Source organism: Aquabacterium sp. (assembly GCF_021768455.1).
Taxonomy (GTDB): domain Bacteria; phylum Pseudomonadota; class Gammaproteobacteria; order Burkholderiales; family Burkholderiaceae_C; genus Aquabacterium.
Genome location: NZ_JAIZVX010000014.1, coordinates 1 through 41,654 on the forward strand (window position 1 = coordinate 1; position 41,654 = coordinate 41,654).

At 64.5% G+C, this 41,654-nt stretch carries 41 protein-coding genes, 2 tRNA genes, 1 pseudogene and 1 riboswitch; of the genes and pseudogenes, 27 read left to right on the forward strand and 17 right to left on the reverse strand.

Annotation, left to right across the window (positions count from 1 at the left end; translation table 11 throughout):
- The 5 genes and pseudogenes from QZ994_RS03375 to QZ994_RS03395 form a co-directional block, all read left to right on the forward strand.
- A pseudogene (locus QZ994_RS03375) lies at positions 1–407 on the forward strand (DUF4440 domain-containing protein); the annotation flags it as partial.
- A gap of 101 nt (positions 408–508) precedes the next feature.
- Complete coding sequence (locus QZ994_RS03380; RefSeq protein ID WP_290868212.1) at positions 509–1,687, forward strand: L,D-transpeptidase family protein; 1,179 nt, start codon at positions 509–511, stop codon at positions 1,685–1,687.
- Positions 1,684–2,268, forward strand: a complete 585-nt coding sequence (locus QZ994_RS03385; RefSeq protein WP_290868215.1) for a peptidylprolyl isomerase — start codon at positions 1,684–1,686, stop codon at positions 2,266–2,268. The genes QZ994_RS03380 and QZ994_RS03385 overlap by 4 nt, the downstream gene beginning before the upstream one ends.
- Positions 2,269–2,270: 2 nt before the next feature.
- The gene (locus QZ994_RS03390) at positions 2,271–2,771 is read left to right on the forward strand and encodes a peptidylprolyl isomerase (protein WP_290868217.1); all 501 of its coding nucleotides are present in this window, start codon (positions 2,271–2,273) and stop codon (positions 2,769–2,771) included.
- Positions 2,772–2,776: 5 nt separating this feature from the next.
- Positions 2,777–3,586 (forward strand): UDP-2,3-diacylglucosamine diphosphatase, encoded by an 810-nt coding sequence (locus QZ994_RS03395; RefSeq protein ID WP_290868219.1) that lies wholly within the window; start codon positions 2,777–2,779, stop codon positions 3,584–3,586.
- 115 nt (positions 3,587–3,701) lie between these two features.
- On the opposite strand, the gene clpA is transcribed toward QZ994_RS03395, so the two are convergent.
- Both clpA and clpS read right to left on the reverse strand, forming a co-directional pair.
- The gene (gene clpA / locus QZ994_RS03400; protein ID WP_290868221.1) at positions 3,702–6,023 is read right to left on the reverse strand and encodes an ATP-dependent Clp protease ATP-binding subunit ClpA; all 2,322 of its coding nucleotides are present in this window, start codon (positions 6,021–6,023) and stop codon (positions 3,702–3,704) included.
- On the reverse strand, positions 6,020–6,373 hold the full coding sequence (gene clpS, locus QZ994_RS03405) for an ATP-dependent Clp protease adapter ClpS (protein WP_290868358.1): 354 nt from the start codon (positions 6,371–6,373) through the stop codon (positions 6,020–6,022). Before clpS ends, clpA begins: the two co-directional genes overlap by 4 nt.
- 399 nt (positions 6,374–6,772) lie before the next feature.
- On the opposite strand from clpS, the gene QZ994_RS03410 reads away from it, so the two are divergent.
- Entirely contained in the window at positions 6,773–7,063 is a 291-nt protein-coding gene (locus tag QZ994_RS03410; RefSeq protein ID WP_290868223.1) for a cold-shock protein, read from the forward strand.
- 136 nt (positions 7,064–7,199) lie between these two features.
- Here QZ994_RS03410 and icd read toward each other — a convergent pair whose 3' ends face one another.
- From icd to hemN, 3 genes are all read right to left on the reverse strand, one after another.
- On the reverse strand, positions 7,200–8,453 hold the full coding sequence (gene icd, locus QZ994_RS03415) for an NADP-dependent isocitrate dehydrogenase (RefSeq protein ID WP_290868226.1): 1,254 nt from the start codon (positions 8,451–8,453) through the stop codon (positions 7,200–7,202).
- 148 nt (positions 8,454–8,601) lie between these two features.
- A complete protein-coding gene (locus tag QZ994_RS03420) occupies positions 8,602–9,426 on the reverse strand; it encodes a sulfite exporter TauE/SafE family protein (protein WP_290868228.1) in 825 nt (274 codons plus the stop codon).
- Positions 9,427–9,465: 39 nt separating this feature from the next.
- On the reverse strand, positions 9,466–10,890 hold the full coding sequence (hemN, locus tag QZ994_RS03425; RefSeq protein WP_290868231.1) for an oxygen-independent coproporphyrinogen III oxidase: 1,425 nt from the start codon (positions 10,888–10,890) through the stop codon (positions 9,466–9,468).
- A 200-nt stretch (positions 10,891–11,090) separates the two neighbouring features.
- On the opposite strand from hemN, the gene fnr reads away from it, so the two are divergent.
- Positions 11,091–11,807: a fumarate/nitrate reduction transcriptional regulator Fnr gene (fnr, locus tag QZ994_RS03430; protein ID WP_290868361.1), complete on the forward strand. Its 717-nt coding sequence runs from the start codon at positions 11,091–11,093 to the stop codon at positions 11,805–11,807.
- A gap of 74 nt (positions 11,808–11,881) precedes the next feature.
- Here fnr and QZ994_RS03435 read toward each other — a convergent pair whose 3' ends face one another.
- From QZ994_RS03435 to QZ994_RS03475, 9 genes are all read right to left on the reverse strand, one after another.
- On the reverse strand, positions 11,882–12,172 hold the full coding sequence (locus tag QZ994_RS03435) for a hypothetical protein (RefSeq protein WP_290868233.1): 291 nt from the start codon (positions 12,170–12,172) through the stop codon (positions 11,882–11,884).
- 109 nt (positions 12,173–12,281) lie between these two features.
- Positions 12,282–12,542, reverse strand: a complete 261-nt coding sequence (locus QZ994_RS03440) for a nitrogen fixation protein FixH (protein WP_290868236.1) — start codon at positions 12,540–12,542, stop codon at positions 12,282–12,284.
- Positions 12,543–12,565: 23 nt separating this feature from the next.
- Entirely contained in the window at positions 12,566–13,957 is a 1,392-nt protein-coding gene (gene ccoG, locus QZ994_RS03445; RefSeq protein WP_290868364.1) for a cytochrome c oxidase accessory protein CcoG, read from the reverse strand.
- A 221-nt stretch (positions 13,958–14,178) separates the two neighbouring features.
- Complete coding sequence (gene ccoP / locus QZ994_RS03450) at positions 14,179–15,114, reverse strand: cytochrome-c oxidase, cbb3-type subunit III (protein ID WP_290868238.1); 936 nt, start codon at positions 15,112–15,114, stop codon at positions 14,179–14,181.
- 14 nt (positions 15,115–15,128) lie between these two features.
- Positions 15,129–15,266: a CcoQ/FixQ family Cbb3-type cytochrome c oxidase assembly chaperone gene (locus QZ994_RS03455; protein ID WP_290868240.1), complete on the reverse strand. Its 138-nt coding sequence runs from the start codon at positions 15,264–15,266 to the stop codon at positions 15,129–15,131.
- Between the two features lie 12 nt (positions 15,267–15,278).
- A complete protein-coding gene (ccoO, locus tag QZ994_RS03460) occupies positions 15,279–15,908 on the reverse strand; it encodes a cytochrome-c oxidase, cbb3-type subunit II (RefSeq protein ID WP_290868243.1) in 630 nt (209 codons plus the stop codon).
- Between the two features lie 17 nt (positions 15,909–15,925).
- On the reverse strand, positions 15,926–17,371 hold the full coding sequence (ccoN, locus tag QZ994_RS03465; protein ID WP_290868246.1) for a cytochrome-c oxidase, cbb3-type subunit I: 1,446 nt from the start codon (positions 17,369–17,371) through the stop codon (positions 15,926–15,928).
- Positions 17,372–17,421: 50 nt separating this feature from the next.
- Positions 17,422–17,598, reverse strand: coding sequence for a cbb3-type cytochrome oxidase assembly protein CcoS (gene ccoS / locus QZ994_RS03470; protein ID WP_290868249.1), 177 nt, complete (start codon positions 17,596–17,598; stop codon positions 17,422–17,424).
- A 10-nt stretch (positions 17,599–17,608) separates the two neighbouring features.
- Complete coding sequence (locus QZ994_RS03475; protein ID WP_290868252.1) at positions 17,609–20,056, reverse strand: cation-translocating P-type ATPase; 2,448 nt, start codon at positions 20,054–20,056, stop codon at positions 17,609–17,611.
- A 105-nt stretch (positions 20,057–20,161) separates the two neighbouring features.
- Here QZ994_RS03475 and QZ994_RS03480 point away from each other — a divergent pair, with 105 nt between their 5' ends.
- Positions 20,162–20,641 (forward strand): DUF192 domain-containing protein, encoded by a 480-nt coding sequence (locus QZ994_RS03480; protein WP_290868255.1) that lies wholly within the window; start codon positions 20,162–20,164, stop codon positions 20,639–20,641.
- 24 nt (positions 20,642–20,665) lie between these two features.
- Here QZ994_RS03480 and QZ994_RS03485 read toward each other — a convergent pair whose 3' ends face one another.
- The gene (locus QZ994_RS03485; RefSeq protein WP_367172253.1) at positions 20,666–21,445 is read right to left on the reverse strand and encodes a patatin-like phospholipase family protein; all 780 of its coding nucleotides are present in this window, start codon (positions 21,443–21,445) and stop codon (positions 20,666–20,668) included.
- Positions 21,446–21,702: 257 nt separating this feature from the next.
- Here QZ994_RS03485 and QZ994_RS03490 point away from each other — a divergent pair, with 257 nt between their 5' ends.
- The 13 genes from QZ994_RS03490 (at position 21,703) to QZ994_RS03550 (ending at position 34,791) form a co-directional block, all read left to right on the forward strand.
- Entirely contained in the window at positions 21,703–22,479 is a 777-nt protein-coding gene (locus tag QZ994_RS03490; protein ID WP_290868261.1) for a sulfite exporter TauE/SafE family protein, read from the forward strand.
- Between the two features lie 85 nt (positions 22,480–22,564).
- Positions 22,565–24,274 carry a nitrite/sulfite reductase gene (locus QZ994_RS03495; protein ID WP_290868264.1) on the forward strand — a complete coding sequence of 570 codons (1,710 nt, stop codon included), beginning with the start codon at positions 22,565–22,567 and terminating at the stop codon, positions 24,272–24,274.
- Positions 24,275–24,297: 23 nt separating this feature from the next.
- A complete protein-coding gene (locus QZ994_RS03500; protein WP_290868267.1) occupies positions 24,298–24,789 on the forward strand; it encodes a DUF934 domain-containing protein in 492 nt (163 codons plus the stop codon).
- Positions 24,790–24,803: 14 nt separating this feature from the next.
- A complete protein-coding gene (locus QZ994_RS03505) occupies positions 24,804–25,568 on the forward strand; it encodes a phosphoadenylyl-sulfate reductase (protein WP_290868270.1) in 765 nt (254 codons plus the stop codon).
- 33 nt (positions 25,569–25,601) lie between these two features.
- Complete coding sequence (cysD, locus tag QZ994_RS03510; protein WP_290868272.1) at positions 25,602–26,552, forward strand: sulfate adenylyltransferase subunit CysD; 951 nt, start codon at positions 25,602–25,604, stop codon at positions 26,550–26,552.
- A complete protein-coding gene (locus QZ994_RS03515) occupies positions 26,552–27,874 on the forward strand; it encodes a GTP-binding protein (RefSeq protein WP_290868275.1) in 1,323 nt (440 codons plus the stop codon). The genes cysD and QZ994_RS03515 overlap by 1 nt, the downstream gene beginning before the upstream one ends.
- Positions 27,875–27,895: 21 nt before the next feature.
- Entirely contained in the window at positions 27,896–28,723 is an 828-nt protein-coding gene (gene cobA, locus QZ994_RS03520; RefSeq protein WP_290868318.1) for a uroporphyrinogen-III C-methyltransferase, read from the forward strand.
- Positions 28,724–28,783: 60 nt separating this feature from the next.
- A complete protein-coding gene (gene fdxA / locus QZ994_RS03525; RefSeq protein WP_290868321.1) occupies positions 28,784–29,107 on the forward strand; it encodes a ferredoxin FdxA in 324 nt (107 codons plus the stop codon).
- Between the two features lie 28 nt (positions 29,108–29,135).
- Entirely contained in the window at positions 29,136–30,203 is a 1,068-nt protein-coding gene (locus tag QZ994_RS03530; RefSeq protein ID WP_290868324.1) for an NAD(P)/FAD-dependent oxidoreductase, read from the forward strand.
- Between the two features lie 64 nt (positions 30,204–30,267).
- Positions 30,268–30,375, forward strand: a riboswitch (TPP riboswitch).
- Between the two features lie 82 nt (positions 30,376–30,457).
- Entirely contained in the window at positions 30,458–32,623 is a 2,166-nt protein-coding gene (locus tag QZ994_RS03535; protein ID WP_290868327.1) for a TonB-dependent siderophore receptor, read from the forward strand.
- Positions 32,624–32,772: 149 nt separating this feature from the next.
- Positions 32,773–32,848: transfer RNA gene (locus QZ994_RS03540), tRNA-Asn, on the forward strand.
- Positions 32,849–32,909: 61 nt separating this feature from the next.
- Positions 32,910–32,985 (forward strand) — tRNA-Asn (locus tag QZ994_RS03545).
- 153 nt (positions 32,986–33,138) lie between these two features.
- The gene (locus QZ994_RS03550) at positions 33,139–34,791 is read left to right on the forward strand and encodes an NYN domain-containing protein (RefSeq protein ID WP_290868330.1); all 1,653 of its coding nucleotides are present in this window, start codon (positions 33,139–33,141) and stop codon (positions 34,789–34,791) included.
- Positions 34,792–34,798: 7 nt separating this feature from the next.
- On the opposite strand, the gene QZ994_RS03555 is transcribed toward QZ994_RS03550, so the two are convergent.
- Complete coding sequence (locus tag QZ994_RS03555; protein WP_290868334.1) at positions 34,799–35,749, reverse strand: LysR family transcriptional regulator; 951 nt, start codon at positions 35,747–35,749, stop codon at positions 34,799–34,801.
- Between the two features lie 132 nt (positions 35,750–35,881).
- Here QZ994_RS03555 and QZ994_RS03560 point away from each other — a divergent pair, with 132 nt between their 5' ends.
- A complete protein-coding gene (locus tag QZ994_RS03560) occupies positions 35,882–36,337 on the forward strand; it encodes a DUF4148 domain-containing protein (RefSeq protein ID WP_290868336.1) in 456 nt (151 codons plus the stop codon).
- Between the two features lie 30 nt (positions 36,338–36,367).
- Here the strand turns inward: QZ994_RS03560 and QZ994_RS03565 are convergent, their stop codons facing one another.
- The gene (locus QZ994_RS03565; RefSeq protein WP_290868339.1) at positions 36,368–36,793 is read right to left on the reverse strand and encodes an Lrp/AsnC family transcriptional regulator; all 426 of its coding nucleotides are present in this window, start codon (positions 36,791–36,793) and stop codon (positions 36,368–36,370) included.
- A gap of 139 nt (positions 36,794–36,932) precedes the next feature.
- On the opposite strand from QZ994_RS03565, the gene QZ994_RS03570 reads away from it, so the two are divergent.
- The 5 genes from QZ994_RS03570 (at position 36,933) to QZ994_RS03590 (ending at position 41,454) form a co-directional block, all read left to right on the forward strand.
- The gene (locus tag QZ994_RS03570) at positions 36,933–38,030 is read left to right on the forward strand and encodes an ornithine cyclodeaminase (protein ID WP_290868342.1); all 1,098 of its coding nucleotides are present in this window, start codon (positions 36,933–36,935) and stop codon (positions 38,028–38,030) included.
- Entirely contained in the window at positions 38,027–38,968 is a 942-nt protein-coding gene (rocF, locus tag QZ994_RS03575; protein ID WP_290868345.1) for an arginase, read from the forward strand. The genes QZ994_RS03570 and rocF overlap by 4 nt, the downstream gene beginning before the upstream one ends.
- Positions 38,969–39,139: 171 nt before the next feature.
- Positions 39,140–39,916 (forward strand): ABC transporter substrate-binding protein, encoded by a 777-nt coding sequence (locus tag QZ994_RS03580; RefSeq protein WP_290868348.1) that lies wholly within the window; start codon positions 39,140–39,142, stop codon positions 39,914–39,916.
- 15 nt (positions 39,917–39,931) lie between these two features.
- On the forward strand, positions 39,932–40,720 hold the full coding sequence (locus QZ994_RS03585) for an amino acid ABC transporter permease (protein WP_290868351.1): 789 nt from the start codon (positions 39,932–39,934) through the stop codon (positions 40,718–40,720).
- A complete protein-coding gene (locus QZ994_RS03590) occupies positions 40,717–41,454 on the forward strand; it encodes an amino acid ABC transporter ATP-binding protein (protein WP_290868354.1) in 738 nt (245 codons plus the stop codon). Before QZ994_RS03585 ends, QZ994_RS03590 begins: the two co-directional genes overlap by 4 nt.
- The last annotated feature ends 200 nt before the right edge of the window (positions 41,455–41,654 follow it).

Genomic DNA, 41,654 nt, shown 5'->3' on the forward strand with positions numbered 1-41,654 from the left:
CCGCACCGGCGCCCAAACCGGCCCCCGCTCCTGTGGCTCCAGCTGAAAGCAAGGCCGACAAGGCTGAGGCCGCGGCACGTGAAGGCGTCGAGAATGCCGTCAAGTCCTGGGCCGCAGCCTGGAGCAAGAAGGACCTCAACGGTTACTTCGGCGCCTACGCCCGCGACTTCAACGGCGGCAAGACCCGCAAAGCCTGGGAAGACGAGCGCCGCGACCGCATCAACGGCAAGCGCAGCATCTCGGTCAAGCTCTCCAACATCAAGGTGGACGTCAACGGCAACAAGGCCAGCGTCAGCTTCCGCCAGGACTACAAGGCCGACAGCCTGAGCGTCAGCAGCGGCAAACGCCTTGAACTCGTCCGCAACGGCAAGGAATGGGTGATCGTGAAGGAAAGCGCTGGTTCGTGATGACAGCTGTGTTCCGCCGCCTGCCTGAGTCAAGATCAGGCAAGCACCTTGGCGGCCGCCTGGGGCACTTGCCCAGGCTCCTGGTCGGAGCCTTTTGGGGCTTGATTGCCGGCGGCCTGGCTGCCGCTCCTCAGGTACCCGTCTCCTCCCCTGCGCCCCTCGCTTCGCAATCGGCGCCAGCTGAAGCCCGCCTGCTCGACATCTACCGCCTCATTGGCCAAGGTCAGACCAGGCAGGCCCTCGACAAGGCCCAAAAGCTGGTGGCCGACGTGCCCAACTTCCAGTTGGCCCAACTGGTGTACGGCGACCTCCTCCTTGCCCGGCACAGCGGCCTGCCCAGCATGGGCCAGGTGCCCGCGCCCATCGCCTCGAAGGCGCCGGAAAGGCTGGAGCAGCTCCGCGTCGAAGCCACCCGTCGCTTGCAGGCCCTGACCGATCGCCCACCAGCAGGGGCCCTGCCCGCCCAGTTCATCGAACTCCCCCCGACCACCCGCCACGCCATCGCCGTCGATGCGAGCCGGTCTCGGCTCTACCTCTTCGAAAACGGGCCCAAGGGCCTGCAACTGGTGGCCGACCACTACGCCTCGATCGGCCGCCTGGGCGCTGAAAAGAGCTTTGAGGGCGACCAGCGCACCCCCCTTGGCGTCTACTACATCACCAGCCGGCTTGACGCCAAGCAACTCACCGACTTCTACGGCGTCGGCGCCCTGCCCCTGAACTACCCCAACGAGTACGACCGCAGGCAAGGTCGCACCGGCGGCGGCATCTGGCTGCATGGGGTGCCCAGCGACAGCTACGCGCGCAGCCCCAACAGCACCGACGGTTGCGTGGCCCTGGCGAATCCAGAGCTGCAAACCATCCTCAACCGCGTTCAGCCGCGGACCACCCCCGTCGTGATCGCCCGCAGCCTTCAATGGGTGCTGCCCGATCGCAAAGAGCCCGAGCGCCGCAGCCTCCACAACCTGATCGAAGGCTGGCGGGTGGCACGCGCCAGCGGCGACATGGGGCGGCTGATGTCCTTTTACTCGCCGCAGTTTGCCAGCGGCGCACGCGACATCAACCAATGGCGCCAGTCCCTCGAGCGGGAAGTGAACCAACAACGCGGGCGCCCCCTCCAACTCAAGGACCTCGCCATCCTCGGCTGGCAGGACAAGGGCGACATCCTCGTCGTCACCTTTGGAGAAATCGCCGAAGGCCAGCGCACTGGCGCCATCAAGCGCCAGTACTGGGGCAAAGAGGGCGGCCTGTGGAAAATCTTTTACGAAGGAGTGATCGGATGAGTTCTCCCCACCAGCCGAGCCGTGCGCTTGGCAAGCTGCTGGCCATCGGCCTGCTCTCGCTCGGCACCCTGACCAGCGCCCTCGCGCAGACCGTCAAGCTCAGCACCAACCAGGGCGACATCGTCCTGCAACTTGACGCCGCCAAGGCACCCAAGACCGTCGCCAACTTCCTGGAATACGTCAAGGCAGGTCACTACAGCGGCACCATCTTCCACCGCGTGATCGACGGCTTCATGATCCAGGGCGGCGGCATGACGCCCGACATGAAGGAAAAAGCCACCCGCGCGCCGATCCCGCTTGAGAGCCAGAACGGGTTGAGCAACCAGCGCGGCACCATCGCCATGGCACGCACGGCCAACCCGAATTCCGCCACCGCCCAGTTCTTCATCAATGTGAAGGACAATGCCTTCCTGGACGCCAACCGCTCGCCGGACGGCAATGGCTATGCCGTCTTCGGCAAGGTCACCCAGGGCATGGATGTGGTCGACCGCATCCGCAAGGTCAAGACTGGCTCGGCAGGCATGTATGCCGACGTGCCGTCTGAGCCCGTCATCATCAAACAAGCCACCATTGAGAAATAAGCATGACCAAGACCGTTGAACTCCACACGACCGCTGGTGTGATTCGCCTCGAACTCGACGAAGCCAAGGCCCCCATCACCGTCGCCAACTTCATCGACTACGTCAAGGCCGGCCACTACGACGGCACGATCTTCCACCGCATCATCAAGGGCTTCATGATCCAGGGCGGCGGTTTTGAGCCCGGCATGAAGCAAAAGCCCACCAAGGGCGAGATCCAGAACGAAGCCAACAACGGCCTGAAGAACGACAAGTACACCATCGCCATGGCCCGTACCAGCGCCCCGCACTCTGCCAGCGCACAGTTCTTCATCAACGGCACCGACAACGACTTCCTGAACTTCAAGTCCGAGTCTGCCCAAGGCTGGGGCTATGCCGTGTTCGGCAAAGTCGTGGCAGGCACCGAAGTGGTCGACCAACTCGAAAAGGTCAAGACCGGCCGCAAGGGCTTCCACGATGACGTGCCCCTCGAAGACGTCGTGATCACCAAGGCCGTCGAGGTCTGATGACGATGGGGAAGCCCCCCTTCCCCACGCCAGGCACCTTCTCTGCACCGCCCTCGTGGCGGTGCATTGACTTTGTCTCCGACCTGCATCTGCACGAAGGCCTGGATCGCACCACGGAAGCCTTCGCACCCTACTTGCGCGACACCACCGCAGATGCCGTCTTCGTCCTCGGCGACCTCTTCGAAGCCTGGGTGGGCGACGACATGCGCCACGAGCCCTACGAAGCCGCCTGCACCGCCATGCTGCGCGCAGCAGGTGAACGCCTTCACCTGGCCATCATGGTGGGGAATCGGGACTTCCTGCTCGGACGCGACATGCTGGCTGCCTGCGCTGCACACCCCCTCCAGGACCCCACCGTGCTCGATGCCTGGGGGCAACGCACCCTGCTGATCCATGGCGACGCGCTCTGCCTCGCCGACGAACCCTATCTTCGCTTTCGCGCCCAGGTCCGCCAGCCAGCCTGGCAAGACGCCTTTCTTGCCGCACCCCTGGCCGCCCGCCTGGCCCAGGCGCGGCAGATGCGAGAGGCCAGCCAGCAGCACCAGCAAAGCCAGCCTGCTCAAGAATGGGCCGATGTCGATGAAAGCGCCGCCGCCGATTGGATGCAAGCCGCCCAGGCCACGGCACTGATTCATGGGCACACCCACCGGCCGGTGAGCCAGGCCTTTGGCAACCTGCCCGCCGGGGCGGGCACACCACCGTCGGCCGCACGCGTGCGCCACGTGCTCAGCGATTGGGACCTGGATCACAACAATGCCCGAGCCGAGGTCCTCCGCCTGAGTGCCACAGGCGTGACCCGCATCTCCCTGACCTGAACCGACAGCAGGGCAGGTCACGCGCCCTGCCCTTCACGATGACGCGCCATGAAAAAAGGCCAGCCGAGCGGCTGGCCTTTCCGGCGACCGGGCCCCGTGGGGCCCTCGTCGACCCTCACTCCGCTGTCGCGGCTTCGGGCTTGGTCTTGTCGCTTTTCTTGTTGGGCTGGATGTCGAGCTTGACCTCCGGCTCGCCCTTCTCGTTGTCGACGATGTCCACCGTGAGGCGACCACCGTCCACCAGGCTGCCGAACAGCAATTCGTCCGCCAGCGCACGACGGATCGTGTCCTGGATCAGTCGCTGCATCGGGCGAGCACCCATCAAAGGATCGAAGCCGCGCTTGGCCAGGTGACGGCGCAAGGCGTCGGTGAACGTCACTTCCACCTTCTTCTCGCCCAGCTGCCCCTCCAGTTGCAGCAGGAACTTGTCCACCACACGCAGGATGATGTCCTCGTCCAGCGGCTTGAAGCCCACGATGGCGTCCAGGCGGTTGCGGAACTCAGGCGTGAACTGCCGCTTGATGTCGGCCATCTCGTCGCCCATTTCACGCGGGTTCGTGAAGCCAATGGTGGCTTTCTGCAGGGTCTCTGCGCCGGCGTTGGTCGTCATCACGATCAGCACATTGCGGAAGTCCGCCTTGCGGCCGTTGTTGTCGGTCAGCGTGCCATGGTCCATCACCTGAAGCAGGATGTTGAACACATCCGGGTGAGCCTTCTCGATTTCGTCCAGCAGCAGCACGGCATGGGGCTTCTTCGAAATGGCCTCGGTCAGCAAACCACCCTGGTCAAAGCCCACATAGCCCGGGGGCGCACCAATGAGGCGACTCACGGCATGACGCTCCATGTATTCAGACATGTCGAAGCGGATCAGCTCAATCCCCAGGATGTAGGCCAACTGCTTCGCGACTTCCGTCTTGCCCACGCCCGTGGGGCCGCTGAACAGGAAGGAGCCGATGGGCTTGTCGGGCTTGCCCAGCCCGGACCGCGCCATCTTGATCGCCGAAGACAGCGCCTCGATGGCCGCATCCTGACCAAAAACCACGCTCTTGAGGTCGCGGTCCAGCGTCTTGAGCTTGGAGCGGTCGTCGTTCGACACGCTGGTCGAGGGGATCCGGGCGATCTTCGCCACGATCTCTTCCACCTCGGCGCGCGTGATGGTCTTCTTCTGCTTGCTCTTGGGCAGGATGCGTTGCGCGGCACCGGCTTCATCGATCACGTCGATCGCCTTGTCTGGCAGATGACGGTCGTTGATGAACTTCGCGGACAACTCTGCCGCAGCCTGCAGAGCACCGATGGCGTACTTGACGCTGTGGTGCTCTTCAAAGCGCGACTTGAGGCCCTTGAGGATCTCGATGGTCTGCTCGACGGACGGTTCGGCCACCTCCACCTTCTGGAAGCGACGTGACAGCGCAGCGTCCTTCTCGAAAATGCCACGGTACTCGGTGAAGGTCGTCGCACCGATGCACTTCAACTGCCCGGAGCTCAAGGCGGGCTTGAGCAGGTTGGATGCATCCAGGGTGCCGCCCGATGCCGCACCGGCACCGATGAGCGTGTGGATCTCGTCGATGAACAGCACCGCACCCGGCTGCTCTTTCAGCTGCTTGATCACCGCCTTCAGCCGTTGCTCGAAATCACCACGGTACTTGGTACCCGCCAGCAAGGCGCCCATGTCGAGGGCGAACACCTCGGCATCGGCCAGCACATCCGGCACGTCCTTTTGCGTGATGCGCCATGCTAGGCCCTCGGCGATGGCGGTCTTGCCCACACCGGCCTCACCCACCAGCAGCGGGTTGTTCTTGCGGCGGCGGCACAGCACCTGGATCACGCGCTCGACCTCGGTGTCGCGGCCGATCAGCGGATCGATCTTGCCGTCGCGCGCCAGCTGGTTGAGGTTCTGGGTGTACTGCTCCAGCGGAGAAGCCTTGCCCTCGCCCTCTTCCTTCTCGGCCTCGGCCTGGCTGGGCTCGGCACCGGTGGACTTGGCGGCCTCGGGCGGATCCGCCTTGCGGATGCCATGGGCAATGAAGTTCACGACGTCCAGACGCGTGACACCCTGCTGGTGCAGGTAGTACACCGCGTGCGAATCCTTCTCGCCGAAGATCGCCACCAGCACATTGGCACCGGTGACCTCTTTCTTGCCCGAGCCGGAAGACTGCACGTGCATGATCGCGCGCTGGATGACGCGCTGGAAGCCCAGGGTCGGCTGGGTGTCGACCTCGTCGGTCCCGCCCACCGTCGGCGTGTTGTCACGCACGAACTGGTCCAGGTTCTTGCGCAGCTCATCCAGATTGGCAGCGCAGGCTTTCAACACCTCGGAAGCAGAGGGGTTGTCGATCAAGGCCAACAGCAAGTGCTCCACGGTGATGAACTCATGGCGTTGCTGACGGGCCTCGACGAAGGCCATGTGCAAACTCACTTCCAACTCTTGCGCAATCATGCGGTCTCCAGGATGCACTGCAGGGGGTGCCCGGCTTGGCGGGCGGCGGCAAGAACGAGTTCGACCTTGGTGGCCGCGACATCTTTGGTGTAGACGCCGCACACACCACGACCCTCGTGGTGGATTTTCAGCATGATTTGGGTGGCCGATTCGATGTCGTGGCGAAAATGCTCTTGCAAAACGTGAACCACGAACTCCATCGGCGTGAAATCGTCGTTGAGCATCACGACCTGATACAGCTTGGGCGGCTCGAGCGCGAGTTCTTCTTTCTCGGCCACGGCCGCGCCCTGACCGTCTTCGGCAGGCCCTGGGGGCTGCACTGACAGATGGGGTTGTAACGGATTGGTCATGAAAAAGATTCTACGGGAGCCCTTGCCCTCATGCCATCTCATCTTGGGGTGTCCGACCCCGCTTCAAGGGCAGGAAATTCACGACAGACACCAGACAATTTTTCGGACTAGGCTTGCTGAGGTCATGCTTTTGCCCTGCGCCCCTCAAAGTGCCACGCGGGGCACAGCCCTCACGCGCAGCGCGAGGTCATCCAAGCCCTCTGAGGAACCTGGCAGGTTCGGTACAAAGCGGGGCCGCAGGGCACCGCTGGATGCCTTCCAAAAGGGCTCTTGAAAGGGCTCTTTCTTTTCACATCACGGCAACAACCCAGTACACAGCTTGGACTTTTGTCACATCGCCGCGCTTGACACGTTTGGGTGCCCCTCCGAAAATGAGCACAAATTAACAGGAGGGACAGCATGGCCACAGGCACTGTCAAATGGTTCAATGACGCCAAAGGTTTTGGTTTCATCGAGCCCGATCAAGGTGGGGGCGATGTCTTCGCCCATTTCTCTGCCATCCAGATGGATGGTTTCCGCACGCTGAAACAAGGCTCCAAGGTCAGTTATGAACTGGTCGCAGGCCCCAAAGGCATGCTGGCGCAAAACATCCAGCAACTCGATGAGGGCACCGCCAGTGCAGAGTCGGACCCTCTGCGTGACCTGCACTTCCGCGAGCTGCAGCCCGTCGGGCACAGCCTTCCCCACTGAGCAACAATGCATCAGCCAAAAGCCCGCCCAGTGCGGGCTTTTTTGTTCGCGGTCACAAAATGAAAAGCCCCTGATCCTCGCTTCGAGGTCAGGGGCTTGGCGATCATGACCAGCCCGTCAAAGGGCTGGCCACCCATCACATGTTGTCAATCATCACCTGACCGAAGCCGGAGCACGACACCTGGGTCGCACCGTCCATCAGGCGGGCGAAGTCATAGGTCACCTTCTTGCTCTGGATGGCACCGTTCATCGAGCTGATGATCAGGTCAGCGGCTTCGACCCAGCCCATGTGACGCAGCATCATTTCAGCCGACAGGATCTCGGAACCGGGGTTCACGTAATCCTTGCCAGCGTACTTCGGTGCGGTGCCGTGGGTGGCTTCGAACATGGCGATGCTGTCGGACAGGTTGGCGCCCGGGGCAATGCCGATACCGCCCACTTGCGCAGCCAGCGCGTCGGAGATGTAGTCGCCGTTCAGGTTCAACGTGGCAATCACACTGTACTCGGCCGGACGCAGCAGGATCTGCTGCAGGAAGGCGTCAGCGATGGCGTCCTTGACGATGATGTCCTTGCCCGTCTTCGGGTTCTTGAACTTGCACCACGGGCCGCCGTCGATCAGTTCGGCACCAAACTCGCTTTGAGCCAGGCCGTACGACCAGTCACGGAAGCCACCTTCGGTGAACTTCATGATGTTGCCCTTGTGCACGATGGTCACGCTGGGCTTGTCGTTGTCGATGGCGTACTGGATGGCCTTGCGCATCAGGCGCTCGGTGCCTTCCTTCGACACAGGCTTGATGCCGATGCCCGAGGTTTCGGGGAAGCGGATCTTCTTGACACCGAATTCGGTCTGCAGGAAGTTGATCAGCTTCTTGGCCTTGTCGCTCTGGGCTTCGAATTCGATGCCGGCGTAGATGTCTTCCGAGTTTTCGCGGAAGATCACCATGTCGATCTTTTCCGGCTCCTTCACGGGCGAAGGCACGCCCTTGAAGTAGGTCACGGGGCGCAGGCAGACATAGAGGTCGAGCTCCTGACGCAGGGCCACGTTCAGCGAACGGATGCCACCGCCCACGGGCGTGGTCAGCGGGCCCTTGATCGACACCACGTAGTCCTTCAGGACCGTGAGCGTTTCTTCAGGCAGCCACACATCCGGACCATACACGCGGGTCGACTTTTCACCAGCGTAGATTTCCATCCAGTGGATCTTGCGCTCGCCACCATAGGCCTTGGCCACGGCTGCGTCGACCACCTTGATCATCACGGGTGTGATGTCGAAACCGGTGCCGTCACCTTCGATGTACGGAATGATCGGGTTGTGGGGAACATTGAGCGAGAAGTCCGGGTTGACCGTGATCTTCTGCCCACCTTCGGGCACCTTGATGTGCTGGTACATGTTGTGGTCTCCGCGTTTGGCGTTTCCGAGAAAAACAATGCCAGGGATGTCGGCAAAGCAAGCAGATTCTACGCCAGTGGCTCGACCAATCTTATATAGGACTGGTCGATAAATCGGCTACTTGCGAAATGCGTGCGCTCTGCAGCGCTCAGGCACACCAGGCGCGCCACTGCGCCAGCAGGTGATGGGAAAGCCCCCACAAGGCCAGGGCAGACAGGCACAGGCCTGACGCCCTCACCGCCCAGCGCGGGTCCAGCCAGGCTTGTGTGGCCTCCACAGAGGCTCGGGTCACGACGGGCGCAGCCCCCTCCTTGGCCAACCAGATGACAGGCGCCACGGTCGAGCCGACAATGGGCCAGCTGCCGCGCGAGGCTGCGATCGCGTCTGCCGATGGCGCACGCCGTGCCCCAAGCCAGGCCAGGAGCGCAGGCGCCGCCCAGACACCCACCGCGCCGGGCACTGCAAAGCAGGCCATGACCAACGCTCCCTCCCAGGCGCCAGGAGCCAGCACCGCCACCATCAACGCGGCATACAGCAGACCGCATGGCAATGCCGCCCAGACCATTCCCGCCAAAAGCGACAAGACCGGCATCCAAGCAGGGCCGAGCCGATCGCGAACAAGGTGTTGCGTGCGTGCGCGAATTCGGCGGTAAAGGGACTGCCCGGCGTGGTCCAGCGCTGCCGGCAGGCGGCCACGGGCCAGCAAAACCAACCCCAGCACCACGGCTGTGGCCTGCGCCAGAATCCAGAAAGGCTGCAACACCGCAACATGTCGCCCCCAGGAGGCCACCAGTGACGCACTGGCCGCCGCCACCGCGCCCAACAAGGCATACCCCAGGCAGCGCCCCAACAAGGCGAGCAGCGGCACCCCTCTGGGGAACGCCACGGCGCACGCACTCCCGCACATCGCCGCACAATGGGGCACACCACCCAAGCCCATGAGGAAGGCGGTGAGCATCAAGCCTGTCAGCATGGCCGGCCCTTCAGTGGCACGGCACACCCGCACGCATCGTCAAATGATGCGAGAAAAGCGCTCGACGGTTTTGTCTGCCTGCAGGTGACGGTCGAACACCATGGCGATCGCCCGCACGAAATACCACCCCAGGTCCGTGACCCGCACACCATCCGACTCCATCTGCACCAGCCCCGATTCCACGAACGGCTCCAGCAAGCGCAATTCCGTCTCGAAGTATTGCCTGAAATCGAGCAGATAAGAGAGTTCGATGGACTCGATGTCCACACGCCCCTGACACATGATCGCCATGATGACCGAGCGTCGGACCAGGTCGTCGCGGCTGAGCGTCAGACCGCGGACGATGGGCAACTCCCCCCGGCGCAGCGCGTCGTAGTACTCATCCAGGGTTTTGGCGTTCTGGCAGTAATGAGCCCCCACCCGACCAATGGACGAAACCCCCAGACCGATCAGGTCGCTGTCCGGATGGGTGCTGTAACCCTGGAAATTGCGGTGCAGGCGACCCTGGCGCTTGGCCAGCGCGAGGCTGTCCTTGTGCAGGGCGAAGTGGTCCATGCCGATGTAGTCATAGCCCTGCTCGCCGAATGTATTGATCGCGGCAGACAGCATCCCGATCTTGTCGGCCCCTGAAGGCAAGGCTTCGGCATCAATGCGGCGCTGAGGCTTGAAGCGTTGTGGCAGGTGAGCATAAGCGTACAGGGCAATCCGGTCGGGCTTGAGCGCCACAACCTGCGACAAGGTTCGCGCAAAGCTTTCCGAGGTCTGCTTGGGCAGACCGTATATCAGGTCCATGTTGATCGAATCGAAGCCCTCCAGGCGAGCCTGCGCCATCAGCTCGGCGACCTGCGCGTAAGGCTGCACACGGTGCACGGCTTGCTGGACCTGCGGATCGAAGTCCTGCACACCAAAGCTCAGCCGGTTGAAACCCATGGCCGCCAAGCGCTTGAGACGCCCCGCATCGATGGTCCGGGGATCGATTTCGATCGAGTACTCGCCGCCCGGCACAAAGCGGAAACTGGACTGCAGCGCGCCCAGCAACCATTCAAGCTCATCGTCACTCAGAAAAGTGGGGCTACCGCCGCCCAGGTGCAACTGCGAGACCGCCTGACCACGACCGATTTGGGCCACGACCAGGTCGATTTCGGTGCGAAGCGCCTCAAGGTATTCCTTGGCGCGCTCGTGGTGCTTGGTGATCACCTTGTTGCACGCACAGTAATAGCAAACCGACTCGCAAAACGGCACATGCACATAGACCGACAGCGGTGTCGCCGCGCCCCCCATGGCCCCAGCCCCTTCGCCGCGCTGCGCCAAGGCCTGGACATAGTGCGTGGGCCCGAAAGCCTCAACAAAGCGGTCGGCCGTGGGGTAAGACGTGTACCGAGGTCCGGCCACGTCAAGCCGCGTCAGCACCTCCCGGGAAATCAGGGGGGCGGTGTGTTTGGAAATAAGGACCTGTTCGCTCATACGCGAGGACTGTGCCAAACTCAAGGCCAGAAGGGTTGACGAAGCTCAAGGTCGAGTTCGGGGAAGGGGCAACAATTGGGGCAGTTTTGAGGCCCCTCATGTTGAACACCACCATTCCCATCCTGGATCAGGCTGTTGCCGACGCTGCCCCTCGCCCCGCTTCACAACGAAGCTCTTCCGACGCCGCGTCCCCCTGCTCCATGAAATACGAAGCTTTCAAAGTCGCATGCTCCAGCTGCAACCTGCGGGAGTTGTGTCTGCCTGTGGGCTTGTCACAGCCACAGCTCTCTCACCTGGACTCGCTGGTGGCCACCCGCAAGGCCGTGAAACGCGGCGATGCGCTCTTTCACACAGGGGATCCGTTCCGCTCGGTCTACGCCGTGCGAACCGGTTTTTTCAAGACACGCGTGTCTTCTGAAGATGGCCGCGACCAGGTGACCGGCTTTCAGATGGCTGGGGAGTTGCTGGGCCTCGACGGCATCAGCACAGACCGCCACGCATGCGATGCCATTGCCCTGGAGGATTCCCAGGTCTGCGTGATCCCCTACGCGCAACTGGAAGACCTTTCCCGCGAGTTCTCTGACCTGCAGCACCAGTTTCACAAGATCATGAGTCGCGAGATCGTGCGCGACCATGGCGTGATGCTGCTGCTGGGCAGCATGCGTGCCGAAGAACGCCTTGCGGCCTTCCTGCTGAACCTCACCCAACGACTGCATGCACGCGGTTTCTCCGCCTCGGCCCTGGTTCTCCGCATGACCCGGGAAGAAATCGGAAGCTACCTCGGCCTGAAGCTTGAAACGGTCAGCCGCACCTTCTCCAAATTCCAAGACGAAGGTCTGTTGGAGGTCAAGCAGCGCGACATTCGCATCACCGACGAAGCCGGATTACGTGCATTGGTCAACAGCGTTCGCTGCTGACACACACACAAGCCAACACCATCGCCCAAACCCGCTTCACAGCGGGTTTTTTCTTGCCGAACGCGTGCGATGCTTCAGGCTTGATGGTGCAGGTGGTGGCGCCGCGCCGCGTGGCGCCGCACACGACTGTGGTCAGCCTGGTCTGGCCCACTCGCCATCATCCAGTGCGAAAGGCCCGAGGCCACCGCCACCAGCGCCCAGAAAATCAGGAAAGCCAGGCTGTAGACCGTTTGCCGGTCTGGCTGCCAGGAACCCGTGTGGAGCAAGCTGGGGTCGATCCAGGAAAAGACCACCATCTCGATCACGCCAGCAATGAGGAACGCTGGCCAAAGGATCTGTGCCGTATGGAGCATGCGTTGTGCCATCTGTGTCTCCCAAAAAGGAAATCGGACAACTGGAGACATATTCCTCTCAGCAGCCCATGATGGCCCCAGGACAAACCCTGGAAAACGGGTTTCCCCCGGGCAAAACGACTCAGCGCTCGGCAGGCTCGTTCTTCTCTGCGGCGTGGTTGCGCCCTTGCAAGGCAGGCTTTTCGGAGGGACTCAAGACCTGGTCCTTGGTCGTATCGAGCACCGGGTCGACGTTCTTGATCGCGATGCCAGCAGTGGCGATGGCCGCGACAACGACGATGGCAGGCCCGGCGATCACCATCCAAACGATGGGCAGACGCCACCAGGGGGTTTGCTCCGGCGTGGCAGGGTTGTGGCGATCGGTACCGGATGCGTTGGACATGATGGATTCCTCTAGGCCTGCGCTCAGCGCGGCACCATGAAAGTGGTTTGTTCGCGAACGTCGACCTGGGCTCGATCGGCCTGGCGCAACTGTTCGACAAGGATCGTGACCTGGGCGGCACCGGCTCCCATGCGTGCGGCCACCTCTGGGGGAATGCGCACAGAAACAGGCACCCAACGAGCCTCGGCCGGGCCCAGCAAGATGTCTTCACCACCTTTGACCGAAGCCTGGGAAAGTGACTCGACACCCACCCGGTAGCGCTGCACCTGCTCGCTGGCGTTCATCAACTGTACGCGGTAAACGTTTTCGACGTAACCGTCTTCCACCACGCGGGCCAAGGCGCCGCGGTCGCGCACGATGTCGACGCGGAAGGGCGGACGGGAGTAAAGGCTGACCAAGAAACTGCCAACGACCAGCATGAAGATGGCCGAATAAACCAGCACACGGGGCCGCTTCACACGAGCCCACATTTCGCTGCGCCCCCAGCCCTTTTCCATGGCGTTTTGCGTGGCGTAGCGAATCAGGCCACGGGGCGTACCCATCTTGTCCATGACCTCGTCGCACACATCGATGCAAGCGGCGCAACCAATGCATTCGTATTGCAGTCCCTTGCGGATGTCGATGCCCGTGGGGCACACCTGAACGCAAAGGGTGCAGTCCACGCAGTCCCCCTTGCCCAGGGCCTTGGCGTCGGCCTTGCGGGAACGGGAACCACGTGGCTCACCACGCTTTTCGTCGTAACTGATGATCAGCGTGTCGCGGTCGAACATGGCGCTCTGGAAGCGCGCATAGGGGCACATGTACTTGCAGACCTGCTCACGCATGAAGCCGGCATTCCCGTAGGTCGCAAATCCGTAGAACAGCACCCAGAAAATCTCCCAGGGGCCCATGCCCAGGGTGACGACCTCCTCACCCAACACACGGATCGGCGTGAAGTAGCCCACGAAGGTGTAGCCCGTCCAGAGTGCCAGCGCGATCCAGACGGCATGCTTGGCGACCTTGCGACCGATCTTGTCGACCGTCCAGGGCGACTTGTCCATCTTCATGCGCTTGGCCCGTGCACCTTCGATCTTGTTCTCGATCCACATGAACATCTCGGTGTAGACCGACTGCGGGCAGGCATAGCCGCACCAGAGACGCCCCGCCACCGTGGTGAACAGAAACAGGCCGTAGGCCGAGATCACCAAGAGCGCCGTGAGGTATATGAAGTCCTGCGGATAGAGGACCAGGTTGAACATGTAAAACCGACGGGTGGTCAAGTCAAACAGCACGGCCTGTCGATCGTTCCAGCTGAGCCAGGGGGTCCCGTAGAACACGATCTGGGTGAGCCACACCATGACCCAGCGCCAGTTGGTGAACCAGCCCTGCACTTCACGGGCGTAAATCTTTTCGGACTTCTTGTACAGCGACACCATTTCTTCACGCGCGCTGCCGACCTGACCTTCGGCCTGGATGGGGATGACGCGCTTGGGTGCGGCAGGAGGTGTGGGGGTTGTGGTGTCGGTCATGGGGATCACAAAGAGAATCGGCAGAGGGGACACATGCCGTGAAGCATTGTGATCCTTCCTCTGCCGATGGGTGTGTCCGAGATCAAGTGGGGGCCGATTGACCCGCCACCTGCTGGAACGCTCTTGTTTTACTTGGCGTCAGCGGTCTGAACCGGATGCGAGAGGCTCCACACATAGGAGGCCACCACCTTGATCTGGTCGGCAGACAGGCGTGCGTCCTGCGCGGGCATCACGTTCAATTTGCCCTTGTTCACCATGTTGATGATGGCCTCTTCACCCCAGCCATGCAGCCAGATCTTGTCCGACAGGTTCGGGGCACCAATCGCCTGGTTGCCCTTGCCATCGGCACCGTGACATGCCGCGCAAACCTGCTTGAACTTGGGCTTGCCCAGTTCGGCCAGGATGGAGTTGTGGCCGCTGCCAGACAGGCTCAGAACGTAGTTGGCCACTTGGCGAACTTCTTCCGGCGTGCCAACGGCGGGGGCCATCACGGGCATCTGACCACGACGACCATGGGTGATGGTCTCGACGATCTTATCGGGCGAGCCGCCATGGATCCAGTCGTTGTCGGTCAGGTTGGGGAAGCCCTTGGCGCCGTGGGCGTCGGAGCCATGGCAGGCCGCGCAGTTGTTCAGGAACAGGCGCTCGCCGATGGCATGGGCCTTCGGGTCACGGGCCAGGTCTTCGATGGAGGCGTTCTTGAACGCCGCGAAGATCTTGTCCTGCTCTGCCTTGGCCTTGGTCATTTCGGCTTCCAGCTGACCGGTTTGCGACCAGTTCAGCTTGCCCTTGTAATCGCCCAGACCGGGGTACAGGGCAAAGTAGGCGACGGCAAACACCAGGGTGATGATGAACAGCATCAGCCACCAGCGAGGCAGGGGGTTGTTGAGTTCACGCAGGTCACCATCCCAGACGTGGCCGGTGGTCTTGTCGACCTGGCCGCTGGCATCGTAGACCACCTTGTGCTTGGCCGCGCCGATGAGGACAAAGGCGCAATAGACCAGGCCGAAAACCACGATCGCGATGACGTACCACGACCATGCGCTGCTAATGAAGTCGCTCATGTCTGAGCCTCCAATCAATCTTCTGCAAGAGGCAGACGGGCCGCCTCTTCAAACTGGGACTTGTTGCGGCGCGAGAACGCCCACGCTGCGATGCCCACGAAAACGCACAGGCATGCCACCGTGAAGATGCTTCTCAAGACGATGACGTCCATGTGCGTCGCTCCTTATTTCACTGCGGTGCCAAGCACCTGCAGGTAGGCGATCACCGCCTCGATTTCGGTCTTGTCCTTGGTTTCCTCGGACGCGGCCTTGATCTCGGCATCGGTGTAGGGCACACCCACCTTGCGAAGGGCTTCCATGCGAGGCGCCAGACCAGCCGAATCCACCTTGTTCTCGAGCAGCCAAGGATAGGCAGGCATGTTCGACTCGGGAACCACGTCACGCGGGTTGTTCAGGTGCGCGCGGTGCCATTCGTCGGAGTACTTGCCACCAACACGGTGCAGGTCGGGACCGGTGCGCTTGGAGCCCCACTGGAAGGGGTGGTCGTACACGAACTCACCCGCCATCGAGTAGTGCCCGTAGCGCAGGGTCTCAGCGCGGAAGGGGCGGATCATCTGCGAATGGCAGCCGTAGCAGCCCTCACGCAGGTAGATGTCGCGACCAGCCAGCTGCAGCGGGGTGTAGGGCTTGAGACCCGCGACCGCCTCGGTCGTGCTGTGCTGGAAGAACAGGGGAACGATTTCGACCAGGGCACCGAAGGCCACGACGATCAGCGTGAGCACGATCATCAGGGTGTTGCTGGTTTCGATGCGTTCGTGGGAGAAGGTCTCGACCTTGTGGTTGTTGTCAGCCATGTTGTTTTCCTTTTTGATCAGGCATGGGCCGGTTGGGCAGCGATCGGGGTGACCACTGCACGGCCAGACAGCGCCGTCATCACGGTGTTCCACAGCATCAGGATCATGCCGCCCAGGTAGAGCAGGCCGCCCGCAACGCGCATCACGTAGAACGGATGGGTGGCTTTCACGCCTTCAACGAAGGTGTAGACCAAGGTGCCATCGGGGTTGACCGCACGCCACATCAGACCTTGCATCACACCGGCGATCCACATGGCAGCGATGTAGAGCACGATGCCGGTGGTGGCAGCCCAGAAGTGGATCGAGATGGCCGGCACGCTGTACATCGTGGTGCGGCCGAACATGCGGGGGATCAGGTAGTAGAGCGAGCCCATCGAAATCAGACCCACCCAGCCCAGGGCGCCAGAGTGCACATGGCCCACGGTCCAGTCGGTGTAGTGCGACAGCGAGTTCACGGTCTTGATGGCCATCATCGGACCTTCGAAGGTCGACATGCCGTAGAACGACAGGGCCACGATCAGGAACTTCAGGATGGCGTCGTCGCGCAGCTTGTACCAGGCACCCGACAGGGTCATGATGCCGTTGATCATGCCGCCCCACGAGGGTGCCAACAGGATCAGCGAGAACACCATGCCAACGGATTGCGTCCAGTCAGGCAGAGCGGTGTAGTGCAGGTGGTGAGGACCCGCCCACATGTAGGTGAAGATCAGGGCCCAGAAGTGCACGATCGACAGGCGATACGAGTACACGGGCATGCCGGCCTGCTTGGGGATGTAGTAGTACATCATGCCCAGGAAGCCAGCGGTCAGGAAGAAGCCCACGGCATTGTGGCCGTACCACCATTGCACCATGGCATCCTGGACACCGGCGTAGGCCGAGTAGGACTTGGGTGCAAAGACACCGCTGGCGAACACGGGGATCTCGGCACTGTTGACGATGTGCAGCAGTGCCACGGCGATGATGAAGGCGCCGTAGAACCAGTTGGCCACATAGATGTGACGCACCTTGCGGGTGCCCACCGTGCCGAAGAACACAACGGCATAAGCGACCCAGACCAGGGTGATCAGGATGTCGATCGGCCATTCGAGTTCAGCGTATTCCTTGCCGCTGGTGTAACCCAGGGGCAGGGAGACCACGGCGGCCAGGATCACCAAGTTCCAGCCCCAGAACGTGAAAGCGGCCAGAGGGCCTGCAAACAGGCGCGTCTGGCACGTGCGTTGGACGACATGGTAGGAGGTGGCAAACAGCGCACACCCGCCAAAAGCAAAAATCACTGCATTGGTGTGCAGTGGTCGCAGCCGACCATAGGTCAGCCAGGGGATGCCGAAATTGAGTTCCGGCCAGGCCAGTTGCGACGCGATCAGAACGCCAACGGCCATGCCGATGACGCCATAAACAACCGCAGCTATGGCGAACTGCCGTACGACGGTGTCGTTGTACGTGGCAGAGTGGGTGGTTGCCATCTCTTTTTCTCCTACTTGTTACAGCCCGAATTGTGAGGGCAAACCACTACCTAATCTTGACGTCGCTCAACGTTGTCCTCGACTTTGTCGTCCTCATTGGAGAGGATTCGCAGCCCTTCTTGCTCGATGTCTTCAAATTGACCCGCGTTCACGGCCCAACCCAGAACCGCCAGGATGGCGAGCACGAGCAAGACGGAGACGGGGAGCAGGACGTAGAGGATTTCCATGCGGCGGCAATCAGGGTGTGCCCGACCTTGGTGAGGCGCTGAGTCTAAGCGCATTGAGCACCACGAAAAGCGAACTCAAGGCCATGCCCAGGCCGGCAGCCCAGGGCGGCAACTTGCCCATGAGTGCCAGGGGAATGCAGGTGAGGTTGTAAGCGGCCGCCCACAACAGGTTCTGTTTGACGATGCGCATGGCGCGTCGGCTGGTCGAGATCGCCAGCGGCAGGCCGGAGAGTCGCCCACCCAGAATGATCAGGTCGGCCTGGGACTGCGCCAGGGCCGCGCCCTGGTCCAGCGACACCGACACATTGGCCTTGGCGAGCACAGGGGCATCGTTGATGCCATCGCCCACCACGGCCACGACATGGCCTGCAGCCTGTGCCTCGGCAATGACGCGGAGCTTGTCTTCCGGGCTGGATTCGGCACCGGCCACGGCCAGATTGAACCCCTTGCTCAGGTGTTGCGCAGCCGCGACAACCCGATGGCGCTGATCGCCCGAAAGGATGGCGGATCGGCAGCCCAGGGTGTTCAGCCGCTGGAGCGCGGGCGCAGCCTCTTCGCGGAAGACCTCATCGAACACAAAGCCCAGGACCGTGTCGGGCCGCACGAGACCTTCGCCGTCCTGGGCGGCCAACCAGACACGGGCGTCCTGGTCGGTCGGCAGGCCCGGACAGGCCCATGAAGCAGACCCCAGGCGCCAGGTCAGGCCATCGTCCGCCACCCCTTGGACGCCCCTGCCTGCCAGCTCTTTCACATCCGACCAGGCCCCAGCTCCCATTGAGCCCACCATGTCCAGCGCCTGGACCAGGGAGCGAGAAAGAGGATGCTGCGAAGCGCGGGCCAAGCCCTCGGCCCTCATGACCGCTGCGACCAACTCAGGCGAGGACACGGCATCGCCCACCGTCCGGCGCCCTCCCCGGGTCACGATGGACACCAGGCTCAGTTCGCCCTCGGTGAGGGTGCCGGTCTTGTCGAAATACAGGTCTTGCACATGGGCCAGGGCTTCGAGCGCATCGATGCGGCGCACCAGCAAGCCCTGGCGCGCCATGGCGCCAGCGGCGGCCAGCAAGGCCGAGGGCGCCGCGAGCGACAAAGCACAAGGGCAGGTCACCACCAGCACCGACACGGCCACCCACACCGCCCGGGAGGGATCCACCCACTGCCAGGCCAAGGCACCGCCTGCGGCCAAGGCCAGGACCAACCAGAGGAAAGGACCGGCGATGCGGTCGGCGCTGCGCATCCAGCCGGGCTTGTCGGTGAGGGCCTGGTGCACGAGAGAGACGATCTGTTGGTATCGGGTGTCTGGCCCGAGGCGCTCGACGCTCACCCAGACCGGCGCCCCCAGGTTGAGGCTGCCCGCCACGACCATCTGCCCCGGCTGCCGCGGCACCGAACGGGACTCCCCCGTCAGGAGAGATTCATCGACTTCGGTCTGGCCGGACAGGATCTGACCGTCCGCAGGAAAGGCCTGCCCGACGGCCACACGCACACGGTCCCCATGACGCAGGGCCGACAAGGGCACCGATTCGATGGCGCCCTCTTCGATCACATCGCCCTGCCCAGCATCCACCAGGCGGTCAACCGCTTCGGGCAGCCGCAGGCACATGGACTCCAATGAGCGTGTAACGCGCTCACGCGCACGGCTCTCCAGCCAGCGACCGGCCAGCAGGAAGGTGACGAACATGGTCAGCGAGTCGAAGTAGGCTTCGTGACCGAAGGTGGCGTGCTCCCCGAAGGTGACGGCCGAACTGACCACAAAGGTGGCGAGGATGCCCACGGCCACCGGTGTGTCCATGGCCACCCTGCCCTGCCTCGCGGCACGCCAGGCGCCCGAGAAAAAAGGGCCGCACGAGAACAGCATGACTGGCAGGCTCAAGACCCAGCAGGCCCAGTTCATCAGGTTCCAGAGGTCGGGGGGAATCTGCTGCGGGCCGGCGACGTACTGGGCCCAGGTGATCATCATCACCTGCATCATGCACATGCCGGCCACCGACAGGCGCCAGAGCAGCTTGCGGGCCTCCTTCAGGCGTTCGTGGCCGGCACGGGCCGCCGCATCGGGCCAGGCCTTGTAACCGCGCTGCTGCACGGCCTCCACCAGGGAAGACAAGCGCACACGGGCCGGATCCACCAGGATGCGTGCGCGCTGCGATGCCGATTGCACCTGCACCTCGAGCACACCGGGGACTTTGAGCAGCGCGTCTTCGATGGTGATCGCGCAGGCCGCGCAGTACATGCCGGACAGACCCAGACCGATCCGGCGCTGGCTGCTACCCAAGGACGCCTCGACCACACATTGCTGCAAGAGTTGCGGATCGTCGAGGCCTGCAGCCTGGGCAGACGTGAGCGGCGCCAGGGGGGGCAAGGCGGGGTTCGCGCCCGCCGCAGCCGCAGACCTGTCAGCGGCGACAGGGGGCTCGGCGTTGAAGGGGGTCTCGGGGGAACCTGAAGGGCGGGAAGACATGGAAGGCACTGATACAGTCAGAAAGGCGACCCGCCGGACTGGCTCGGGCCCGGCACTCTAATCCGATTCCCAAACGCCTGACTGAGAAGGATCAAGGTGAGTTTCATGATTGTGTTTCATCCTGCCGTGAGGCTGCTGGCCCGCACCGCCCTGACCCTGGTGGCCGTGTGCGCACTGCATGGCCCGGCCACGGCGCAGGAACGGGGGCAGCGTCTGCCCAGCATCCCCCTGGGCGCAGGCATGCACAACATCCAGGCCGAACTGGCCCGCACGCCGGAGCAGCACGAGATCGGCCTGATGTTCCGCACGGAGATGGGCGCCAATGAAGGCATGCTCTTCGCATTCGAGCGCCCGGGGCAGCAATGCTTCTGGATGAAAAACACCCTGATCCCACTGGCCGTGGCCTTCGTGTCCGACGATGGCACCGTCGTCAACCTGGACGAGATGCAGCCCCAGACGCTGAACTCGCATTGCTCCACGAAGCCGGTTCGCTTCGTGCTGGAGATGAACAAGGGCTGGTTTGCCAAGCGTGGCATCAAGGAAGGCTTCAGGCTCACGGGCGCCCCATTTGGCACCCCGCGCTGAGCCGAAACCAGCCCCCGAGCGCGCTCAGCGGGCGCGCGCGGCGATCCGCTCGCGCAACTGAGGCAGGACCGTCAGCGCTGCCTCTCGGCCGGCGAGGATGGCCAGGCGGCGGGCGCTGAAGTCGGCGCTGCCCACGCCGTCTAGCTTGGGCCGGATCACCACATCGGCGTCGCGCATTTCAAGGTCGCTGATCGCGTGGCCCATGATGTTGAAGGTCTGCATCAGGATGTCGATGGCGCCCTTGGTCGGCTGCCCCTCCGGCACCGCGGAGATGTCGACGGCGATGATCAGGTCGGCCCCCATCTGCTTGGCAAAACGCACAGGCACCGGTGAAACCGCCCCGCCGTCGATGTATTCGTGCCCGGCAATCTTGACCGGCTCGAACACGGCCGGCACAGCGCTGGAGGCGCGCACCGCGACGCCCGGATCCCCGCGGCGGAACAGGATGGGCTGACCGCTGTTCAGGTCGGTGGCAACGATGCCAAGCGGGAGGCGCATGCCCTCGATGCTCTTGCCGTTGCTGTGTCCGCGCACGAACTTGGCCAAGGCCTCACCTTTGAGCAGAGAGCGCCCCGGAAAGACCCAGTCGGTGATGGACGACTCGTCCAGGGACATGGCAAGGGTGCCCATCTCCGCTGGCGACTTGCCTGCCGCGTACAAGGTGGCCACCACGCTGCCGGCCGAGGTGCCGACGATCAGGTCAGGCTTGATGCCCTGCTCTTCCAGCACCTGCAGGACGCCGATGTGGGCAAAACCTCGCGCGGCGCCTCCACCCAGCGCCAGGCCGATCCTGGGGGGACGCACCGGCACCTTGACCTGTACAGGCGGCTGAGAAGGCGCCTCGGGCGCGGTCTGGCAACCCAAAACTGCGAGACAGACCGAGCTCAGGATGAGCAATCGCCATCGACTCAAGGGACTTGCAACACCCGCATATAACCAAAATGCATTTGAAAGTTTCAAAAATGTTCTTCTCATTTATATAGATGCTTCTTACAGTTCAGCCTCCGACAACCTGCCCGCCTTACGGCCGGGCTTGCTGAGAAAGCTGAAGCGTTTTGATGATGTTAGATTGGACGGCGATTGCCGCTGGCGCGGGCGTCGGCACGATTGTGGGGCTCACGGGTGTCGGGGGCGGCTCGTTGATGACGCCCTTGCTGATTTCGGTGTTCCACCTCGACAAGGCTGTGGCCATCGGCACGGACCTGTGGTTTGCCGGGCTCACCAAGGTGTCGGGCTCGGTTGCCCACCACCGGGAAGACCACGTCGATTACCACATCGTGAAGAAGTTGCTGTACGGCAGCATCCCGGCCTCCATCCTGACCATGGTGTTCATGCACATGGAAGGGCTCAAGAAGAGTGGCGAAAGCACCTTGGCGTTTGCACTGGGCATCGCTCTGCTGTTGACGGCGGTGACCGTGGCCTTCCGCCCTGTCTGGCACAAGGTCGGCATCTGGCTGGAAACATGGATCACCCGAGAGCGCCGCCCCGCGCTGACGGTTCTGTGCGGTGCGATCCTGGGGGTTCTGGTGTCCCTGAGTTCCATTGGCGCGGGGGCACTCGGCGCAACGATGATCCTCCTGCTGTACCCCCGCCTCGACATGAAGCGCCTGGTAGGCAGCGACATCGCCCATGCGGTGCCCCTGACCATCGTCGCTGGCATTGGTCACGCGTCGCTGGGCAACGTGGAATGGCTGCTTTTGATTGAATTGCTGCTCGGTTCGATCCCCGGGATTTGGGTAGGCGCCAAGCTGACCAAGCATTTGCCTGAGACAATCACGCGTTTTGCGTTGTGCGTCTGCCTCGTTCTGGCGGCCAAAAAAGTCTTGATGACCGCCTGAGCCGCCGCGGCTCGGCCGACACCTTCGCGCCCACACGCCAGCTCTTTTTTGACACATTGACACCCGGTTCGGCCGGTTGGATGCCATGTATCAGTACACCGACTTCGACAAGCATTTCGTCCGCCAGCGTGCGGCCCAGTTCCGCGACCAGCTGGAACGCAACCTGGCCGGCAAGCTGGGCGATGAAGAGTTCCGCCCCCTGCGCCTGCAGAACGGCTGGTACGTGCAACGCCATGCGCCCATGTTGCGCGTGGCCGTGCCCTACGGTGAGCTCTCGTCGGCCCAGGTGCGCCAACTGGCCCGCATCGCCCGCGAATTCGATCGCGGCTACGCCCACTTCACGACGCGCCAGAACGTCCAGTTCAACTGGATCCCCCTGCCCAAGGCCGCTGACGTGATGGACCTGCTGGCCGAGGTCAACATGCACGGCATCCAGACCTCTGGCGCCTGCATCCGCAACATCACGGCCGACGCCATGGTGGGCGTGGCAGAAGACGAGCTGATCGACGCCCGCCCCTACTGCGAAGTGCTGCGCCAGTGGTCGACCCTGCACCCCGAGTTCGCCTTCCTGCCGCGCAAGTTCAAGATCGCCGTGAGTGGCGCCAAGGAAGACCGCGCCGCCATCTACTGGCACGACATCGGCCTGCAACTGCTCAAGAACGAAGCCGGCGAGATCGGCTTCAAGGTCATCGTCGGCGGCGGCATGGGCCGCACCCCGATCACCGGCTCGGTCATCAACGCCTTTGTGCCCTGGCAGCAGATCCTCGTCTACATCGAGGCCATCGTGCGCGTGTACAACCGCTACGGCCGCCGCGACAACATGTACAAGGCCCGGATCAAGATCCTGGTCAAGGCCGAAGGCCAGAAGTTCTTCGACCAGGTCAACGCCGAGTTCAAGCAGATCCTGGAGCGTGACGTCGATGGCGCCGCCCACATCATCCCGCAGGCCGAATTCGACCGCGTGAACGTGGGCTTCACCTTCCCCGCTTCGGTGCAGGCTTTCACCCCGGCTGGCAACGGCCTGCCGACCGACGCGTCGGAAGCCGACAAGACCCAGTTCGGCAAGTGGCTGGAGCGCAATGTGCGCGGCCACAAGGTGGCCGGGTACAAGAACGTGCACCTTTCGGTCAAGCGCGTGGGCCAGGCGCCCGGCGACGTGACGGACTCGCAGATGGACCAGATCGCCAACATGGCCGACCAGTTCAGCTGCGGTGAACTGCGTGTCACCCACGACCAGAACGTGCTGCTGCCCTTCGTGCGCGAAGACCAGCTGTTCGCCCTGTGGCAAGCCGCCAAGGCCGCCTCGCTGGCATCGGCCAACATCGGCCTGCTGAGCGACATGATCGCCTGCCCAGGCGGCGACTTCTGCGCCCTGGCCAACGCCCGCTCCATCCCCATCGCCAACGACCTGATCGAGCGTTACCAGGACCTGGACGAGCTCTACGACATCGGCGAGATCGACCTGCACATCTCCGGCTGCATCAACTCCTGCGGCCACCACCACACCGGCCACATTGGCATCCTGGGCGTGGACAAGGATGGCACCGAGTGGTACCAGGTGACCCTGGGTGGCTCGGACGGCTCGGACCACGCCCCCACCAGCGTCGCCGGCAAGGTGATCGGCCCTTCGTTCGCGGCCGACGAGGTCTCTGACGTGATCGAGGCTGTGATCGAGACCTACAAGGGTCAGCGCTCGGCGAACGAGAAGTTCGTGGACACGGTCAAGCGCATTGGCCTGGACCCGTTCAAAGCCGCCGCCAACGCCGCCCGCCGCTCCACGGCCAAGGCCGCCTGAGCCCGCGTGAAAGGAACACAGACATGAAATTCATCGACACCCATCACGACCAGTGGCACACCGTCGGCGGCGAAGACGGCCCCCAGTCGCACCCGCCGATCAAGTCCAACAGCCTGCTGACCCTGGCCCAATGGCACGCCGTGCGCGAGCACTGGCCCGCCGACAAGGCCGTGGGCGTGATCCTGGCCAACGATGCCGACATCGAGGTGCTGGAACACGACGCGGCCAAGTTGTCCCTGGTGGTCCTGAACTTCCCCAAGTGGACCGACGGGCGCGCCTATTCGCAAGCCCACATCCTGCGTTCGCGCTACCGCTTCGCCGGCGAGATCCGCGCATCGGGTGACGTGCTCGTCGACATGATGCCCTTGCTGTCCCGCACCGGCTTCGATGCCGTGGTGCTGCGCGCCGACCAGGACCGTGCCGCGGCAGAACGCGCATTGGGCTTCTTTGCTGCCCGAGGTCACTACCAGGGCGACGTCAAGGTGACCAAGCCGGTGTTCGCCCGCACCGCCTGACCCGGGAGCGCCCCATGAGTGAAGTTTCCTCCCTGTTTGGCGGACCGGCCCCCGCCGGTTCGGCCATCACGCTCTACAACCACCCCAGCGCCGATTACGCGGCCAAGGTGCAGGCCACACTGGCGCTGCTCAAGGCTGCCGCCGTCGAGCATCCTGGCAAGGTGGTGCAGGCCACCAGCCTGGGCGTGGAAGACATGATCGTGACGGACCTGATCGCCCGTCACCGTTTGCCCATCGCGATTGGCACGCTGGAAACCGGCATGCTCAACCCCGAGACGGCCTCGCTGATCGGCACGATCGAGACGCACTACGCCGACATGGGCGTGCATGTGGAGGTCTACAAGCCCGTGCAAGAGGCCGTGATCGAGTTCGTGCAGAAGAACGGCGAAAAGGCCATGTACGAGAGCATCGACCTGCGCAAGGCCTGCTGCGGCATCCGCAAGCTGGAGCCGCTGGGCCGCATGCTGGCCGAGCGCTCCGCCTGGATCACCGGCCTGCGCCGCGAGCAGTCGAACAACCGCGGCGACATGGCCGCACGCGAACAGGACGACAAGGGCCGCGCCAAGTTCAACCCCATGATCGACTGGACCTGGGGCGATGTGTGGCACTACGTCTCGGTGAACCATGTGCCCTACAACCCGCTGCACGACCAGTTCATGCCCAGCATTGGCTGCGCACCCTGCACCCGCGCCATCGCCGTGGGCGAGGACTTCCGCGCTGGCCGCTGGTGGTGGGAAGACGAGAAGGCCAAGGAATGCGGCCTGCACGTCCACAAATGAGCCGGCCTGACAAGATTTCTGAGTGAGAAAAAAATGACCGATGTGAACCAATTGCTGGCGGATGTCGACCACCGCCACCTGGACGCGCTGGAAGAAGAAGCCATCTTCATCCTGCGTGAAGTGGCTGCGAGTTTCGAGCGCCCTGCCCTGCTGTTCTCCAGCGGCAAGGACTCCTGCGTGGTGCTGCACCTGGCCGAGAAGGCCTTCAAGATGAAGAATGCCGCAGGCAAGCTCGAAGGCAAGCTGCCCTTCCCCCTGCTGCATGTGGACACCGGCCACAACTTCCCTGAAGTGATCGACTTCCGCGAAAAGCGCGTGGCCGAGATCGGCGAGCGCCTGATCGTGGCGCACATGGACGAGTCCATCAAGAAGGGCACCGTGCGCCTGGCCCACCCGCTGGAGTCGCGCAACGGCCACCAGACCGTGACCCTGCTCGAAGCCATCGAAGACGGTCGCTTTGACTGCCTGATCGGCGGCGCCCGCCGCGACGAAGAAAAGGCCCGCGCCAAGGAGCGCATCTTCTCGCACCGCGACAGCTTCGGCCAATGGCAGCCCAAGGAACAGCGCCCTGAGCTGTGGAACCTGTTCAACACCCGCATCAAGCCGGGCGAGCACTTCCGCGCCTTCCCGATCTCGAACTGGACCGAGCTGGACGTGTGGCTCTACATCGAGCGCGAAAAGATCCCCCTGCCCAACATCTACTTCAAGCATGCCCGCCAGGTCATTCGCCGCAAGGGCCTGCTGGTGCCGCTGACCGACGTGACGCCGGCTCTCGAAGGTGAAACCATCGAGACCGTGGACGTTCGCTTCCGCACCGTGGGTGACATGACCTGCACCTGCCCCGTCGAGAGCGATGCACAAAGCCCGGCCGACATCGTCGCCGAGACCCTGCACGTGACCGTGAGCGAGCGTGGCGCCACCCGCATGGACGACCGCACGTCCGAGGCCTCGATGGAGCGCCGCAAGAAGGAAGGCTATTTCTGATGACCAACGTGACCCACAACGAAGCCACCAACGAGCTGGCTCACAAAGCACTGCGCTTCCTGACCGCGGGCAGCGTCGACGACGGCAAGAGCACCCTGATCGGCCGCCTGCTGTTCGACAGCCGCGCCATCCTGGCAGACCAGCTCGACGCCCTGGAAAAGCGCGCCGCCGGTGCGCCCATCGACCTCTCGCTGCTGACCGACGGCCTCGAAGCCGAACGCGAGCAAGGCATCACCATCGACGTGGCCTACCGCTACTTCGCCACCAAGACGCGCAAGTTCATCATCGCCGACGCGCCTGGCCACGAGCAGTACACCCGCAACATGGTGACGGCTGCTGCCGGCTCTGATGCCGCTGTCGTGCTGGTCGACATCACCAAGATCGACTGGAAGGCCTCGCCTGTGCCTCTGTTGGCACAAACGCGCCGTCACAGCTTGTTGGCCCAACTGCTGCGTGTGCCATCGATCGTGTTCGCCATCAACAAGCTGGACGCCATTGAAGAAGACACCGAAACGGCCTTCAACAACGTCAAGGCCTCGCTGGAAGCCTTTGCCGAACAGGCTGGCATCGTCAACAAGGGCGTGATCCCGGTGTCGGCCCTGCGCGGCGACAACGTGACCACACCGAGCGCCAACTGGCCTTGGTACCAAGGCCCCACCCTGCTGCAGGTGCTGGAAGATCTGCCCGTGACCGACGAGCGCCACGACGGCGCCCTGCTGCACCCCGTGCAGTACGTGACCCGCGACAGCGTGGGCGAAGGCGAAGCCACCGCCTCGGGCACCGGCCACCAGTACCGCGCGTTCTGGGGCCGCATCGCCCACGGCGCCGTCAAGGCTGGCGACGAAGTGCAGATCTTCCCCTCCGGCGAGACCGCCATCGTGGCCGAAGTGCGCCATGCCGCTGAAGTGGTCGACAGCTGTGAAGCAGGCCAATCGGCCGGCATCGTGCTGGACCGCCAGGTGGACATCTCGCGCGGCGACTGGATCGCCACGCCCGGCAGCATGAAGCCGACCGACACCTTCACCGGCACACTGGCCTGGCTGGACACCGAGCCCGCTGTGCTGGGCCGCAAGTACTGGGTGCGCCACGGCAACCGCTGGGTGCAGGCCCGCATCACGGCCATCGACAGCCGCCTGGACATCCACACCCTGGTGGACCAGGAAGCATCTGAACTGGCTGTGAACGAGATCGGCCGCGTGCAGATCCAGACCCAGCAACCCTTGCCTGTGGAAGCCTATCTGGACAACCGCATCAGCGGGGCCCTGATCGTGGTGGACCCCACCACCAACCGCACCAGCGGCGCGCTGCTGGTCAAGGCCTGATCCCAGGTCCACCCGCACGGCATGGCAGCAGTCCTCACTCAGCCGGTATCGGCCCGCGTTGTCTTCATCGGGGCGGGCCCTGGTGAGGCCGACCTGATCACCGTGCGTGGCGCACGCACCCTGGCTCAGGCCAAGGTCGTGCTGTTCGACGCCCTGGCCGACCCTGGCCTGCGCGACCTTGCGCCCACCGCTGAATGGGTGGACGTGGGCAAGCGTGGGTTTTCGGGCAAGCCGGGCAGCGATTTCAACGGCCAGACGCGCATCAACCAGTTGCTGGTCGAGCGCGCCCAGGCCGTGGGCATGGCCCATGGCGATGGGGCCATCGTTGCTCGACTGAAGGGCGGAGACCCCAGCCTCTTCGGCCGACTGGAAGAAGAACTGCACGCCCTGAGGGAAGCCGGCATCGCCTCCGAGGTGATCCCGGGCGTGACCTCGGCCCTCGCAGCCGCGGCCGCCACCCAGCGCCCCCTGACCCGGCGCGGCACCGGTCGCAGCGTGAGCTTCACCACCGCCATGACCCGCACCGGCGACCTGCAGTGCGGCATGGGCCCAGGCCAGCGCGCCGACACCGAGGTCTTCTACATGGCCGGTCGCCAGCTGGCCCCCCTGAGCCAGGGCCTGCTTGACGCGGGCTGGCCGGCTGACACCGAAGTGAGCGTGGTCTCGCGAGCAGGCTGGCCCGACATGCGCCACACTCTGCACACCGTGGGCAGCCTGGACGATGCCAGCGTGGTCCACGCGGGGCGACCCACGCTCGTGATCGTGGGTGCCGGCGCAACCGACATCCCCGTGCAACCTTTGACGCACATGCCCTTGTGCGGCGAAGGCTCTCCCTCCTCGGCCGATTGATGGCGGCTTCAGCCGCTAAAATCGCGCCCCAATCCCCTTAACTGATTCAAGAGAACAGACATGACCCACGTCGTCACCGAAGCCTGCATCCGCTGCAAATACACGGACTGTGTGGACGTGTGCCCTGTGGACTGCTTCCGCGAAGGCCCGAACTTCCTGGTCATCGACCCGGATGAGTGCATCGACTGTGCCGTCTGCATCCCCGAATGCCCTGCCAACGCCATCGTCCCCGAAGAAGATGTGCCCGGCAACCAGCAGAACTACATCGAACTGAACGCCGAGCTGTCGAAGCTGTGGCCCAGCATCACCAAGCGCAAGGATCCGCTGCCTGACGCCGACGAGTGGAAAGACAAGGTCGGCAAGCTCGACCAGCTGGTTCGCTGAACCAGCGTCTGCCCGTGAGCGCCACGCGATGAGCCCCTGCACCGATGCCATCGTCATCGGAGCCGGACCGGTCGGCCTGTTTCAGGTCTTCCAGCTCGGCCTGCTGGGCCTGAAGGCAGAGCTCATCGACGTGTTGCCCGAGGCCGGGGGCCAGTGTGTGGCCCTCTACCCCGAGAAACCGATTTACGACGTGCCCGGTGTGCCCGTGTGCACGGGACGCGAACTGACACGCCAGCTGCTGGCCCAGGCGGCGCCCTTCTTGCCGCCTGACGCCGACACGGGGCGGCCCTGCAACCTGCACCTCGGCCACCTGGTGAGCGAGGTCAGCGCCTTGCCGGAGGGCGGCTACCGCGTCGCCACGGCTCAAGGGCTTGTGCGGCGCGCCAGGGCCCTGTTCATCGCGGCGGGTGCAGGCGCTTTCGTGCCCAAGACCCTGGCCCTGCCGGGGCTGGACGCGGCACCCAACGTGCACCACCACCTGCCAGATGGCACCCCACCAGGCTGGGTCGGTCGGCACCTGATCGTCTCGGGTGGGGGTGACGAGGCCCTGCAGGCGGTGATCGACATCGCGGGGACGAACGCCAGCCATCGCCCTGCAAGACTGAGCCTGCTGCACCGGCGCGACCAGTTCCAGGCCGACCCCGCACTGGACGCCGCCGTCAGGACACTGATCGCCCAGGGCCAGGTGGACCTCATCGTGGGCATGCCCAGCGCCAGCCAGATTTCCCCGCAGGGCACGCTGTCCGCGCTCGACCTGCTGGGTGCCGATGGCCAGACGCGCACGCAGCCCCTGGACCACCTGCTGATCCGCCAGGGCATGAGCCCCAAATTGGGCGCCCTGACGCAATGGGGCATGGCGCTGGAGCGCAAGCAAGTGGCCGTGTCCCCCTCAACCTTCGAGAGTTCACTGCCGCAGGTCTATGCGGTGGGCGACATCAACACCTACCCAGGCAAAAAACGCCTGCTGCTCTGCGGCTTTCACGAAGCAACGCTGGCCGCCCATGCCGCCGCCGCTGCGCTGCGGCCCGACGCGCCCCAACACCTGCTCTACACGACGACGAGCCCCCTTCTGCACGAACGCCTGGGCCTGCTCTGACCCCGGCTCCGGCGCGGGTGTCGAACGCCCCGCGTGTGAAACCGCGTCACACAACGTAAAATAAGGTTTCCGCTGGGGGTGTGGGCAGGCCGTACATGGTCCTGTTCACTGAGAGAGTCCCTTTGAACCTGAACGAGGTCATGCTCGCGTAGGGAAGCGCGGTGCCTGGCCCTGACCGCCTCTCTGGCGGCGTTCGCCCACACCACGGCTTGCCTGTGCGCGCCCGACCGCAGCACCGAGCACACAGCCGTACCATGCGCAGCCTACCCGCCCACCTGTCTCGTCTCAGCCCTCTGGGCTTTGCCGCCCTCTGCCTGATGGCTTCGGTCGCCCAGGCCCAGTCCAGCACCGAGGCCAGTCTGCCGGACGTCACCGTGAACGCGCCCAAGGAGCGCGAGGCCCGCGCCAGCATCGGTGGATTCGGGCAGGAACCCGCATGGCAGGCCCCCTTGCAGGCCAAACGCTTCAGCAGCGAGGCCCTGAAAGACGCCCAGGTCAAGGTGCTGGCCGACATCACCAAGCTCGACGCCAGCATCAGCGATGCCTACAACGCCGCAGGCTATTGGGATGTGATGGCCGTGCGCGGCTTCACCCTCGACAGCGCCTACAACCTGCGCCGCGAAGGCCTGCCGATCAACAACGAGACCAGCATCCCCCTCGACAACAAGGCGGGTGTGGAGGTGCTCAAGGGCACCAGCGGCATCCAGGCGGGCACCAGCAGCCCGGGCGGCCTGATCAACTACCTCGTCAAGCGTCCGACCGGCACCCTGCGCACGGCCGAACTCAGCGTGGACCAGCATGGCGACGTGCTCACCGCGGTCGACCTCAGCGAGCGCTTTGGCGCCACCCAGGCCCATGGGTTGCGCATCAACGCGGCCAACGAGCGCCTGAACACGGCCATCGACAACACCAAAGGCAACCGCCAACTCCTGGCCCTGGCGACCGACTGGCGCGTGCAGCAAGGCACCCTGCTTGAGTTCGAGATCGAGTACAGCCGCCGCAGCCAACCTTCGGTGCCTGGCTTCAGCATGCTGGGCAGCACCCTGCCCCTGGCCAGCAGCATCGACCTCAACCGCAACCTGAACAAGCAAAGCTGGGCGGCCCCCGTGGTGCTGCAAGGCACGACCGGCAGCCTGCGCCTCACGCAGGAACTCGGTGGCGGCTGGAAAGCCGTGGGCAGTTACGGTGAGCAGCGCCTGCGCAGCGATGACAGCGCCGCGTTCCCGTACGGCTGCAGCAATGGCGACGGCTACCTTGCCGACCGCTACTGTGCGGATGGCAGCTTCGACCTCTACGACTACCGCAGCCTGGGCGAAGTGCGCGTGACCCGTGCCCTGGACGTGAACGTGTCGGGCGAGGTTCGCACGGCCGGCATCCGGCATGAGCTCACCACCGGACTCACCCGCAGCCTGAGCCGCGTCGACGTGCCCACATCCAACTACGATTACGTGGGAGCGGGCAGCGTCTACAGCGACGTGGACAACCCGGCGACCAACCTGGCCCCCACCAGCGCCCAGAACGACAAGCAATCGCGCAACACCGAGCTCTACCTGCGAGACAGCCTGCGCCTGAGCGAGGCATGGCGCGCCTGGCTGGGCCTGCGCCACACACAGCTGAGCCGCACCCAGTCCCTGTCGGACGGATCCCAGCCGGCCGCGCGCTCCAGGCAGTCGTTCACGACGCCCTGGGTCGCGGTGGGCTACGAGTGGGCGCCTCGCCAGCAGGTCTACGCCAGCTGGGGGGAAGGCGTGGAGGTGCTGCCGGCACGTTTCAGCGGGCCCTACACCACTTACACCAACAACGGCGAAATCCTGCCCGCTGCCAAAAGCCGCCAATGGGAAGTGGGGGTGAAGGGGCAACTGGCGCAAACGGACTGGTCGGTCAACTGGTTCCATGTCGTGCGCCCCGAAGCCGCCAGCATCACCCATGACGACGACAGCAAGACCTACCAGCGTGACGGCGACTCCCGCCACCAGGGCCTGGAAGCCCAACTGGCCACCCGCATTGGCGCCTGGGGCCTGAACGCCTCGGCCATGGTGCTGGACGCCGAACGCCGCCACAGCGCCAACAGCGCGGTCAACGGCAAGGCGCCGGCCAACGTGCCCGACTACAGCGTCAAGCTGGGCAACAGCTACCGCGTCGCAGCCCTCCCTGGCCTGAGCCTGCTGGGCGATGTGGTGCACGAAGGCCCTCGCACGGCCGATGTCGCCAACGGCGTGCGCATCCCCGCGTGGACGCGCCTGGACGCTGGCCTGAGCCTGGCCCAGCGCCTGGGCGCCAACGCCGTCACCTGGCGTCTGGGCATCACCAACCTGCTGGACACCAAGGCCTGGCGCGAATCGCCCAACCAGTTCGACCACATCTACCTGATCCCCCTGGCCGGCCGCACGGTCACGGCCTCGGCCATCTGGAGCTTCTGAGGCTGGCGCACACGGGCGCTGTTGCATGGCCCACACAGCCTGGTCAGCGCACGCGGCATTTGCGAACCATCAGGAAATGATGTTATAGTCTTGGTCTCGACAGGCAGCAACGCTTTATAGCAAACTGTTTGAAGAGACACACCGAATGTTCCTCGATAGCTCAGTCGGTAGAGCGCCGGACTGTTAATCCGTAGGTCCCTGGTTCGAGCCCAGGTCGAGGAGCCAACAATTCAAGTGGCATGGCGTGAAAGCGCGGTGCCAGGGTTGCAAAACCCAGCCGACATATTCCTCGATAGCTCAGTCGGTAGAGCGCCGGACTGTTAATCCGTAGGTCCCTGGTTCGAGCCCAGGTCGAGGAGCCAAACAAAAAAGCCGCCTTGTGCACACCGTGCAAGGCGGCTTTTTTCATGCGGCCGCCCCACCCTGCCTCGCACCGCAGGGTTGCGGCAGGCCACCACATGAGGCCTCGATGCCGGGCGTGGCATACAGTCAGGCCAAAGGACACCATCACCCGCATGAAATCCGCCCTGTTCGTTGATTTTGACAATGTCTACTCGGGCCTGCGCCGCCTGGACCTGGCCTACGCCGAGGCCTTCGCCAGCGACCCGCTGAGATGGATGAACTGGCTCACCGGCCAGTTGCCCCTGCCCGCAGACGCCGACGAGGGCGGCAAGCGCCGGATCCTCGTCCGCCGCTGCTACCTCAACCCGGTGATGTACCAGCGCTTTCGCTTCGGTTTCAGCCGCGCGGGCTTCGAGATCGTCGACTGCCCGCCCATGACCACGGCCGGCAAGACCAGCACCGACATCCACATGGTGCTCGACATCGTGGACGTGCTGCTCAGCCCCACGCGCTACGACGAGTTCATCGTGTTCTCGGCCGATGCCGACTTCACGCCCGTGCTGCGCAAGCTGCGCCGCGACGACCGCCGCACCACCATGTTCGCGGCGGGCGCCACCTCGGCCTCCTACGATGCCTCGGCCGATCTGATCATCAACCCCGAGGCCTTCATCAGCGAGGCCCTGGGCTTCACCGATGAAGAACCTCTGGCCGAAAAGACCACCGACTTCGATGGCCTGCTCGCACAGGCCGAGGCCGTGACCTGGAGCGTGGTGGACAAGGCCAGCGAGCCGGTGCCCCTGCCCACGCTGACCCGCATCCTGGCCCAGCAGGTGCCGGGGCTGACGGCCAGCAACTGGGCGGGTCGCGGCACCTTCTCCGCCCTGCTGCGCGACCTGCCGCTGAGCCCTCTGCGCATCGATCGGGAAGCCAACTGCCTGCTGGACCCGCGACGCATCGGCACCGAGCGCGCCACAGCCGACCGTCTGCCAGAACGCAGCCCATCGGCTCAGGGTGAGCGCCCCGCTTCACACGGCGTCGAACGCGTGCCCAATGCGCCCGACAAGGCCGTGGCGCCCACGCCCCACAACCCCGCCACCCAGAGTGCTGGCGCCCTCACGGCGGCACCACCGGCTGGGATCTTCCAGTTGGCCCCCGCCCCCTCGCAGGCCGAATTCAAGCAGCAGGTGGAGCGAGTGCTGTCGGAAGAGGTGGCGGCATCGGCCCGCCCGATCGCGGTGGCGCGCCTGGCCCACACCGTGCGCCAGCGCTGCCCCGGCATCGAGGTCGACTGGGCTGGCTGCGGCACCTTCAAGCGCCTTCTGGAGGCCGTGCACCCGCAAGGCGTGCAGATCTCCTGGGCCCAGCTGGGCGGCTACGCCTTCGACCCGGCCAGGCACTCGCTGGATTTCATCCAGGACAACACCCAGGCCCGCGGCCCGCAAGGCGAACAGGATGCCCGCTGGCCCAAGGTCGCGCCCATGCTGCAGGTGGCCAGCTTCCCCGAGCTGGACAGCGCCCAGTACCGCGCCGTGCTGCAGGCCCTGGCCCAGACCCTGCGAGAGGGACCGTTTGCGCTGGCCGCTGCCACCAAGCGTGTGCGCGACCTCTGCGTCGACCAGCACGTGGCCGTGGCCCGCGCCGACATCAACACCCTGCTGCGCGCCCTGCTCTTCTCGGGCTTCGACCCCGCGCAGGCAGACAGCAGCGTCGACAGCCTGGTCGTGCTGGCCTGCGGGGTGGCCCTGGCCGCCTGCCGCCGTGAAGGCATGGCCGTGGACGACGAAGACCGCGCCTTGCTCTTGAGCTGGATGGGCGCTGGCGACTGAGCACGCTTCAGAACGCGTGCCCAGGCTGCGCGGGCAGCCAGGGATCGGGCGCCTGGGCATCGAACTGCTCGAAGAGGAAATCGATGAAGGCGCGGGTGCGCGCCGGCACGTGCTTGCGAGAGGGGTAGGCCACGTACAGGTTGACCACCAAGAGATGCCAGCCTGTCAGCACGCGCTGAAGACGCCCTGTGGCCAGCTCGTCGTGGGCCGCATAGCTGGGGAGGCCGGCGATGCCCAGGCCACTGCGCGCCGCCGACAAGGCGGTGTCGAGGTGCGAGGTCTGCAAGGGGCCTGGCGAGGTCTGCAAGCTCGCGGCGGCCTGCTCGTGAGCGGGGTCCTCCGGGTCATCGGGGTACAGCGTCATGTCGCGCGCACCGGCCGGCCCGATCAGTTCATGGAGAGCCAGGTCCGCCGGCTTTTTGGGCCGCCCATGTCGCTTGAGGTAGGCCGGTGAGGCGCACAGGATCACGCGCGAGCGCAGGAGTTGGCGCGCAACGAACTGCCCGTCAGGCGCGCCATCCTGGCGCGTGATGAGGCTGACGTCGAAGCGCTCGTCGATCGAATCGATGAGCCCGGGCGCCACCAGCTCCACACTCAGGTGCGGGCAACGGGCTCGAAACAGGCCCAGACGAGGGGCCAATTGGCTCGCTGCAAAGGCCGGGGGCGCGAGGACCTTGATGGCCCCATGCAGCCCGCCGCTGTTGGAGCGCACCAGGGTTTCGGCCTCGCCCAGATCGGCCAGGATGCGCACGACCTGCCGCTGGTAGGCCTCACCCGCCTCGGTCAGCACCAGCTTGCGCGTGGTGCGGTTGAGCAGGCGCACGCCCAGGTGGGACTCGAGGTCGGCCACCAGGCGCGTGACCACCGAGGGAGAGAGGTCGAGCGCCCGCGCGGCCGCCGCAAAGCCGCGGCACTCGATGACCTTGCAGAAGACCTGCATGCTGTGGAGTCGGTCCATGGCGAAAGATTGTTGCCAAATTGGCAATGGTGCCTTGCGCCGCGGCAGCTTGGACGACCCTGCCCGGCTCTTTACATTGGGTCATGCGCTTTGCACAGCGCCCTTCCAAACCGAACCGCACAAGGACCCACCATGACCGCCCCCCGCCTTGCCATCGCCCTCCTCGCTGCCACCGCCGTCTTTGCCATCTCGGCCCAGGCCGCCGAATCAGGCATCGATGCCCGCACCACCACTGGCGCCAGCACCGTCACCCGTGAACAGGTCACGGCCGAATTCCTCCGCGCACGCGCCGCCGGTGAACTGGATTTCAGCCGCCAGTTTGAACCGAGCAACCTGAGCCGCACGCGTGACAACGCGGCTCCGCAGGCCGCCAGCGTGACAGCACCCAGCAAGGCCGCAGAGCAGCAGCCCGCCACGGGAGCGAGCGAGGCCAAAGCCGCCTACCGCCAAGCCATGGCCGTGGGCGACGAAGACCGCGGCCGCACGCTTTCCGTGGCCGCACTGACCGATGGCCAGGTCACGCCAGCCGAGGCCACGACCACCCGGCACGCCAGCGCCCCCAGCGAGTACACCGGCACGCTGCAGTGATGCGCAGCCCCCCGCGTTCACCCAAGGCATTCACCCTAGGCGGTAGGTCTCGAGGTGGATGCTGGTTTCGGTGTTGCTGATGCCCTTGATCAGCCGCACCCGCTCCAGGATCTTGGAGAGCGCTGCCAGGTTTTCGGCGCGCAATTCGGCCAGCAGGTCCCAGCGGCCATTGGTGTCGGCCAGGGTGGCCACGCCCGGCTCACCCAGCAAGGTGGCGATCACCGTCCGGGCCTCATTGCCCTCCACCGCGATGCTCATCCAGGCCGTGATCTCGTTCGGCCGGGAATCGGGCCTCAGGCGCACGGTGTAGCCCACGATCACGCCCGTGTCCTCCAGCTTGCGGATGCGGTTGGTGATGGTGCCGCGTGACACGCCCAAGCGGGTGGCCAGCGTGGCCACGTTCATGCGGGCGTCCTGGCGCAGCAGGGAAAGGATCTGTTGGTCGACGGTGTCCATGGAACTTGGGCCTTCTCCTTGCCGAAACGGCATCAAAGGCTGACGTTTTGGCAAATTATTGAGCAAAACACAGCACCCTTTGCGATTTTCATTGACGGCGGCTTTGGACACACTCCTTCCCATGCAAGGAGACACCCCCATGAGCCGCCCTCAGATCGTCACGCGCTACCTCAGCGCCCAGGATGCCGCCGACATCGTCCAGCGCCTCGGTGTGGCGCAGACCCTGCGCGGCATCGCCGACTACATCGAAGCCGACTTCAAACGCTGGGCCGACTTCGACAAGTCCGCCCGCGTGGCCAACCACTCGCGCGATGGCGTGATCGAGCTGATGCCGATCGCCGATGACCGCACCTACACCTTCAAGTACGTCAACGGTCACCCCAAGAACACGCGTCAGGGCCTGCCCACGGTCATGGCCTTCGGCGTGCTGGCCGACGTCGACACCGGCGTGCCAGAACTGGTGAGCGAGCTCACGCTGACCACGGCCCTGCGCACCGCGGCCATGTCGGCCGTGGCGGCCCGTGCGCTCGCCCGCCCAGACAGCCGCGTCATGGCCCTGATTGGCAACGGCGCGCAGAGCGAATTCCAGGCCCTGGCCTTCCACCACCTGCTGGGCATCGCCGAACTGCGCCTGTTCGACGTCGATCCCACGGCCACGGCCAAGCTCATGGCCAACCTCGCCGGCACGGGAATCCGTACCGCGGCGTACCAAAGCATCCGGGAAGCCGTACGCGGCGCCGACATCGTCACCACCGTGACGGCCGACAAGACCAATGCCGTCATCCTCACGGCCGACATGCTCGAGCCCGGCATGCACCTCAATGCCGTGGGCGGCGACTGCCCGGGCAAGACCGAGCTCTCGGCCGACGTGCTGCACGCCGCACGCGTGTTCGTGGAGTACGAGCCGCAAACGCGCATCGAGGGCGACCTGCAGCAGATGCCCGCCGATTTCGCCGTGACCGAACTCTGGCGCGTTCTTTGCGGCGACGCAACAGGCCGACGCCATGCCGACGAGGTTTCCCTGTTTGACTCCGTGGGCTTTGCGTTGGAAGATTTCTCCGCGCTGCGCTTCATGCGCGATGCGGCGATCGCCCAGGGCATGACCCAGACGCTGGACCTCATCCCTGAACTGGACAACCCGAAGAACCTGTATTCGATGATCCGACCCGCAGCGCTCCCAGCCGAAGCCGCCCTTGTCACCACCCGCCAGCCAGGCACCGAGGTGCTGAGCGCATGATCGACACCCAACGCATCCAGGGGGTCAGCCTGATCGGGGTGCCCACCGACGTGGGCGCCGGCAGCATTGGCGCCCGCATGGGGCCCAGCGCCCTGCGCGTGGCGGGCATTGGCGAGGCCATTGCGCGCTTTGGCCTCGATGTGAAGGACTGTGGCGACCTCAATGGCCCCGCCAACCCCTGGCTGCCCGCGGTCGATGGCTTCCGGCACCTGCCCGAAGTCGTGCGCTGGAACGAACTGCTGCACGAAGCCATGTTCGCCGAACTGCAGGCCGATCGCCTCCCCATCGTGCTGGGTGGCGACCACTGCCTGGGCATTGGCTCAATCAGCGCCGTGGCACGCCACTGCCGGGCCACGGGCCGCAAGCTGCGCGTGCTCTGGCTCGATGCCCATGCCGACTTCAACACGGCCACGCTCACGCCCAGCGGCAACATCCACGGCATGCCGGTGGCCTGTCTGTGCGGACACGGCCCGGCCGAGCTCACCCACATCGGCGGCCACGTGCCAGCCATGTCGCCCCACGACATCCGGCAGATCGGCATCCGGTCGGTCGACGAAGGCGAGAAGCGCTTCGTGCACGACATGGGCATCGAGGTGTTCGACATGCGTTACATCGACGAACTGGGCATGCGTCACACCATGGAACAGGCTTTGCTTGATCTGGATGCCGACACCCATCTCCATGTGAGCCTGGATGTCGACTTCCTCGACCCCGACATCGCCCCGGGTGTGGGCACGACGGTTCGAGGGGGGCCCAATTACAGAGAAGCACAGCTGTGCATGGAGATGATCGCCGACACCGGACGGCTGGCCTCACTCGACGTGGTCGAGCTGAACCCCGCGCTGGACGTGCGCAACCAGACCGCCTCGCTGGCGGTCGACCTGATCGAGAGCCTCTTCGGCAAGAGCACGCTGATGAGGCGATCCCCCCGCATCTGAGGCGCGTAGCGGCGCGCCACGGTGTCACCGGCGTGCGGCGGGCAGACCAGGCTGAACCTGGCGCCGCCGCCTCCGGGTTTTGTTGATTGATCTCGCCAGCATCAAGACTGGCTTTCGCTGGCATTTGGACCATTTTTTGACGACTCTTCTTCACCCCACAAGGAATCGACAATGAACAAACCCGGCAAGTGGCTCCGCTACGGTGTGCTGATCGCTGCAACCCTGTCTGCTGCCATCGGCACGCAGGCCCGCAGCCTGGAAGACATCCAGAAGGATGGCAAGGTCATCTTCGCGACGGAGGGGCAGTTCCCGCCCTTCAACTACTTCCAGGGCACGAAGCTGAGTGGCTTCGAGGTGGAGCTGGCCGAGCTGGTGGCCAAGAAGATGGGCCTGACGATCGAGTGGAAGGCGCTGGGCTTTGACGCCCTGCTGGCCGGTCTGCGCCAGGACCGCTGGGATCTGGTGATCGCCTCGCACGGCATCACCGACGAGCGCGCCAAGGCCGTGACCTTCACCAACCCGCATTACTGCTCGGGTGGCCAGGTGGTGGCCATGGAAGCCGGCATCAAGACGGGTGCCGACCTGGCCGGCAAGGTCGTGGCCGTGCAGACGGGCACCACCTACCTGGAGAGCGTGAAGAAGCTGCCCGGCATCAAGGAAGTGAAGAACTTCCCCAAGGACACCGATGCACGCTCGGCCCTGCTGAACGGCCGTGTCGACGCCTGGGTGAGCGACCGTTTCGTGGTCAAGCAGGCCCTGGCCGGCGCGCCCAATGCGGGCATGAAGGTGGGTGACATGGTCTTCATCGAGCGCATCGCCGCAGCCGTGGCCAAGGGCAATGCCTCACTGGCCGCAGGCTACAACAAGGCCCTCGCCGAGGTCATGGCCGATGGCAGCTACGCCGCCTTGTCGAAGAAGTACTTCGGCGAAGACGTGCGCTGCAAGTAAGGCCGGAGCCCCCTCATGAGCCTCTCCCTGCCAAGCTGGCCTGCCAGCTGGAGCAGGCAGGCGCGCAGCAACGCCACCATGGTGGTGGCCAGCGGCGTGCTTGTCCTGATTCTCTGGCTGATGGCCATTCCCCTCTCCTGGGCGCCTGAACCCATCGGCCCGGCCGCACAGGACTTTGCCGAAGGCACGCGGGTGACCGTCGAGCTCACCGTGGTCTCGGGCCTGGTCGGCATCGTCATCGGCCTGATGGCGGCGCTGGGCAAGCTCTCGCGCGTGGCCCCGCTGCGCTGGCTGGCCAGCTTCTACATCTGGGTGGTGCGCGGCACGCCGCTGCTGGTTCAGGTGCTGTTCGTCTACTTCGCCCTGCCCTCGCTGATCCCATCGCTGAAGCTGAGCGACTTCGCCTCGGCCTGCATCGCGCTGGCTTTCAACGTGGGCGCCTACAACGCCGAAGCCATCCGCTCCGGCCTTCAGGCGGTGCCCAAGGGCCAGACGGAGGCGGCCAAATCCCTGGGCATGTCCAACTGGGGCACCTTCATCGACATCGTCTTCCCCCAGGCAATGAAGATTGCGCTGCCCTCGGTGGTCAACAACGTTGTGTCGCTGCTGAAGGACTCGTCGCTGGCCTACACCATCGGCGTGGTGGAGCTGACCAATGTCGGCAACCGCATCCAGGCCGCCACCTTCCAGCCCATGCCCACGCTGATCACCACGGCCCTGGTCTACCTGTTGCTGACGACGGTGCTCACGCAGATCTCCGACGCGGTGGAACGCCGCTATGACGTGGAAGGACGCCGACCATGAGCCAGGCTTTCATCACCGTCGACAAGGTCAACAAGACCTTCGGCAACCACCATGTGCTGCGCGACGTGTGCACGCATTTCGATGCGGGCAAGGTCACCGTGATCCTGGGCTCCTCGGGCTCGGGCAAGAGCACGCTGCTGCGCATGCTCAACCGGCTGGAGACGCACGACAGCGGCACCATCCTGGTCGATGGCATCGAGGTGGGCGACGACGCCCGTGCGCTGGCCGCGCTGCGCCGTGAGGTCGGCATGGTCTTCCAGCAGTTCAACCTCTTCCCGCACCTCACGGTGCTGGACAACGTGACACGGGCCCCGCGCCGCGTGCGTGGCACCCCCAAGGCCGAGGCCGAAGCCAAGGCGATGGAACTGCTGCGCAAGGTGGGCATGGAGGCGCACGCGCACAAGCACCCGTTTGCCCTGTCGGGCGGACAGCAGCAGCGTGTGGCCATCGCCCGGGCCCTGGCCATGGAGCCCAAGGTCATGCTGTTCGACGAACCCACCTCGGCCCTGGACCCGGAAATGGTCAAGGAAGTGCTGGACGTCATGAAGCAGCTCGCACGCTCGGGCATGACCATGATCATCGTCACGCACGAGATGGGCTTTGCCAAAGAGGTTTCCGACCGCGTGCTCTTCCTGAACCAGGGCGAGATCGTGCAGGACCGCCCGCCTGAAGACTTCTTCGACCGCCAGGACAACCCGCGCATCCGCGCCTTCCTGGGCCAGGTGTCGGCCTGATCTGCGGCTCCGCCCCCGTTTTCACCGTCTCTCCGATCTTCGTTTGGTCCTTTCACCCCAAAAGGTATCCCCATGAAAAGAACCGCTTTGACCCTGGCCATGCTGGCCGCTGCCGTCACCTCCCTGCCCGCCATGGCCCAGTCGGCCAAGGACTTCGAGGCCCTGCGCAACGAGGTGCTGCGCCTGCGCCAGGAACTCAA

Coding starts and splice junctions, on each gene's coding strand:
- QZ994_RS03385 (WP_290868215.1), top strand. CDS start 1,684: ATGAGTTCTCCCCACCAGCCGAGCCGTGCGCTTGGCAAGCTGCTGGCC.
- QZ994_RS03390 (WP_290868217.1), top strand. CDS start 2,271: ATGACCAAGACCGTTGAACTCCACACGACCGCTGGTGTGATTCGCCTC.
- QZ994_RS03395 (WP_290868219.1), top strand. CDS start 2,777: ATGGGGAAGCCCCCCTTCCCCACGCCAGGCACCTTCTCTGCACCGCCC.
- clpA (WP_290868221.1), bottom strand. CDS start 6,023: ATGATTGCGCAAGAGTTGGAAGTGAGTTTGCACATGGCCTTCGTCGAG.
- clpS (WP_290868358.1), bottom strand. CDS start 6,373: ATGACCAATCCGTTACAACCCCATCTGTCAGTGCAGCCCCCAGGGCCT.
- QZ994_RS03410 (WP_290868223.1), top strand. CDS start 6,773: ATGGCCACAGGCACTGTCAAATGGTTCAATGACGCCAAAGGTTTTGGT.
- icd (WP_290868226.1), bottom strand. CDS start 8,453: ATGTACCAGCACATCAAGGTGCCCGAAGGTGGGCAGAAGATCACGGTC.
- QZ994_RS03420 (WP_290868228.1), bottom strand. CDS start 9,426: ATGCTGACAGGCTTGATGCTCACCGCCTTCCTCATGGGCTTGGGTGGT.
- hemN (WP_290868231.1), bottom strand. CDS start 10,890: ATGAGCGAACAGGTCCTTATTTCCAAACACACCGCCCCCCTGATTTCC.
- fnr (WP_290868361.1), top strand. CDS start 11,091: ATGAAATACGAAGCTTTCAAAGTCGCATGCTCCAGCTGCAACCTGCGG.
- QZ994_RS03435 (WP_290868233.1), bottom strand. CDS start 12,172: ATGGCACAACGCATGCTCCATACGGCACAGATCCTTTGGCCAGCGTTC.
- QZ994_RS03440 (WP_290868236.1), bottom strand. CDS start 12,542: ATGTCCAACGCATCCGGTACCGATCGCCACAACCCTGCCACGCCGGAG.
- ccoG (WP_290868364.1), bottom strand. CDS start 13,957: ATGGTGTCGCTGTACAAGAAGTCCGAAAAGATTTACGCCCGTGAAGTG.
- ccoP (WP_290868238.1), bottom strand. CDS start 15,114: ATGAGCGACTTCATTAGCAGCGCATGGTCGTGGTACGTCATCGCGATC.
- QZ994_RS03455 (WP_290868240.1), bottom strand. CDS start 15,266: ATGGACGTCATCGTCTTGAGAAGCATCTTCACGGTGGCATGCCTGTGC.
- ccoO (WP_290868243.1), bottom strand. CDS start 15,908: ATGGCTGACAACAACCACAAGGTCGAGACCTTCTCCCACGAACGCATC.
- ccoN (WP_290868246.1), bottom strand. CDS start 17,371: ATGGCAACCACCCACTCTGCCACGTACAACGACACCGTCGTACGGCAG.
- ccoS (WP_290868249.1), bottom strand. CDS start 17,598: ATGGAAATCCTCTACGTCCTGCTCCCCGTCTCCGTCTTGCTCGTGCTC.
- QZ994_RS03475 (WP_290868252.1), bottom strand. CDS start 20,056: ATGTCTTCCCGCCCTTCAGGTTCCCCCGAGACCCCCTTCAACGCCGAG.
- QZ994_RS03480 (WP_290868255.1), top strand. CDS start 20,162: ATGATTGTGTTTCATCCTGCCGTGAGGCTGCTGGCCCGCACCGCCCTG.
- QZ994_RS03490 (WP_290868261.1), top strand. CDS start 21,703: ATGTTAGATTGGACGGCGATTGCCGCTGGCGCGGGCGTCGGCACGATT.
- QZ994_RS03495 (WP_290868264.1), top strand. CDS start 22,565: ATGTATCAGTACACCGACTTCGACAAGCATTTCGTCCGCCAGCGTGCG.
- QZ994_RS03500 (WP_290868267.1), top strand. CDS start 24,298: ATGAAATTCATCGACACCCATCACGACCAGTGGCACACCGTCGGCGGC.
- QZ994_RS03505 (WP_290868270.1), top strand. CDS start 24,804: ATGAGTGAAGTTTCCTCCCTGTTTGGCGGACCGGCCCCCGCCGGTTCG.
- cysD (WP_290868272.1), top strand. CDS start 25,602: ATGACCGATGTGAACCAATTGCTGGCGGATGTCGACCACCGCCACCTG.
- QZ994_RS03515 (WP_290868275.1), top strand. CDS start 26,552: ATGACCAACGTGACCCACAACGAAGCCACCAACGAGCTGGCTCACAAA.
- cobA (WP_290868318.1), top strand. CDS start 27,896: ATGGCAGCAGTCCTCACTCAGCCGGTATCGGCCCGCGTTGTCTTCATC.
- fdxA (WP_290868321.1), top strand. CDS start 28,784: ATGACCCACGTCGTCACCGAAGCCTGCATCCGCTGCAAATACACGGAC.
- QZ994_RS03530 (WP_290868324.1), top strand. CDS start 29,136: ATGAGCCCCTGCACCGATGCCATCGTCATCGGAGCCGGACCGGTCGGC.
- QZ994_RS03535 (WP_290868327.1), top strand. CDS start 30,458: ATGCGCAGCCTACCCGCCCACCTGTCTCGTCTCAGCCCTCTGGGCTTT.
- QZ994_RS03550 (WP_290868330.1), top strand. CDS start 33,139: ATGAAATCCGCCCTGTTCGTTGATTTTGACAATGTCTACTCGGGCCTG.
- QZ994_RS03555 (WP_290868334.1), bottom strand. CDS start 35,749: ATGGACCGACTCCACAGCATGCAGGTCTTCTGCAAGGTCATCGAGTGC.
- QZ994_RS03560 (WP_290868336.1), top strand. CDS start 35,882: ATGACCGCCCCCCGCCTTGCCATCGCCCTCCTCGCTGCCACCGCCGTC.
- QZ994_RS03565 (WP_290868339.1), bottom strand. CDS start 36,793: ATGGACACCGTCGACCAACAGATCCTTTCCCTGCTGCGCCAGGACGCC.
- QZ994_RS03570 (WP_290868342.1), top strand. CDS start 36,933: ATGAGCCGCCCTCAGATCGTCACGCGCTACCTCAGCGCCCAGGATGCC.
- rocF (WP_290868345.1), top strand. CDS start 38,027: ATGATCGACACCCAACGCATCCAGGGGGTCAGCCTGATCGGGGTGCCC.
- QZ994_RS03580 (WP_290868348.1), top strand. CDS start 39,140: ATGAACAAACCCGGCAAGTGGCTCCGCTACGGTGTGCTGATCGCTGCA.
- QZ994_RS03585 (WP_290868351.1), top strand. CDS start 39,932: ATGAGCCTCTCCCTGCCAAGCTGGCCTGCCAGCTGGAGCAGGCAGGCG.
- QZ994_RS03590 (WP_290868354.1), top strand. CDS start 40,717: ATGAGCCAGGCTTTCATCACCGTCGACAAGGTCAACAAGACCTTCGGC.